This window comes from Rhodanobacter sp. MP1X3, assembly GCF_014207165.1.
Lineage (GTDB): Bacteria > Pseudomonadota > Gammaproteobacteria > Xanthomonadales > Rhodanobacteraceae > Rhodanobacter.
This window is the reverse complement of the sequence record NZ_JACHCO010000008.1, coordinates 57,672-115,342: the sequence shown is the minus strand read 5'-3', so window position 1 is coordinate 115,342 and position 57,671 is coordinate 57,672. Positions and strand designations below refer to the sequence as shown.

Annotated in this window: 47 protein-coding genes and 1 pseudogene (2 of these 48 cut by a window edge); 31 read left to right on the top strand and 17 right to left on the bottom strand. The window is 58.5% G+C overall.

Going from position 1 to position 57,671, the window contains the following annotated elements:
- From HDE79_RS18785 to HDE79_RS18765, 5 genes are all read left to right on the top strand, one after another.
- A protein-coding gene (locus tag HDE79_RS18785; protein WP_184604318.1) for a PilC/PilY family type IV pilus protein crosses the window boundary here: on the top strand, positions 1–2,416 show its 3' portion. It extends 1,607 nt beyond the left edge of the window; only the last 2,416 of its 4,023 coding nucleotides appear in the window; the start codon falls outside the window, past its left edge; its stop codon occupies positions 2,414–2,416.
- A 460-nt stretch (positions 2,417–2,876) separates the two neighbouring features.
- Positions 2,877–3,308: a roadblock/LC7 domain-containing protein gene (locus HDE79_RS18780; RefSeq protein ID WP_184604316.1), complete on the top strand. Its 432-nt coding sequence runs from the start codon at positions 2,877–2,879 to the stop codon at positions 3,306–3,308.
- Between the two features lie 51 nt (positions 3,309–3,359).
- Entirely contained in the window at positions 3,360–3,719 is a 360-nt protein-coding gene (locus HDE79_RS18775; protein ID WP_184604314.1) for a roadblock/LC7 domain-containing protein, read from the top strand.
- A gap of 39 nt (positions 3,720–3,758) precedes the next feature.
- Positions 3,759–4,706, top strand: a complete 948-nt coding sequence (locus HDE79_RS18770) for a hypothetical protein (RefSeq protein WP_184604312.1) — start codon at positions 3,759–3,761, stop codon at positions 4,704–4,706.
- Positions 4,699–5,226, top strand: coding sequence for an ATP/GTP-binding protein (locus tag HDE79_RS18765; protein ID WP_184604310.1), 528 nt, complete (start codon positions 4,699–4,701; stop codon positions 5,224–5,226). The genes HDE79_RS18770 and HDE79_RS18765 overlap by 8 nt, the downstream gene beginning before the upstream one ends.
- Here HDE79_RS18765 and HDE79_RS18760 read toward each other — a convergent pair.
- The 4 genes from HDE79_RS18760 to HDE79_RS18745 form a co-directional block, all read right to left on the bottom strand.
- On the bottom strand, positions 5,223–6,269 hold the full coding sequence (locus HDE79_RS18760) for an AraC family transcriptional regulator (protein ID WP_184604308.1): 1,047 nt from the start codon (positions 6,267–6,269) through the stop codon (positions 5,223–5,225). The genes HDE79_RS18765 and HDE79_RS18760 overlap by 4 nt on opposite strands.
- 689 nt (positions 6,270–6,958) lie before the next feature.
- Positions 6,959–7,885 (bottom strand): Gfo/Idh/MocA family oxidoreductase, encoded by a 927-nt coding sequence (locus HDE79_RS18755; RefSeq protein ID WP_184604306.1) that lies wholly within the window; start codon positions 7,883–7,885, stop codon positions 6,959–6,961.
- Between the two features lie 2 nt (positions 7,886–7,887).
- A complete protein-coding gene (gene araD1, locus HDE79_RS18750) occupies positions 7,888–8,880 on the bottom strand; it encodes an AraD1 family protein (RefSeq protein WP_184604304.1) in 993 nt (330 codons plus the stop codon).
- Between the two features lie 77 nt (positions 8,881–8,957).
- Entirely contained in the window at positions 8,958–10,517 is a 1,560-nt protein-coding gene (locus HDE79_RS18745) for an aldehyde dehydrogenase (NADP(+)) (protein WP_184604302.1), read from the bottom strand.
- 126 nt (positions 10,518–10,643) lie between these two features.
- Between HDE79_RS18745 and HDE79_RS18740 the strand changes: the two genes are divergently transcribed.
- Positions 10,644–11,393, top strand: coding sequence for a FadR/GntR family transcriptional regulator (locus tag HDE79_RS18740; RefSeq protein ID WP_184604300.1), 750 nt, complete (start codon positions 10,644–10,646; stop codon positions 11,391–11,393).
- A gap of 23 nt (positions 11,394–11,416) precedes the next feature.
- Here HDE79_RS18740 and mmsB read toward each other — a convergent pair whose 3' ends face one another.
- The 3 genes from mmsB to chvE form a co-directional block, all read right to left on the bottom strand.
- Positions 11,417–12,622 carry a multiple monosaccharide ABC transporter permease gene (gene mmsB, locus HDE79_RS18735; RefSeq protein ID WP_343206002.1) on the bottom strand — a complete coding sequence of 402 codons (1,206 nt, stop codon included), beginning with the start codon at positions 12,620–12,622 and terminating at the stop codon, positions 11,417–11,419.
- The gene (gene mmsA, locus HDE79_RS18730; protein ID WP_184604298.1) at positions 12,609–14,162 is read right to left on the bottom strand and encodes a multiple monosaccharide ABC transporter ATP-binding protein; all 1,554 of its coding nucleotides are present in this window, start codon (positions 14,160–14,162) and stop codon (positions 12,609–12,611) included. The genes mmsB and mmsA overlap by 14 nt, the downstream gene beginning before the upstream one ends.
- Positions 14,163–14,256: 94 nt before the next feature.
- The gene (gene chvE, locus HDE79_RS18725; protein WP_304625085.1) at positions 14,257–15,246 is read right to left on the bottom strand and encodes a multiple monosaccharide ABC transporter substrate-binding protein; all 990 of its coding nucleotides are present in this window, start codon (positions 15,244–15,246) and stop codon (positions 14,257–14,259) included.
- A 516-nt stretch (positions 15,247–15,762) separates the two neighbouring features.
- On the opposite strand from chvE, the gene HDE79_RS18720 reads away from it, so the two are divergent.
- Positions 15,763–16,908: an aldose epimerase family protein gene (locus tag HDE79_RS18720; RefSeq protein ID WP_184604292.1), complete on the top strand. Its 1,146-nt coding sequence runs from the start codon at positions 15,763–15,765 to the stop codon at positions 16,906–16,908.
- An 18-nt stretch (positions 16,909–16,926) separates the two neighbouring features.
- Positions 16,927–18,723: an IlvD/Edd family dehydratase gene (locus HDE79_RS18715; RefSeq protein ID WP_184604290.1), complete on the top strand. Its 1,797-nt coding sequence runs from the start codon at positions 16,927–16,929 to the stop codon at positions 18,721–18,723.
- A 46-nt stretch (positions 18,724–18,769) separates the two neighbouring features.
- Here HDE79_RS18715 and HDE79_RS18710 read toward each other — a convergent pair whose 3' ends face one another.
- The 5 genes and pseudogenes from HDE79_RS18710 to HDE79_RS18690 form a co-directional block, all read right to left on the bottom strand.
- Positions 18,770–20,437 (bottom strand): methyl-accepting chemotaxis protein, encoded by a 1,668-nt coding sequence (locus HDE79_RS18710; RefSeq protein ID WP_184604288.1) that lies wholly within the window; start codon positions 20,435–20,437, stop codon positions 18,770–18,772.
- A gap of 596 nt (positions 20,438–21,033) precedes the next feature.
- A complete protein-coding gene (locus tag HDE79_RS18705) occupies positions 21,034–21,570 on the bottom strand; it encodes an energy transducer TonB (RefSeq protein ID WP_255488504.1) in 537 nt (178 codons plus the stop codon).
- A gap of 158 nt (positions 21,571–21,728) precedes the next feature.
- Positions 21,729–22,029: pseudogene (locus HDE79_RS18700) on the bottom strand (transposase); the annotation flags it as partial.
- Positions 22,030–22,084: 55 nt separating this feature from the next.
- On the bottom strand, positions 22,085–22,468 hold the full coding sequence (locus tag HDE79_RS18695; RefSeq protein WP_184604286.1) for a hypothetical protein: 384 nt from the start codon (positions 22,466–22,468) through the stop codon (positions 22,085–22,087).
- Positions 22,469–22,473: 5 nt separating this feature from the next.
- Positions 22,474–25,776 (bottom strand): winged helix-turn-helix domain-containing protein, encoded by a 3,303-nt coding sequence (locus HDE79_RS18690; protein WP_184604284.1) that lies wholly within the window; start codon positions 25,774–25,776, stop codon positions 22,474–22,476.
- Positions 25,777–26,295: 519 nt separating this feature from the next.
- On the opposite strand from HDE79_RS18690, the gene HDE79_RS18685 reads away from it, so the two are divergent.
- Together HDE79_RS18685 and HDE79_RS18680 are read left to right on the top strand one after the other, a co-directional pair.
- On the top strand, positions 26,296–26,703 hold the full coding sequence (locus tag HDE79_RS18685; protein WP_184604282.1) for an ATP-binding protein: 408 nt from the start codon (positions 26,296–26,298) through the stop codon (positions 26,701–26,703).
- Positions 26,700–27,353 (top strand): response regulator transcription factor, encoded by a 654-nt coding sequence (locus HDE79_RS18680; RefSeq protein WP_184604280.1) that lies wholly within the window; start codon positions 26,700–26,702, stop codon positions 27,351–27,353. The genes HDE79_RS18685 and HDE79_RS18680 overlap by 4 nt, the downstream gene beginning before the upstream one ends.
- A gap of 61 nt (positions 27,354–27,414) precedes the next feature.
- Here HDE79_RS18680 and HDE79_RS18675 read toward each other — a convergent pair whose 3' ends face one another.
- A complete protein-coding gene (locus tag HDE79_RS18675; protein WP_184604277.1) occupies positions 27,415–27,807 on the bottom strand; it encodes a hypothetical protein in 393 nt (130 codons plus the stop codon).
- A 123-nt stretch (positions 27,808–27,930) separates the two neighbouring features.
- On the opposite strand from HDE79_RS18675, the gene HDE79_RS18670 reads away from it, so the two are divergent.
- The 8 genes from HDE79_RS18670 (at position 27,931) to HDE79_RS18635 (ending at position 31,854) form a co-directional block, all read left to right on the top strand.
- Positions 27,931–28,473: a glycosyl hydrolase 108 family protein gene (locus HDE79_RS18670; RefSeq protein ID WP_184604275.1), complete on the top strand. Its 543-nt coding sequence runs from the start codon at positions 27,931–27,933 to the stop codon at positions 28,471–28,473.
- Positions 28,474–28,515: 42 nt separating this feature from the next.
- Positions 28,516–29,055 carry a DUF2589 domain-containing protein gene (locus HDE79_RS18665; RefSeq protein WP_184604273.1) on the top strand — a complete coding sequence of 180 codons (540 nt, stop codon included), beginning with the start codon at positions 28,516–28,518 and terminating at the stop codon, positions 29,053–29,055.
- 76 nt (positions 29,056–29,131) lie between these two features.
- Complete coding sequence (locus HDE79_RS18660; RefSeq protein ID WP_184604271.1) at positions 29,132–29,782, top strand: DUF2589 domain-containing protein; 651 nt, start codon at positions 29,132–29,134, stop codon at positions 29,780–29,782.
- Positions 29,783–29,847: 65 nt separating this feature from the next.
- Complete coding sequence (locus HDE79_RS18655; protein WP_184604269.1) at positions 29,848–30,108, top strand: hypothetical protein; 261 nt, start codon at positions 29,848–29,850, stop codon at positions 30,106–30,108.
- Positions 30,109–30,585: 477 nt separating this feature from the next.
- Entirely contained in the window at positions 30,586–30,768 is a 183-nt protein-coding gene (locus tag HDE79_RS18650; protein ID WP_184604267.1) for a hypothetical protein, read from the top strand.
- Positions 30,769–30,789: 21 nt separating this feature from the next.
- Positions 30,790–31,197, top strand: coding sequence for a hypothetical protein (locus tag HDE79_RS18645; protein WP_184604265.1), 408 nt, complete (start codon positions 30,790–30,792; stop codon positions 31,195–31,197).
- 22 nt (positions 31,198–31,219) lie between these two features.
- Positions 31,220–31,552, top strand: coding sequence for a hypothetical protein (locus HDE79_RS18640; protein ID WP_184604263.1), 333 nt, complete (start codon positions 31,220–31,222; stop codon positions 31,550–31,552).
- 2 nt (positions 31,553–31,554) lie between these two features.
- Positions 31,555–31,854 (top strand): hypothetical protein, encoded by a 300-nt coding sequence (locus HDE79_RS18635; RefSeq protein WP_184604261.1) that lies wholly within the window; start codon positions 31,555–31,557, stop codon positions 31,852–31,854.
- A gap of 162 nt (positions 31,855–32,016) precedes the next feature.
- Here HDE79_RS18635 and HDE79_RS18630 read toward each other — a convergent pair whose 3' ends face one another.
- Together HDE79_RS18630 and HDE79_RS18625 are read right to left on the bottom strand one after the other, a co-directional pair.
- A complete protein-coding gene (locus tag HDE79_RS18630) occupies positions 32,017–34,656 on the bottom strand; it encodes a phospholipase C, phosphocholine-specific (RefSeq protein ID WP_184604259.1) in 2,640 nt (879 codons plus the stop codon).
- 465 nt (positions 34,657–35,121) lie between these two features.
- Entirely contained in the window at positions 35,122–35,868 is a 747-nt protein-coding gene (locus HDE79_RS18625) for an AraC family transcriptional regulator (protein WP_184604257.1), read from the bottom strand.
- A 211-nt stretch (positions 35,869–36,079) separates the two neighbouring features.
- Between HDE79_RS18625 and HDE79_RS18620 the strand changes: the two genes are divergently transcribed.
- The 10 genes from HDE79_RS18620 to HDE79_RS18575 all read left to right on the top strand — a co-directional run bounded on the left by HDE79_RS18620 (position 36,080) and on the right by HDE79_RS18575 (position 49,624).
- Complete coding sequence (locus tag HDE79_RS18620; RefSeq protein ID WP_184604255.1) at positions 36,080–37,021, top strand: 4-hydroxyproline epimerase; 942 nt, start codon at positions 36,080–36,082, stop codon at positions 37,019–37,021.
- Entirely contained in the window at positions 37,000–38,115 is a 1,116-nt protein-coding gene (locus tag HDE79_RS18615) for an FAD-dependent oxidoreductase (protein ID WP_221440260.1), read from the top strand. The genes HDE79_RS18620 and HDE79_RS18615 overlap by 22 nt, the downstream gene beginning before the upstream one ends.
- Positions 38,112–38,360, top strand: coding sequence for a (2Fe-2S)-binding protein (locus HDE79_RS18610; RefSeq protein WP_184604252.1), 249 nt, complete (start codon positions 38,112–38,114; stop codon positions 38,358–38,360). Before HDE79_RS18615 ends, HDE79_RS18610 begins: the two co-directional genes overlap by 4 nt.
- Complete coding sequence (locus HDE79_RS18605) at positions 38,353–39,636, top strand: FAD-dependent oxidoreductase (protein ID WP_184604251.1); 1,284 nt, start codon at positions 38,353–38,355, stop codon at positions 39,634–39,636. Before HDE79_RS18610 ends, HDE79_RS18605 begins: the two co-directional genes overlap by 8 nt.
- A 10-nt stretch (positions 39,637–39,646) precedes the next feature.
- On the top strand, positions 39,647–40,549 hold the full coding sequence (locus HDE79_RS18600) for a dihydrodipicolinate synthase family protein (RefSeq protein WP_184604249.1): 903 nt from the start codon (positions 39,647–39,649) through the stop codon (positions 40,547–40,549).
- 1 nt (position 40,550) lies between these two features.
- Positions 40,551–42,146: an aldehyde dehydrogenase family protein gene (locus HDE79_RS18595; RefSeq protein WP_184604247.1), complete on the top strand. Its 1,596-nt coding sequence runs from the start codon at positions 40,551–40,553 to the stop codon at positions 42,144–42,146.
- Positions 42,143–43,369, top strand: coding sequence for a Xaa-Pro peptidase family protein (locus HDE79_RS18590; RefSeq protein WP_184604245.1), 1,227 nt, complete (start codon positions 42,143–42,145; stop codon positions 43,367–43,369). The genes HDE79_RS18595 and HDE79_RS18590 overlap by 4 nt, the downstream gene beginning before the upstream one ends.
- Before the next feature lie 220 nt (positions 43,370–43,589).
- Positions 43,590–45,353 (top strand): DUF885 family protein, encoded by a 1,764-nt coding sequence (locus HDE79_RS18585; RefSeq protein ID WP_255488511.1) that lies wholly within the window; start codon positions 43,590–43,592, stop codon positions 45,351–45,353.
- 33 nt (positions 45,354–45,386) lie between these two features.
- Entirely contained in the window at positions 45,387–46,958 is a 1,572-nt protein-coding gene (locus HDE79_RS18580; protein ID WP_184604244.1) for an APC family permease, read from the top strand.
- Between the two features lie 296 nt (positions 46,959–47,254).
- Complete coding sequence (locus tag HDE79_RS18575) at positions 47,255–49,624, top strand: twin-arginine translocation signal domain-containing protein (protein WP_184604242.1); 2,370 nt, start codon at positions 47,255–47,257, stop codon at positions 49,622–49,624.
- A 4-nt stretch (positions 49,625–49,628) separates the two neighbouring features.
- On the opposite strand, the gene HDE79_RS18570 is transcribed toward HDE79_RS18575, so the two are convergent.
- Positions 49,629–49,829 carry a hypothetical protein gene (locus HDE79_RS18570; RefSeq protein ID WP_184604240.1) on the bottom strand — a complete coding sequence of 67 codons (201 nt, stop codon included), beginning with the start codon at positions 49,827–49,829 and terminating at the stop codon, positions 49,629–49,631.
- 242 nt (positions 49,830–50,071) lie between these two features.
- Here HDE79_RS18570 and HDE79_RS18565 point away from each other — a divergent pair, with 242 nt between their 5' ends.
- The 3 genes from HDE79_RS18565 to HDE79_RS18555 all read left to right on the top strand — a co-directional run bounded on the left by HDE79_RS18565 (position 50,072) and on the right by HDE79_RS18555 (position 56,779).
- On the top strand, positions 50,072–51,979 hold the full coding sequence (locus tag HDE79_RS18565) for a glycoside hydrolase family 127 protein (RefSeq protein WP_184604239.1): 1,908 nt from the start codon (positions 50,072–50,074) through the stop codon (positions 51,977–51,979).
- Between the two features lie 277 nt (positions 51,980–52,256).
- Positions 52,257–55,139 (top strand): TonB-dependent receptor, encoded by a 2,883-nt coding sequence (locus tag HDE79_RS18560; protein ID WP_184604237.1) that lies wholly within the window; start codon positions 52,257–52,259, stop codon positions 55,137–55,139.
- A gap of 62 nt (positions 55,140–55,201) precedes the next feature.
- The gene (locus tag HDE79_RS18555; protein WP_255488510.1) at positions 55,202–56,779 is read left to right on the top strand and encodes a DUF5597 domain-containing protein; all 1,578 of its coding nucleotides are present in this window, start codon (positions 55,202–55,204) and stop codon (positions 56,777–56,779) included.
- A gap of 53 nt (positions 56,780–56,832) precedes the next feature.
- Here HDE79_RS18555 and HDE79_RS18550 read toward each other — a convergent pair whose 3' ends face one another.
- Positions 56,833–57,671, bottom strand: partial view of a Gfo/Idh/MocA family oxidoreductase gene (locus HDE79_RS18550; protein ID WP_184604233.1) — the 3' portion only. It continues 184 nt past the right edge of the window; the window shows 839 of its 1,023 coding nt (coding positions 185–1,023); the start codon falls outside the window, past its right edge; it ends in the stop codon at positions 56,833–56,835.

Below are 57,671 nucleotides of genomic sequence, written 5' to 3'. Positions count from 1 at the left end.
TATCAACGACATTCGTGGCGACGTCTCTGGCAACCAGAAAGTCTCCACGTATACGATCGACGTGCTGGAACCCGGCAGCTACGACGGACAAACCAATGAATGGATCTACGCCCCTACTTCGCTAGGCAGCGGTCCCGGACCGAACATGTACTGGCTGGCTGCCAAATACGGCGGCTTCAACGACATCAATAACAACGGCATTCCGGCCAATATCCTCACCTGGCACACCAATAGCACGACTGCCGCAGCCCAGAATCTGCGCCCGGACAATTACCTGCCTGGCAACCAGGCGAACTTGATCCAGTCCGGCCTGCAGCAGATTTTCAACAATATTGCATCGACAGCTTCGCAGACCGGTTCGGGCCTTACCGTCAACTCGACGCGCAGCCTTGCCAATATCACGGCCGGCACGGTGCCCTACTACGCTCCGGTGGCGGGCTTTCCCGCGTACACCACGCAATACACGCCCGTGGTGTGGACGGGTGACGTGTCCGGTTTCATAGCAACTACCACGGTGGGCAGCACCGTGACGGCGGCCAGCGGCAGTACGCCATGGCATGCGCAACTTCAGTTGGACACGCTGACCCAGAGCACGTCTTCGTCAGGCGCCACGATCATCGGCTGGGATACCGGCCGGCGCATTGTCACGTGGAATGGAACCACCGGCGTACCTTTCCGCTACAACAGCCTTTCGGCGTCCGAGCAATCGGCCGTCAACACGACCGGCAATGGTGCTGCGCTAGTCAATTACCTGCGCGGCGACAAGAGCAACGAAGGCGCTTTGTTCCGCTCACGTGGCCATATTCTCGGTGACATCGTGGATTCGTCTGCTGTGCTGGTGCAAAGCGCGCTGTCGCCGTCTTACTCGGAAACGGCGAATCCGGGATATACCGCCTTCACCACCAGCATCGCCAACCGCCAGCCAGTGGCGTACGTCGGCGGTAACGACGGCATGCTGCATGCGTTCGAAGCGGACTTCCAGTCCGCAACCACCACCAATCCGGTGACCGGCGGCGGCAGCGAATTATTCGCCTACGTGCCGAGCCTGCTTTACAACGGCCCCAATAGCACGCCGCTGGTCGATGGCTTGCCTGCCCTGGCCAATCTCAACGGCATATCCGCCAACAATTTCGCTCACCATTTCTATGTCGACGCCACGCCGCAGGTCGCCGATGTCGACTTCACCTTGACCGGCAGCGGAAGTGCGTCGCCCATTACCACGACAACCACCGCCGACTGGCACACGATTCTGGTCGGCGGACTCGGCAAGGGCGGCAAGGGTATCTACGCACTCGATATCACCAACGTGCCGCAAGCCGTCGACACCACCAGCAGCGCGAGCGTGGAAAGTACACAGGCCGGCAAGGTATTGTGGGAATTCACCGATGCCGATATGGGCTACAGCTACGGTGCGCCCCTGGTGGTGAAAACCCGCAAATATGGCTGGGTGGTGATCATGACGTCGGGCTACGACAACACATCGGGATCGGATGCGCTGCAAGGCCACGGCATACTGTACGTGCTGAATGCCAAAACCGGGGCGCTGCTGCAAAAGATCGATACCGGTGTGGGCGGTACCAGCAATCCAGCCGGTCTCACCCAGGCCGCGGCCTATACACAGGATGTCACCGACAACACCATCGATCAGATATATGCGGGCGATCTGCTCGGCAATGTCTGGCGCTTCGACCTGACCGAAGGCGCGGCTACTGGAAGCTATCCGTCACCAACCCTGTTCGCCACGCTGACCGATCCGTCCGGCAATCCGCAGCCGATCACTACCGCACCGCGCATCGAACTGAGTCTCAGCGCCAACCAACTGAACACGCTCCGATGGATTTTTGTCGGCACGGGCCAGTTCCTCAACATTACGGACCTCACCAGCACGCAGCAGCAGACCATGTATGCGCTGCGCGATGGCAGTGGCACCACACCGTCGACGGCTGGCTTGCCGGTGGTGCGGAAAGACCTGGTCGCCAATACCAGTCTATCCACCGGCCTCACGCTGAGCGACAGCTCGCTGGGCTGGTACTACGACTTGACTGGTTCGGCCGGCAGCGGCGGCGGTACCGAACGTATCGTAATTAATCCGACGGCCACTGCCGGACTGGATATCGTTGCATGGGGTACGGTGATACCTTCCAGCAATCCCTGCTCGCTGCAAGGCGCGCTGTACGCGACCAGCTTCGCGGGTGAATCGGTCCTGCTCAGCAGCAGCGGCGCGACGGTGCCCTATCTCACCACGCAGTCCGCAGTGACCGGCGTGCAGTTGGTGCAAGGAACGACAAGTACGGGCGCTACGGTTCCCTCCCTAGGATCGAGCACATCCTCAGGCGCGAGCCAACTGCAGAACCTCAATGCCACTCTCCCGCAAAACCAGGTCAAGCGCGTCAATTGGCGAGAGATACTCAACTAATAAAATTGCCAGCGTTATAAAAAAACAGCCCTTTGCACGGAGCCGGTCTTGTCGTTTTGAACCCGAGCACGTTTCGATTTCGAAGCACCCGCCGAGGGCAGCCCAGGCGTCGAGGTCGTCCGTGAGCTGCGCAAGAAACTCTCCGATCTGACCATCAATGTCCTCGGGATCCCTGCTTTCTACACTTGCCTGTATTGGCGAAACGCTCAATGCCGGTGCGCAACCCAATGTATGCCATCGCGAGACATACGACACAGTGCAATTTAGACGTGTCTCACGCTTCGAAATAAACCTGACCCCAATTGACAGCTATTCGACCCTCAAATGCGATGGTTAACTTGAAGGTCTGACGCGATCATTCCGACCTACCAAGACATCGCGATAACGAGGTGGGGATAAACCAAGCGTCACCGCATTCGTCGACGTCACTCACAGCGATAACTATCGCTCGGTTACACCCATGCATGATTCAAACATCATCACCACTAGCGCCAATAAAGAAATGGCGGAGCTTCGTGTTATCTGCGATAGAGAGCTGACCGAACTCTCGCGGAACTACCCTGAAATAACCTTGGCCGTAGTAGCGAGTGCTGATGCTCGATTGATCAGTTTCAAGTCGGCAACAACGAGAGACGGCAATCGCCTTGCAGCCATGACCGGATCATTACTTGGCCTGTGTGAATCCTTGGCCAGGGAACTGTCGGCCGGCGCTTGTCGGTCCACCATTGTCTCCATGGACGACTACACCTGCATCATTGTGCACATCGCAGGACCTCAGTATCCGCTGGTTCTAGCCATCGGCGTTGACCATAGCATCATGCTCGCGCTTTCACGCCGCGTTGCCTTGGATCTGGCCGCACGTATTTCCTCGCGCATGTATGGCTCCTCGTGAACCTGATCAGATACGTACTCCATTCGTTCTATTCCCCATGGAAAGCATCACATGAAAAATTTCAGCCTCGAGTCGCTACGGAGCATTGATGGCTATGTTGCCAGCGCCTTGGTCGACGAAGACAGTGGCATGTTGATGGCTGGCGACAGTGTGTCCAGCATAGACCTGGAACTGGCGGCGGCCGGCAATGCTGAAGTTGTACGTGCCAAGCGCAAGGTGACCGTATCCCTCAAGCTCAATGACACGATCGAAGACATTCTCATCAGCCTCGAGCGTCAATATCACCTCATTCGCCCGCTGGTGTCGAACAAGAATGTCTTCCTGTACGTGATCATCGACCGTCAGAAGTCGAACCTGGCAATGGCCAGACACCACCTGAAGGCTTTCGAGAAAACGCTGGATTTCTCCTGAGGTAAACACCCCCGTAATACGGGGGGAAGAAAGGTAATCATGAATATCCAGATAGGTGTAGCAGGTCTGCCGGAAGAACTTGAGCTTCGCTTGTCGCTGGCTTGTGGACTGTTGGCGGCTTCCCAGATTCATGTCGACATACAAGAGTGGAAGGGGCGGGAAAGTGACATCCTGATCGTCGATCTGGATAACGGCTATGGACGACTGGCATACGAAGTCGCGATACGGAGCAAGCTGCCTGTGCTCGTCTTTGCACACAACGATGGCGCCGAATACGCGAGCGAGTCGCGACTGGACCGGCAAGCGCCAGCGGCGGTACTCGCCCGGATGCTGCAGGAAAGGCTGCTGCCTGCAACAAAGAGTTCGCTCGACAGCTTTCAAGGTTTGCTGGGTATCTGCCTGAGAGAGGCTGAATGTGGTCAGGACTTGCTCGTCAAGTGCCTGCTCGTCAAGTGCAGCAGCATTACTTTGGTACTGCGGCATGCAGCCAGCCGTATTCACGCGTGTTCGACTAGCGATCTGCACGCAGCAGAAGCACGTCTACTGGACAACACTTGGTTGTGCAGTACGAAACCCGCCGTGGGTGCCCATGAACACGAATGGCTGGTCTCCCGCAGCCTGGATAGTTTTCTGGTCAACGCTTGCCTGCGGCATGAGTCCAGTTTGCCAACCTTGGAGGGTAACTTGTATCGGCTGACTCGATGGCCCGATCTCGGCAGTGTTAGGGATGACCTGGACTCGTTGCGCCTTTCTTCCTTGCTCTATCGTTCGGGCCGGCCTGTTGAAGCCTTGAAACAACACACCAACGTCTCGGCAAAACGCATCAACGCTTTTCTTTGGGCGACGCTGGCCAGTGGCGCATTGGTATGCGACGACGGCAATATCGCCACAACGCTCACTCAATCCACATCTTCTCCCGCCACTGCCTCCGTCATTCAGCGCGTTGCAAGGCATTTCGGGTTGAAGCTCGGTTATTCGCATGTTTGATTCTGAAAAAACGATCAAACTCCTGTTTGCCGGCCCGGTCGGTTCCGGCAAAACGACAGCCATACGCGCTATCTCCGATACCGCACCCGTCTCTTCCGAAAGGCCATGGATGGATGCCAGGCCAGGGGGGAAAATCACAACGACCGTCGCCCTCGACTACAGCACGATCCAGCTGAGCCCCAATGAGACCTTGCACGTCTATGGTCTACCTGGTCAGGATTACCTTGATTTCATGGGTCCGATTGTCGGACGCGGTGCACTCGGAGCTGTATTGCTGCTCGATGCCTCATCTTCATCGCTCGGCGACGATTGCTGTGCCGTCGTTGAAAGTTTGGCGCGCATCGACCCGAACCTCAAATTCGTCATCGGTATCAGCAAAACGGATATCACGCCCACGTTCTCAATGGCAACCATGCATGCTCTTACACGACGCATGAGCTTGTTCGTACCGATTTTCAGTATTGACCCACGTGATCCAGCGCAAGTAAGGCAACTGGTTCGAGCTTTGTTGTTGCTTTAGAGCATCATCTCCATGGGGCCGTTACGCTCCAGCATGTAAGGCAGCTTGGCGCGGTATTGGCTGGGGGACTCGCCCGTCCAGCGTCGGAAAGCACGGGTCAGATTTGCCGCATCGGAATAGCCTCGACGATTGGCAATCTCATCGACTGTCATCATCGTATTCAACACGTCACGCAACACTTCCTGCTTGCGCGCCTCATCAACCAACTGACGGAAATTGAACCCAAGATAGCGCAGCTTTCGTTTCAAGGTCCGACTAGACATGCATAGTGTCTGAGCCATTTCCTCCATACCGAGATAGGTTCCGTCTTCAAGTGGTAGCCGATTCTTTATGCGCGCAACCAGGCAATTGTTTTGACCATGCATGATACGTTCGCGTTCGCATTGCTGTCTTACCTGGCGCGATACCAGGGCATGGGCGGTTGGCAACACGAGGTCGAGATAGTCGCTTGGCATACGCACTTGGCATAACCCCGTCGAGAACCGCATTTTTGCCAGACGATCAAGATACGCAAACGTGTAAGAAGGCTGACCTCCTCTGAACCACATTTCAATATCCGGAAGCGCTTGTCCCGTCAGTTGCGTACCGAGACATGCCGTCATGGTTGCGAGCCGCTCGAGGGCGCAGTTTCGCATGGTTGCTCCCGGGGCTAGATCCTGTATGTTCAACTCCGCCAGTCCATCGTGCTCATGCAGATCTATGCAGAATCCCGCGGTGCGCAGATCAAGGTATTCCGCCCATAACCGCAGTGCATCCCGCAGGGTACGGCTGCTCATGAGCCCAAGCCCAAGAAGTCCATGCCAGGTGAGCGTGCAGCACAGCCCAAGTTCGAACCCCAAGCCAAGGTCGGCGGTCAGACGTACCGCATTGGCCAGCAATGCAGCATCCTGTTGCGTGGTCAGCCGCATGCCCCCATCAAGTTGGGCGGTGCTAATGCCCGTATCCTCCAACGCCAACTCCATGGATATATTCCGCTGCTCCAGAAGCTGAAGCAGCCCAACAGCATATTCTGCCGAAACGTCGGCCCGGTACCATTCGTTCATGTTCTTGCCCCCGTACAAGAGCCGAGAGCTACTTACCGTCACAGGTTAATGACGTGCGCCCTCATGGCGGCGCGGATGTTCAAAGGAACGAGTCAGAAGCGCATGTGGTTTGCATGCGGGAACCATGCGTTTGGTATGACAACCATTCAAATCAACAGGATATGTAAACGACACAAATCGCCTTCCCTACTTCCGCGCGACTCGGCTTGGCCAGACATTATTGGATAGGGTCGGATAAGCCAGGTGCTCAGCACCCGGTCGTAGGCCAGAACAGATGATTGGCCGAACCGGAATTCGCACCGTTATTCGACCAGCAGCGCTACGCCCGAAGGAAGGCCGAGATGTCCTTCTGCGATTGCTGAAAATGGGCCAGTCAGAGGCTTGCGCCTAGAACAGGGTCAGCCGCACCCATCAAGTTGTTGAGGCAACTTGCACCACTCTGTTTCTCTCCTACGGTTTCGACAGATCCCGGCGCTCGAAGTCACTCCCCAGGCCTGATCATGCCGTTCCGCTACGCGGAATCGCCCCCATTGATGGGCTGGTCAGTTAGCGCAACACCTCGCTCGCTCCCGCAACCTTCACACTTGCTTGATTTCGAACTTCAAGTGTTGCTCGCATCAGCGATATCTATGCAACGGTTCGGCTATCGCTTGCATGCAACAGCTAGGCGTTCAATGAGATCAGAAATCTCAGTCTTCAAACGCCTCAATGGTCTCTCGACGTCCGAGAAGAAAGGCATCGGCGACAAGTCGTAGCGGACTGGTGTCTACGTCGCTGCACTTGGTGCGAATGAGCGAGGCAAAGTGTGTATAGAGTCCTGGGTACTCGCAGTCCTCGCCATGCTGGGTGCCGCTCGGTAACTCAAGCACCGCGCCACCATTCGCCAACTTCAAGATTCCTGCATCGGTCTCAACGACTATGTCCCAGCTCTGTGGACCGGTCTGCCGCCAATCAAGATCCATTGTGATCGGTACACCAGCGGTATCGCGAAATGTCATTTCAGCGGCGATAGGCGCGGAGCGGTTGGCAGGGGTAGACAGCACAGCGGCCTGGAGGAAAAAGGGACGCGGCAAAATATGCGTCGCGATTGACAGTGCATTGATGCCCGGATCGAATACGCCAAGACCGCCAGGCTCCCAGATCCAAGCCTGCCCGGGATGCCAGACGCGGACATCCTCTCGCCAGATGATCGACACGCTATCGATCCGTCGTTCGGAAAGCCATGCGCGGGCCGGCGCGACGCCAGCGGCAAAGCGCGAATGCCAACCAGCAAATAATGTCACGCCGGTCTTGCGCGACAGCTCCTCGAGTGCAGCGACCTCTGCCAGCGTTGCGCCAGGCGGCTTTTCGAGAAAGACGTGAATGGAACTGGCCAACGCCTGCTTAGCCAATTCATAACGGGCCTGTGGAGGAGTACAAACCACGACTGCATCGACCCCCGACCCGTCCTTGAGCAGTGCATCAAGGTTTTCGTAGTGATCGATACCCTCTATACCCGAATTGCCAGGGCTGACGGTTGCGGCCAAACGGAAGGCCGTGTCGGCAGCAATCGCCGGAAGATGCTGGTCGCGAGCGATCTTGCCCATGCCAACCACCGCAACACGTATCGGACCCATGCTCAGAGCGCCTTGATGATAAAAGTTTGCGCAGAAGCGAGCGCCAGCCTATTGCATAGCGGCAGGGTGAAAGGTGCAGCCTCGATCTCGAACTGATCGCCCACTTGCGTTTTTATTCCTTCGGAGAACGACAGTGTGGCGGTACCAAAAAAATGGACATGGATATCGCCTGGCTGTCTAAACACGTCGTACTTGAAATGATGCGCCTCCAAGTTGGCGAAACTGTGCGACATGTTTTCCTCGCCGGACAGGAACGGCTTTTCCCAAAGCACCGCGCCGTCCCGACGGATGCGGCTGGTGCCTTCGATCTGCGCCGGCAGCGGACCGACGAGCAATTCGGGTCCCAGTGCCGCCTGCCTCAGCTTGGAGTGCGCCAGCCAGAGGTAATTGTGGCGTTCGGTGACATGATCACTGAACTCATTGGCGAGGCAAACGCCCAGGCGAAAAGGCGTCCCGTCTTCCCCGATCAGGTAAATACCCGCCAATTCAGGCTCTTCACCGCCATCTTTCGCGAAAGACGGTGAGGTCAGCGGCTCGCCCGGACCGACGAGGCCAGTTCCGTTGCCCTTGTAAAACCATTCCGGCTGGCACCCGGTCTGGCCGGGTGCAGGCTTGCCGCCCTCGACACCTTCGAGAAATATCCGCATCGAATCTGTTTGCGTCTGAGCCGCAGCAGCCTCACGGTGCATCTTGTCGCGTCCTTCGGCGGAGCCCAGGTGGGTGAGGCCCGTGCCGGTCATGAACAGATGCGCTGCGTCCGGGTGATCGATCGGCGCCAGCAGCCGGCCACCGGCCAGTTCGGCGGCGATGTCCACGGTTTCCCCGAAACCGCAATCCGCCACCGCGCCAGCGAGATCGGTGCCCATGGCGATCGCCAGGTTCGCCAGCGATCTCACGCTATCGACTCCGACCACGAAAGCGTCGCCGTTGCCGGTGGAGGCGATCACAGAGCGATTTCCGCCTGCGTCACGATGTTGCAAAAGGCGCAAGGTCATGTCGTTTCTCTCTTCATAGGGTTGCGGCACTCGCAGGTTTCCGGAGCGCGGTAAGGCATGGGATACGTAGCGCTAATCTAGTGAGTCGGGATCCCGTCCAGCAGTCGCGGTGAGCCGGCGTCATCGCGTAGCACGGCGGGCAGCAATCGGGGCGAGAAGTTCTGATAGGAAACCGGCCGCAGAAAGCGGTCGATGGCAAGACTGCCCACTGAGGTAGAACGTCCATCGGAGGTCGCCGGATACGGTCCGCCATGCACCATCGCATGGGTAACCTCCACACCGGTTGGCCAGCCGTTGACCACAATGCGTCCGCTTTTTCGCTCCAACAACGGAATCAGCGCTGCGGCCATTTCGGTATCTCCGTCATCCATCTGCAGCGTCGTTGTCAGCTGTCCCTCCGCCGCCGCCAATACCGACTGCAGTTCCGCTTCATCAGCGCAGCGAACCAGCAATGAAGACGCGCCGAATATCTCTTGCCCAAGCGCCTTGTCGGACAAAAACGACTGACCGCTGGTCGAAAAGAACGTGGCGCGACCGTCGTTGACGCCATCGCCGGCGGGTCCCTGGGCTATGGCCTGTACATTGTCATGGTGCTGAAGCGTATTGATGGATTGTTCGTAGGCGGAGTGAATTGCACCGGTCAACATCGTCTGCGCAGCAACCGCGGAAATAGCTTCAGTGGCAGCCGATACGAAAGCATCAAGTCCGTCGCCCTCGATCGCCAGCAACAGGCCTGGATTGGTACAAAACTGCCCTGCGCCCATGGTCAACGATCCGACAAAGGCTGCACCAAGCTGCGCACCGCGCGCGCGCAGTGCCTTTGGCAACAGCAGCACGGGATTGATGCTCGACATCTCCGCGTAAACGGGAATGGGAATATCGCGGGCTTGCGCCAGTTTGACCAGCGCCAGGCCACCAGCACGCGATCCGGTAAAGCCTACCGCGGTAATCGCGGGATCCTTGACCAGCGCAGCGCCCAGTTCGATGCCCGGGCCAACCAGATGCGAAAACACACCCGGCGGCAGGCCGCTGGCCTTCACCGCGTCATGTATGGCACCGGCGACCATCGCGCCGGTGGCAGGATGGGCGGGATGGCCCTTGACGATGACCGTACAGCCTGCCGCGAGCGCAGAAGCCGTGTCGCCACCGGCCGTTGAAAAAGCGAGCGGAAAATTCGACGCACCAAACACCGCAACTGGTCCGAGCGGAATTCTCCGCAACCGCAGGTCGTTTCGTGCCGACGGTGTCGAACCAGACGCTACCGGGTCAATGCGCAAACCCATCCAGTCGCCGCGCCTCAGCACACCGGCAAACAGCTTGAGCTGCGTTACGGTGCGGCCACGCTCTCCTTCAAGACGTATACGTGTGAGGCCACTTTCCCGCATCGCGGTCACTATCAGATCGTCGCCCAATGCTAGAATTTCAGCACCGATACGTTCGAGAAAAACGGCCCGGGCTTCGGCATCAGTCGCACGGTATGCTTCGAACGCGGCCTCCGCAGCCAAACAAGCGGCTTTGACCTCGGCGATTCCGTCCGTTTCGAAAACTGAGCCAAAGGGCTGACCGGTTACAGCATCTATCGAGCGAAACTCAATTTTCTTGTCACCGGTCAGCTGGGTCTTGTCGTCGTTCAACATTATGTTTCACCACAATTAATTACTCAGACAAATAGATTAAGTCGCGTATGCTTGCTTTGCAATGCCGGCGGCTTTCCTGAGACCCTCGGGTAAGCAAGCCATTGATGGTTACGAAGGGATGAGCTCTTGAGCAAAACGACCGCGCCAACAGAACCCATCAAGCCTGTCCGGGAGCCGCGGGGGACGGGGCGACGCCTGTACGGCGCGATTGCCCATAAGCTGGGTGCCGCGATCCTGGCCGGTGAATATCTTCCGGGTGACGTGCTCTCCGGAGAAATCGTGTTTTCCGAATTACTGGACGTATCGCGGAGCGCGTACCGCGAGGCGATTCAGGTTCTTGCCGCCAAAGGATTGGTTGAAAGTCGACCCAAGGCGGGTACCCGCGTTCTACCGAGAAACCGCTGGAATCTGCTCGACCCGGAGGTATTAGGCTGGGCATTTGCGGGGCAACCTGATATTGCCTTTGTCCGCAGCCTGTTCGAACTTCGCGCGATCGTTGAACCTGCCGCGGCAGCACTTGCTGCGGAGCGGCGTGACAAGGCCGCCCTCAAAAGCATGCGTGATGCACTGGCCGGCATGACCCGGCACACGCTCGCCAGCGAAGCAGGCCGACTCGCCGATCGCGATTTTCACAACGCCATTCTGCTTGCCACCGGCAACGATGCGCTCATCGTGCTCAGCGCCAGCGTGTGCGCTGCAGTGAGCTGGACAACGCAGTTCAAGCACCGCCAGCGAGCCCTGCCCCGCAATCCCATCCCTGACCATCGCCGGGTGCTTGATGCGATTGCCGCCAGCGACTCGGCCGCCGCCAGCGAGGCGATGCGGGTGCTGGTGGAACTGGCGCTGGAAGATACGCGCCAGTCGATGCAGCCGTAGGCTACTTCGCTACAAGCCCATTTTCAGCGACCGCCGGTGCGACGCTTGTTGTAGACGTCGAATGCCACGGCAGCCAGCAGGACGAGTCCCTTGATCAAGGACTGGTATTCGGTGCCGACGCCGAGAATCGACATGCCGTTGTTGAGCAGTCCGATGATGAGTCCACCGACGATGGCTCCCGTGACGGTACCGATGCCTCCTGTGACGGCGGCGCCTCCGATGAATACAGCCGCGATCGAGTCGAGCTCGAAACCAGATCCGGCGCTCGGGCTCGCGAGGTTCAACTGGGCAGTGAAGACAAGCCCGGCGAGAGCCGAGATCACGCCCATGTTCACGAACAGCAGGAAGGTGACCCGCTTGGTCTTCACGCCGGAGAGGGCCGCCGCGTGCAGGTTTCCGCCGATGGCATAGACATGACGACCGAAGACGGAGCGCGCCATGACCGCCGCATAGACGACGATGAGCAAACCGAGGATCACCAGAACGATCGGGGTTCCGCTGTAGCTCGCCAGCAAAAAGGCGATATAGATGATCAGGAATGAGCCAAAGGCCAGCTTGAGAATGAACCACCAGAGCGGCTCGGACTCCAGTCCGTACTTGTGGCGCGCCCAACGCTGGCGAAGCGAGCCGAAGATCAGCACGATCGAGGCGAGCGCACCGAGACCGAGCGTAAGCGGCTCGTAGCCACTCGTTCCGAAGCTCGGCAGAAAACCGGATCCCAGCCGACGAAAAGCCTCCGGGAAGGGCGATATCTGCTGGTTTTGCAGCGCGATCTGCGCTGCCCCGCGAAACACCAGCATGCCGGCAAGAGTGACGATGAAGGCAGGTATTCGGAAGTACGCGATCCAGAATCCCTGCCAGGCACCAACGAGCGCACCGAGGATCAGGCACAGCACAATCGCGATCGGCCACGCAATGTGCCACTCGGTGATCATCACCCCGGCCATGGCGCCGACGAACGCCACCACCGAACCAACGGAGAGATCGATGTGGCCGGCAATGATCACCATCACCATGCCGATCGCAAGGATCAGGATATAACTGTTCTGGATGACGAGGTTGGAAACGTTGATCGGGCGTAGCGTGATGCCGTGGGTCGTTATCTGAAAAAACAGCACGATCACGATCAGAGCGGTGAACAGGCCAACCTGGCGAAGCTGGCCGGTGAGATAGCTCAGTACCCTCCTCGCCTCGCTGACGGGTTTCGTCAATTCGTTAGACGTTGTCACTGGTGCACTTCTCCCGCTCTCTTGTCATGTGCTGCATAAGGAATTCGGCGGTCGCCTGCGAGCGCGGAACATCTGCTGTGATGCGTCCCTCGGCGAGGGTGTAGATGCGGTCGCACACGCCGAGGAGCTCCGGGAGCTCCGACGAGATCATGATCACGCCTTTGCCCTCGTCGGCAAGCCGATTGATGATGGTGTAAATCTCGTACTTGGCGCCGACGTCGATACCGCGCGTCGGCTCATCGAGAATGAGCACCTCGGGGTCAGCGTACATCCACTTCGACAGCACGACTTTCTGCTGGTTTCCGCCCGACAGTTTTCCGGTGATCGAGTCGACACTCGGCGCCTTGATGTTCAAGCTCTTGAGGTACTTGCCGGCAACCGTCGCCTCCTTGTGGTCGTCGACGAAACCAAACATTCCCGCGAGCTTGCCGAGCGCCGATCCCGACACGTTACGGGTGATGTCGTCGATGAGGTTGAGTCCGTAGCGTTTGCGGTCTTCTGTCGCATAGGCAATGCCATGCTGGATCGCCTTCGACACGGTGCCCGTATCGATTTCGACGCCACGCTTGAAGACCTTTCCGCTGATCTTCACGCCGTAGCTCTTGCCGAACAGGCTCATCGCAAGCTCGGTGCGCCCTGCCCCCATAAGCCCGGCAATACCGACGATTTCGCCAGCTCGGACGGAGATCGAGGCGTCCTTGACGATCTGGCGGGACGTGTCGATCGGATGAAACACGTTCCAGTGTTCGACGCGCAACAGTTCCTCGCCGATCGTCGGAGTGTGATCCGGGTATCGACTCTCGAGCTCGCGCCCGACCATTCCTTTGATGATCCGCTCTTCGGTTATTTCGTCCGCATGCATGTCGAGGGTCTCGATCGTGCGTCCATCCCGGATGATCGTCACCTCGTCGGCGATCGCCTTGATCTCATTCAATTTGTGGCTAATGATGATCGACGTGATGCCTTGGCTCTGAAGCTGTTTGATCAGCTCGAGCAAATGCGCCGAATCCTCGTCGTTGAGAGCGGCCGTCGGCTCATCGAGAATAAGCAGCTTCACTCGCTTGGAAAGCGCCTTCGCGATCTCGACAAGTTGCTGCTTGCCAACGCCGATGTCGGTGATCTTGGTGATCGGATTGTCTTTGAGGCCCACCCGCGCGAGGAGTTTGGATGCCTCGAGGTTGGTCTTGTTCCAGTCGATCCAGCCATTCGTCTGTTGCTCATTGCCGAGAAAGATGTTCTCAGCAATGGAGAGGTACGGACTGAGCGCGAGTTCCTGGTGAATGATAACGACGCCAGCGGCCTCGGAATCGTTGATGTTCTTGAAATCGACCCTCGCGTCTTCGAAAACGATCTGGCCGTCGAAGCTGCCCGCGGGATACACGCCGCTGAGCACCTTCATGAGGGTTGATTTACCTGCGCCATTCTCGCCACAGATGGCATGAATATGGCCGCGTTTGACACCGAGCGAGACGTTTTGCAAAGCCTTGACGCCCGGAAACGTCTTCGTGATGCTCTGCATCTCGAGAATGTTGGTCGTCACGTTTTCTGCTTCTTCCTTAGATAGAAGAGTGTGGATGAACGAAACAGCGCTGGCGGCGGGTCAGCCGCCGGCCAGCGCTGGTCGATAAGCGAAACTACTGGAGTTGCGCCGCCGTGTAGTAACCGCTGTCGACGAGTACTTTCTGGTAGTTCGCCTTTGTGACCACGGTCGGCTGGAACAGGTAAGTCGGAACGGTGATGACCTTGTTGTTATAGGTCTTGTCATCGTTCGTTTCCGGCTTTTTGCCGGTCAGGATGTCGTTAGCCATGACAGAGGCCTGGTCGGCGAGCTGGCGCGTGTCCTTGTAAATGGTCGAGTACTGCTGGCCGGCGATGATCGACTTGACCGTTGCGGCCTCGGCATCCTGTCCGGTAATGACCGGCAGCGGCTTGGTGGACGTTCCGTAACCGGCACCTTGCAGAGCCGAGATGATACCGATCGACAGGCCGTCGTACGGCGAGAGAACGCCGTCGAGGGTCGCCCCGTCCGAATAGGACTTCGCGATCAAGTTCTGCATGCGAGCCTTGGCGGTTGCCGGATCCCACTGCAGCGTGGCGACCTGGGTGAAGCCGGTCTGACCACTCTTGACGACAATGGACCCATCGGCGATGTACGGCTTGAGGGTATCCATCGCTCCGTTGAAGAAGAACGTTGCATTGTTGTCATCCGGGCTGCCAGCGAAGAGCTCAACGTTCAACGGGCCCTTCTTGTCAGTCTTCTTTCCGTCAGCATCGATGAATCCGAGGCCGGTGAGCAGGCTGGTCGCCTGGTCGACGCCGACCTTGTAGTTGTCGAACGAGACGTAGTAGTCGACGTTCTTGTTTCCGGTGAGCAGGCGGTCATAGGAGATGACCTTGATACCGGCTTTTGCTGCCGCATCGAGCTGGTCGCTGAGCGAACCACCATCGATTGACGCGACGATCAGGATCTTCGCGCCCTTGGTGATCATATTGCTCACCTGAAGAACCTGTTGTGGAATCTTGTTGTCGGCGTACTCGAGGTCGACCTTGTAGCCGAGCTTTTCGAGGTCGTCCTTGACGGCGTTGCCATCCTTGATCCAACGCTCGGAAACCTTGGTCGGCATGGCTACTCCGACAAGAGCTCCCTTGTTATCGGATGATGCGGTCGTTGTATCCGTGCCCCCGCGTCCGCCGGAGCAGGCGGCGAGCGAGAACGCGAGTCCCATCGTTGCGATGCCGATCAGTAGTTTGCGTGCCTTCACTGTGGGTTACCTTTCAGTTGATTTCTGGACATCTTCATCTGTGTGGTGTTGATGAATCCGCATTGTCCGGGTACGGACTCCCTGCCGCCATCTTGGGCACAAGCGGCCAGTTTTTTTGATAACTCTTAGATCCGGGCTGCAAGCCGGTAGACGCTGATGCGTTCGTCCAGACTCGGGTCCTGCAGCTTTTCAACATCGCACCTTACTTATTGTGGCGGGGCGTTGCACGTGGAGATTGAGATCGCCTCTCGGTGGATGTCGATGACGGGGGGAAATTCTTTACTGCAGCGCGTATCATGGCTTATCTTGTCTGAGTAATAGACTATCGACGCAACCAACGTGCGTCAACGGCCGCCTCTCGAACCGATAGGAGTAGATATGAACATGCAGCTTAAGATCACCTCTTTAGTCGTTTTCGCCGCGTTGTTTCTGTCGAATGAACACGTTTTAGCAGCCGAAGCAAGTCGCGCTGCAGCAGGCCAGCTGAAGGACGGCACCAGCGTTGACGCTATTACACTGAGTAATTCTCACGGCATCAAGGCGAGGATTCTCGCGTACGGCGCCACCCTGCAGTCACTTGTCGCACCCGACCGGAACGGCAAGCCAGCCGATGTCATCCTCGGCTACGACGATCTGAGTTCGTATGTCGATCATCCCAATTTCTTTGGTGTGACCGTCGGGCGTTATGCAAACCGCATAGCTGGTGGTCGATTCATGCTGGACGGCAAGAGTTACCAGCTGCCGCTCAACGACAAGACCAACAGCCTGCACGGCGGCGGCAATGGCTTCGATAAAGCCTTGTGGAAAATCGTTTCGGTAAAAAGCGGCCCCGTGGCCAGCGTCGTTCTTGCGCATCGCAGCGCGGATGGCGATTCGGGTTATCCCGGCAATCTCGATGCCACCGTGACCTATACGCTCGACGAGAAGGGCGACCTCGGCATCAAATTCGAGGCGAAAACGGATAAGCCGACCATCGTCAACATGACGAACCATGGCATCTTCAATCTTGCCGGCGAGGGCGCTCCGGATGGCGCGATGAATCAGCGCCTCACCATTCCGGCGAGCGCTATCACGCCGGTCAATGCAACGCTCATACCGACCGGCAAGTTGCGTCCGGTCGCCGGTACAGTGTTCGACTTCCGCACCCCTCGCGTCATCGCCGAAGGCCTTCGCGATGGTCGCGATGAGCAAATCATTTTCGGTCGCGGCTATGACCATAATTTTGCGCTCGACAAGGGCGTCACCAAAACGCCGGAGCTGTCCGCGCGGCTGGAAGATCCCACCTCCGGCCGCGTATTGGAGGTACTGAGTACCGAGCCAGGCGTGCAGTTTTATACCGGCAACTTTCTCGACGGTACGTTCATTGGCAAGCACAGCCATGTCTACCGGATGGGTGACGGCGTCGCGCTGGAACCGCAGAAATTCCCCGACGCGCCAAACGAGCCCGGTTTTGTCTCGGCCCGCGTCGATCCGGGCAAGCCCTACGTGCACGTCATGATTTACCGTCTTTCCACGCTTCCCTGAGTGATCTGCAGCCCGCCCATGACAAATACCGCCCAACCCAAGCTTCGTTCGCGCGCATGGTTCGACAACCCCGACAATATCGACATGACTGCGCTCTATCTGGAGCGATACCTGAATTTTGGCCTTTCCCTTGAAGAGTTACGCTCAGGTAAGCCGATCATCGGAATCGCGCAGACCGGCAGCGATCTATCACCTTGCAATCGCCATCACCTCGTCTTGGCCGAACGACTACGGGACGGCATCCGCGAAGCGGGGGGTATCGCGCTGGAGTTCCCGGTCCATCCGATCCAGGAAACAGGTAAGCGTCCGACTGCGGGCCTGGATCGCAACCTTGCCTACCTCGCGTTGGTCGAGGTGCTTTACGGCTACCCGCTCGACGGCGTGGTACTGACGATCGGCTGCGACAAAACCACGCCCGCTTGTCTAATGGCGGCGGCGACGGTGAACATTCCTGCGATCGCCTTATCGGTCGGACCCATGCTCAACGGCTGGCACAAAGGCGAGCGCACGGGTTCGGGAACCATCGTCTGGAAAGCACGTGAGCTACTTGCGACGGGCGCAATCAATGAAGATGGCTTCATCAAGCTTGTCGCTTCATCCGCGCCATCCACCGGCTATTGCAACACGATGGGAACCGCAACAACCATGAACAGCCTGGCGGAGGCGCTTGGCATGCAGTTGCCAGGTTCCGCTGCGATCCCCGCGCCTTACCGTGACCGGCAGGAAGTTGCCTACCATACCGGCAAGCGCATTGTCGCAATGGTTGCGGAGGACCTGAAACCGTCTGACATTCTGACGCGTGAGGCGTTTCTAAATGCAATAGTCGTCAATTCAGCCATTGGCGGATCAACGAACGCACCGATTCATCTCGCAGCAATCGCCCGCCATATCGGCGTTGATTTATCGATCGATGATTGGCAGACGCACGGCTACAAGGTACCTCTCTTGGTCAACTTGCAGCCCGCTGGCGAGTACTTGGGCGAGGATTTCTATCATGCTGGCGGTGTTCCGGCAGTGGTAGCGGAGCTGATAAAACAAGGCTTGATTCACGAAGATGCGATTACTGCCAACGGCAAGTCGATTGGTGACAATTGCCGCGATGCAATTAATGAGGACGAACGCGTCATCCGCCCGTTCGCCGACCCGCTGAAGGAAAACGCCGGCTTCATCGTCCTGCGAGGCAATCTGTTTGACAGCGCGATCATGAAGACCAGCGTCATCAGTCCTGAATTCCGCGAACGTTATCTTTGTAATCCGGATGATCCTGATGCGTTTGAAGGACCTGCGGTTGTGTTCGATGGGCCGGAGGATTACCACCGCCGCATCGACGATCCAGCACTCGGCATCACCACTAACACGCTACTGTTTATGCGAGGCGCTGGCCCGGTTGGCTACCCTGGTGCAGCCGAGGTCGTGAACATGAGACCCCCCGCCTATCTTATCCGCGAGGGAGTCCATGCTTTGCCGTGCATCGGAGACGGACGTCAGTCGGGCACATCGGGATCGCCATCCATCCTCAACGCCAGCCCCGAAGCGGCAGTGATGGGCGGGCTGGCACTCATCCGCACCGGCGATCGAGTCCGCATCGACCTCGGTAGGGGTACCGCCAACGTACTGATAATCGGGGACGAACTCGCTGAGCGCCGGCGCGCGCTCAGCGAGGCCGGTGGTTATCCCTTCCCCGCCGCACAAACGCCATGGCAAGAAATTCAGCGCAGCACCGTTGGTCAGATGGAGACCGGAGCGATCCTCGAGGGTTCTGAAAAGTATCAGAGGATCGCACAGACCAAAGGTCTGCCTCGGGACAATCACTAACCACGCCGATCTATATTCATCCCAAGGCGCGCGGCACTTGAAATCCTCACCATTCGCTGGCTGTATCTAGCATCAGTTTGACCGGTTGAAGTCGGTGTACTTGTTCATTCGTGTTCGGCCTCTCTACTTTCTCCAATGCCCGGACTTTGATTCTTGATGCAGCCTCTTCCGCTATCCCGGCAATCTTGAAGAACGCCATCTGCTGCACGAGTTCCTGCGTCAGCTCAAGCGCCAGCCGACTCGCCGCGCTTGCCTCTTCGACCAGCGCGGCGTTTTGTTGCGTGACCTGATCAAGGGCTGTGACAGCATCGTTGACTTGTTCGATACCGGAGGACTGCTGAACCGAGGCAGCGGCGATCTCACTGACGATATCGCACACTCTGGTGGCGCCGGTCTGTATGGTTTCCAGTGAATGACCCGCCTTTCGCACCAGCTCTGCGCCAACGCTGACCCGCTCCACAGTGTCGTTGATCAAGGACTTGATGTTCTTCGCAGCACTCGCGCTGCGTTGAGCGAGGGACCGGACCTCGGTGGCGACTACCGCAAATCCTCTGCCCTGATCGCCAGCGCGTGCTGCCTCGACCGCTGCGTTGAGAGCAAGCAAGTTGGTCTGAAAAGCAATTTCGTCAATGAGCACGGCAATTTCGCTGATGCTTCGGCTCGCCTCCGTAATGAGTTCCATGGCACTGCTGGCATCGACCGCGATCTTTCTGCCGGCGATTGCATCACTGCGCAGCGATGTTGCAATGTTTTGCGCTTGTCCGGCACCTTCGGCGTTTTGTTTGACGGTTGCCGTCATCTCTTCCATTGATGTGGCTGTTTCCTCCAGGGAAGACGCCTGCTCCTGGGTGCGGCTGGAAAGATCATCATTTCCTGCCGAAATATCCCTGGCCGAATGCATTACATCCGACGCGTTGTCGCGAACCTTGGCCACGATGGCCGTGAGCTGAGTATCCATCTGGCTAAGCGCGCGAAGCGTATCGCTCAACTCGTCGTGTCCGGTGATAACCAACGCCTCGTTAAGCTCTCCTCTGCTGATGCGCTCGGCCAGACCTCGCGCCCGCAACAGCGGCTTCATCACCGCACGCGTCAGGGCAATCCCCGAAAAGAGCACGAGCATGGCAGCAACAACCAGTACGAGAAGTGTGATGATAACGGTCCGATGTCCGCGAGCTGACGAATCGGCGGACGCCTGCTGCGCCTGCCGTACGTTTTCATCGACGATTTTTCCGATGAGCGACGTCTCTTCGTCGAAGCTCGACTCCACCGAATGCAACATGAAATCACTGGCCTTTTCATGCTGGTCGGAATTAAGCAGCTTCAGCTCTTGCGCGATTAGATCGCGAGTCTGCAGCCGCTTGGCGATAAATGTCTTGTCCTGTGACATTTCGATATCGCTGTTAACCAATGCGGGATAGTAGGCCGACCAATGCTTGTCCATTTCCGCCATATGGGTCTTGATGCGGCCATCAGCTGTTGCAGCCGCGTCGGGCGTGCCGGCCAGCAATGCCTGATTCAGAGCAGTGCGGTCCAAGAAAATGAGATTTCTGACCTCGCCGAGATGAACGATAGGCATCAACTGCTCGCGGTACATCGAGCTTAAATCCGCTTGAGTCCGCTCAAGAGACCACAGGCCAAATGTGCCTACTGCAATAGCGATAAAAAATGCTGCAGCCATGGTCGCAATAATTCTTAGTTTGACAGTGATACGCATGCACAACTCCTCGGTCATGCCAGTGGTATCGGCATGTCAGAGCACTTGCTTAAGGTGACTTCGTCGGCATTCGCAGCAAAGTCGCATCGTGACAACCGGCACGCGATTAAACCTTCATGCACTGTGGACTGCCCCGGGAATGTAGGCACTTCCGTCTATGACTGCCTCATCCCTACCCCACCAAGCATTTTTCTTTGCGGGTGTTCGGTGATTTTCGTGAATAGCTCCAATTCGACCCTGGCAGATACCTCCACTCCAGAAGCGATGCGGGAAGGCGTGCCTCTGGCCACCAATGACGGAGAGTGGTTAGCGCCATTTCGGCGGTTTCATGCCGCCCGACTTCGCACTCTTCAAGCAGTGTTCGCCATCGATGCCCATGTTCAACAATCCGCAGCAATCCAGATTTCGAAGGATGGACATATTGCGTCAACACGATAGAGCTCCGAGATTTCGAGAGCACCAGCGTATAAATCAGCCATGACATCCTCCTTGTCATTCTGAGGCAGTGAAGTGACTGAACGTGTCCATTCATTTCCGAGCAAATTCTCGTGATCCGTCGAAACGAGTGGATTGTGCCAAGCGCGAAGAACCAGGAACTAATTCGCGGAGGCTGCCGTATGACCTTCCTGAATCTGTAACGCTTCCGCCTCGTGTTTGCGAGTCAGTACATTACGTTGGGCATAGAGATATGAGCCCAGGAGTGCGACCTTGTAATTGTCGCTTTCAACACCCTCCTGTGTGCCGTAATCATGCAACAAGCGCAACTCGCGCTCCGCCTCGTCCAAGTCCCCTTTGGCGATCGTCTGCTCTACCTCCTGGCAAGCTGGTTCGAAGGCCGTGTGAAGGCGTTCGAGTGCCGGCTTATTGTGAGGATCGAGCTCCAGGACGCTTAGATAGAATTCGTATACGTTGCTTCCCGCCGGCGCGACTAGCCGGTGGTCATGGAATGCGCTATCGGCAAGGCCGAGTAGAACGCCAACGCCATTCGATTCGTCGGTTACGGCGCTTTCCTCGCTTGCTTTAGAGGACGCATGCAGATGCCATAGGACGCCGGCTATCAGCACGATAGCAACGAAAACGCCGGACAAGAGAATGATTCGCTTACGGCGGTCGCTAGCAAGGATATGAGACATGACACCTACATGAAATTTGACTGCATCTCAGGCATCTCTTTAAAGAGGTCCTCGGCAGTCAACCAAACTAGTTAGGCTTTGTTGCATTGTGATGAAGCATCGGCGTACGAAGCCGAGGTAGGTACACCTCGCCAGCGCCAGATGCACAATCCAGTACTCATCATCTGCCGCACCGTCAGTCGCCGTAACGGTCTAGTCACCACTTTTTCTCAGCACTTCCCCGGTGACCTCGATCTCCAACAGCGACTCGGCCAGCAGCTTCTTCAACCGTGCGTTCTCCGTTTCCAGTCCCTTGATTCGCTTGGCTTCGGCCAGCGTCATGCCGCCGGACTTGCTGCTCCACAGGTAATAACTGGCTTCGGAGAAGCCGTGACGTCGACAAATATCCTTCATGCCAATCCCGGTTTCCACTTCGCGCAGAGAGCCGATGATCTGTTCTTCCGAAAAACGCTTCTTCACGTCCGATCTCCTTGCGTTATGGGATCGGACGCTACTCAATACCGAGGGGACGTCGTCAAGGACCCACAGGTGGCGGGTCGTTCGTTACCTGCGGATCACAGTTGACGGGGTGATCATGTTTTGTGTCATGTACAAGCAACGAAACGACAGTGAGTTGTTGGTAGGTATTTCGATGGACAATTTTCAACTCGGCGCCGTCCTCGCGAATTTCCAATTCATCTAACTGGTCCCTTGTATCGGTCGAATATAAATTAACGATGCGAAACCGCGGTTGATCTTCCTTAGCCAACCGATAAACGATCTCGGTATCGTGTTCCGTCACGTGGATCAAATCCGGGTCAAACGTATAGTTGTAACGACCACCGCCGGTGTTGCCGTCACCGAGCAGGCTATCCTTGACAGTGAGCGTTACGTCGATTTGAGAAGAACTGGAATTCATGTTGTTCAATGCCTCGACTGACTGGTTATTAGATACGACTCGAACATGGGTAATTGGTACCCGGAGTGGTTCAGTCGCTGTAGATAAACGCTTGCGTCGTTACGATGTCCCATGAGAATAGAAGCGCGCACGTAGGGGTCGAGCAATCTTGGATCGTAGCTGGTCAGAATACGCGGTTCCAGGTTCTTGATGACGTCAGACAAGTAGGCACTCATGGCGACACGATCCCCGCTCGCCGCCGCAGTTTCACTCGATGTCACATCGAGTATCGCTCCCATCACGTGTGCTGAAACTGTGGCTTTCGCATTACCTTGCGCTGGCATGTCTTTCCATGCAGCGGCTATCAGTCTGCTTGCCTTGGTTGTTTGACCTTGCCCTAACAGGACAACACTTTGGTAATTGTGATCCAAGGCCAGCAAGATATGCCAATCAGCGACCTTGGGGTCAACCGCCAGCAGCCTCCGCAATATGTCCTCAGCCTCTGATAGTTTGCGTAACGCCAGGCGCGGATTGTTCATTCCGTAAGCCAGCCAACCCTGCTGCAATAAAGCATAGGCAAGATCACGCTGCCAACTCTGGTTGTCTGGAATCTCGTCTACAAGCTCGCTGAAGCTCGCTGTTGCGTCCGAGTAATCCATGGCGGCCTGAGCTGCAAAACCCAGGTCGGCTTCTGCCTTGGCGACATGAAGGTCTGCAAGAGCATTGCGATATCGCCATAAATTTGTCGGAGGACCCGTTTCCCGCCCCGCAAGCACAGCTTGCCTCTCGGCTTTGAGTGTGGCGAGCGTCAGACGCAAGTTACCCTGCTGTTGTTCGGCCAATGCCAGCCAACTCAACGTATCGGCAAGTTCCAGGGATACCTTGTGATCCGTCGCGTGAATTGAAAGGATGCGCTTTTTCAATGCGACCGATTGATTGAAACGCGTGACAGCTTCGTCCAGTCGATCGACTTGAAGGGCATGGGTACCGAGGCAATTATTCGCATAGGACAGTTCCAGCCAAGCGTCAGATGCTGCGGGTTCCAATGCTGCACGTTGTTCGGCATCGGCAAGGTAAGCCATCCACGCAACATAAGCTTCGTCAGGGTGATTTCTCCGCGCCGCGACCTGACCGCGCCAGAAATCCAGCTTTCCAAGTTCGGCATAAATCGCGGGAATTCTCGGATAGTGTGCGGACAATAAATGCAGACTCGCGTCTGCAGAACCAAAGGCTTTTTGGGCGGACTCAAGATCCCCTCGGGTAAAACGAATTTCTCCGACTTCGCGTAAAGCACGTGCCTGCCGCAGCACATCATCCGGCTCGCCCGTTTGCCATCCATGACTGAGAACTACCATGGCACGTTCGGTCACTGCATCGAGCAGATCCAGCCTACCCAAGGCATCAAGTCGCTCATGCATGTCGCCCAGCATGAAGTCGAGCAGATCTTCGGTATCCGCACGTCGCTGCTCCGCACTCGTTTCAGCGCGCCGCGCCGCGATGGTCGCCAACGACGAAAGCGCCGCCAGCGTCCCGATGACCGTGCACGTAGCGACGAGCAGCATGGTTCTTATGCGCGCCCCACGCAGACTGCGGCGCACGAAAAGACGTTGCTCACCGATGAGTGGTGGCGAAACAGAGTGATAGAGAGCCCGCGCATCGGCCAAGAGCAGACCACGCGGCAGAAGGTGTTCCTGGCGCCGTCCTTCGTTAAGCCAGCGCCGCGCCATTTCCGCGATGCGCGCACGTGAGCGCAACATCGTGCGGTGCGATTCGACCCAGTCTGCCACACGAGGCCAGTGTCGCAGCAGGGCCTCGTGTGCAACCGTGAAACACGGCTCTTCTCCTGCAAGCAGGCTGACGAGGAGGTGCATGTTGACCAGATGCTGCACGACCTGACGTTGCGCTTGATCGGCGAGATCGCTCCAACGTACCGTGCACGCCGTAACCTCATCACTGTCGCTGCTCACCGCGACCAGACGCTGCAAGACAGATGTAAAGGCATCAACGGCGCTGACATCGAGTCGCGTAAACGCGCTTTCCGCTTGCCGCGCAAGGGCGCCTTCCAACCCGCCAAGTTCCTGATAGGCCGTAAACGTCAGCAGACCATTGGCTTTACGCAGCTCGTAGAGGGCCTGCAAGGTGTATTGAAGCAGAGGCAACGCCCCAGGTCGGCGACACGCACTCTCCAGCAGTGCATCATCCAGTTGTCGTTCGGTCACCGCATCGCGCTCGAAGGACAACCCTGCCGCAAGCGCGGGCAGGCGAATCATCTGCGCAATTTCGCCCTCGGTCGGCATCGGGACATCGTAAAGGCCACCACCACGCTTGAGAGCGAGTAGCTCGGGGATTTCCATCAGCCGTGGATAGAAGTCATTTCGGCATAACGCCAAAACCATGACATGGCCGCTTTTCGCGAGTTCTGCCAGTGCCTGGATAAAGGCCGAGCTTTCAGGAGAGGTAACTTCCGGAGACGTTAGCAACGCTTCGAGCGTCTCGACCACAAGAAGCACGGCATCTCCATCGCGCTTTTGCGTGCCATGGTGGAGGCTATAGGCAATACGGTCGAGAACACTTGACATGTCCTCCCGCAACGCAAGGGCGAGTGCTTTTCGTTCCACGTCGAGAAAGATTGGGCGACCGGAAACTTCCCAGCGCGTCATGGCGGCGGCCAGTGCCTCGTGCGGCGATAGGCCTTGCGATCTGGCCGCAAAGCTGGTCGAAGCAACAGCCCGGATACCACCACTACCGGCTTCTCGAAGCAGTGACGGGATAACCCCGGCATGCACCAACGATGATTTGCCGCTTCCACTTGGGCCTGTCACAAGAACAAAGGCACATCCACCATTCCACTGTGCACGCAGTGCAGCCAGGAGCTCCGAGGTGGCCCTGGCCCGTCCGAAGAACAACTTGGCATGCTGAGCATCGAACGGCAGCAGGCCTCGAAAGGGCGAACCCTCGGTCCAGGTATGCATTGACGGCGAACCCCGCAGGCGCTCATCGGCAAAAGCGACCTCGGCGATGACCTGGTAGCCACGTTTGCGCACCGTGGAGATATAACGCGGCGTTCTTGCGTCGTCCTTCAGCGCCTTGCGCAGCAGAGCTATCGTCTTGTGGACAGGGTTGTCACCGTAAAAGGTCCCATGCCAGCAATCGATCAGCAGTTGCTCGGCACTGACCACCGCACCGCCTGTACCGGCGAGATAGGTCAGTACATCCATCAATTTGGGTTCGAGTACGACGCGCTCCTTCCCCCTTTCCAGCGATCGCTGGGCCGGACGCGCGATCCAGTCGCCAAAGCTGAAAAATGCTGCATCTCCCTTGACCGACATCGCGATTCCACCCCTGGACCCCGGCGCGCAGTGATAACGCGGTGAGGCAAGACAGTCAAACCGTCAATCGCGAAAATCCATACTACTTTGCAATTCGCATTCAACAGCAATAACTCTTTGATCGGCAAGGCCAAGTGCAACCGTAAGGTTTTCGGAAGGACGTGGGCGCGCATCAAGCGCGACGGTCATGCCTCCTGATTGCGGATGCCCTCCATGCGCCACCTACCGTCTGGCCTCAGATCTACCAAGACCCGCCCAAAATCCACATTGCGCCCGTGTTCGAAGTACCTGCTCGCCCGACGATCGCTCGTTGACCCGGAATTGAATCCCGTAGCCTTGCGCTTGCATGATGAGGCTGGTCAATGGCTGGCCTTGGGCATCCTTCAAATTGACGTTATTCGTGCGACAAGACCCGAGCTACATGAGTTGCTCAGTCAACTGCGAACTAGCCTGGAACGCGCCGCGCAGTCGATACGGGAGATCACACAGGGGCTTGAAACAGCGCAAGGCACCAGCTCCTTGCTCGCGACCATAGTGCATGCGTTGACCGTCAGTCCCTGGGCACCATATCCACTGGAGCGCATCCTGCATCCCAAGCTTGCGGAATTCACCATCCATGCGGCGCCACTCGCACCGCGGGCTATCTGCGAGTTGGTGGGTAACGCCCAAAGGCATGCCTTTGCAACGCATATCCAGCTGAGCGTGTGGTGTGATGACCATACGTTGCATATTCAAGTCGACGACAACGGCATCGGTGCAGCCACGATGAGCGACAGCCAGCATTTCGGATTGCGCAGTCTGCGTCACCAGGTAGCTCGAGAAAAAGGGAATCTGAATGTTCGAACGCGGCCCGGTGGTGGTACCCGTGTTGCGCTGGACTTGCCGTTGCATGATGTCGACACCTCGCTTGCGTATAGCCAGTCATGAAGCCTCGAAGCGTTCTTCTGGCTGACGACCACGTATTGCTGCGCGAAGGCATCGCGGCATTGATCGCCCAGCATCCGACATTCAAAGTCATCGGCTGCACAGGCGATGGCCGCGACTGCGTGCGCATTGCCTTGCGCGAACAACCTGACCTGGTCATTTTCGACTGTTCGATGCCTGGACTCAGCGGCATCGAGGCCGCGCGACGCATTGCCGCTCATGATGAACAAACAAAATTGATTTGTGTGTCCATGCACGAAGAACCCCATTGGGTTCGTTCAGCTTTCGACGCCGGCGCGCACGGCTATGTGCTCAAGCGCTGCGCCTTTGCAGATCTTATCGAAGCGATGGAGACAGTATTGAGTTCGCGCTATTACGTCAGTCGCGACGTTGCCCATGTGCTTGTGGATACGTGTCGCACACGAGTCCGACCGAAAGTCATGGACGGCATCGAACTCAGCACACGTGAGCGCGAGATCACGCAACTTTTTTCCGAAGGCTATTCCACACGCGACATCGCCGAGCGCCTCCATGTCAGCGTAAAAACCGTGGGCACGCATCGCGAACACATCATGCTTAAACTCGGCCTGCATGGCATCGCGCAACTAACGCGCTACGCCTTGCGCGAGGGCCTGACCACGCTGGATATCTAGGCTGGATATCTAGCATGCCAGACCATCGTCCACGCACTACGTGGACGATGGTGGCATTTCTTCAGGGCAGGATTTCTGGCGTGCAAGCTTGCAGCGCGATCAGGTCGGACGACTTGCAAAAAGCCCTGTCGACTGCTGCATGGCTGAAGCCCATCCCGCGTTCGATATCCTGGATCGAGTTTGCGTGGATCCCTTCCCTCTTAGCGGAGCGAAGCCAGACCTTCATGTTTGGGCCGTTGCCGATTTCAAATGCTGCCCGGTTCGCCAGTACCTCGACGAAATCCAGCAATGCGTCACGTACCGCCGCGCGACGACGCTCGTTCTGCCGGCTGGCTAACGCCTCTTTGGTCGCAAGAATGAGATCAGCGTGCACCTGAGGAAAAGCCGTGCTGACTGCGCGTTCCCTCAGAAGGTCGGTGGCGATTTCGATATAGAGCGGATCGGGAACGATCAATCAGGAAAATGGAACGGTGCAATCAGCATTTTCCCGATGCTGCGCGGCGTGAGTGATGGCGATAGTGACGTCACCGGATGCATAGCGCTTCCGGCTTCGAATCCGCACTCCGGGATACACGCCATGGCTGACTTCAAACTCTTTTTTCCGACACTGCTGCAGCACGAAGGTGGCTTCGTCAACGATCCGGCAGACCCGGGCGGTGCGACCAATAAGGGCGTCACGCTTGGAACGTTCAAGGGATGCGCTCAGCGGCTGCTCAATATTGCGCCGACGCTTGACGCACTGAAGGCACTGAGCGACGACCAAGCCGGCGTGATCTACAAGGCACTGTACTGGGACCCGATCAAAGGCGATCAGATCAGCTTGCAGCCGCTCGCCAATATCGTGTTCGACTTCCAGGTCAACGCGGGTAATCGCTCCGCGAAACTGCTGCAGCAAGTACTGAACGATCTTGGCACGACACCACCGCTCCAGGTGGATGGGTCCATCGGCAACGGCACGCTTGCAGCCTTGCGAGCCATCGACCAGAAGACCGTGTATGCGCGCTTCAAGCAATACCGGGCGGACTACTACCGCAACCTGGTCGCGCAGCGTCCTGCCTTGCAGAAATTCCTCAAGGGCTGGCTTAACCGGGTCGACTCTTTCCCCGACCTGGGCGCCTGACACCTCGCCGCATCGACGTTCGCATCTTGGAGCACATGGCACATGGCAACCCAGACTTCTCTTAACGACCTGATCGAAGCGATCGCCGGTGCGGTGACCGATGCGCAGGATCGTATCGAGCAGCATCAGATGTCGCACCTGAGCGACTTCTTCGACGAAGACAACCGACCCAAAAGCGTCGTCATCCGAATGCCGTCGTTGCATCCGAACGCCAATGAAGGCGACGAAGATCTTTACCGCGCGCCGATCTTGCCGCTGGTCTCGACCAACGTGCTGCGCATCAAGGACGTCGAGATCACGTTCGATGCGGACCTTGGCAGCCTCGTCGATGACGAACTGACCACCGGCAGCACAGCCGGCACGCCTTCAGATGACGAAACACGCGGCTGGCGTGTCAAACCACAACCAGGCAAGCGCGCTCTTCAGGTCGATACCGCAGTCGGTGCGCCGAATCGCAAAGGCGGCTCGGTCCACGTGGTACTCCGCGTCGAAGGCAGCGAGCCCACTGATGGAGCCGCGCGCTTGATGAACCACCTCGCGCAGACCCAAGGGGTCTTCCAGACGTTCAAACCAGGCGATTGAACATCGTCTTATGGATGAACCGTGACGCTCCATCTCGTGCGTCGCGCCATATCAACTTGTAAAGGGAGTAAATATCATGGCTGACGAACTCGTCAACATGTCCAGTCAGTTCAAGGGTCTGCCGATGGGTGATCTCATCGGAGGGCCGCTTAACGCTGCCTGCGAAGCACAAGTCAAACTGGCTCAGGCCACTGCCGACTTCATCAAGATCATCGGCTTTCTACCACCCGCAGCAGGCAGTACCGACCCGAACGCTGTCGGCGGTACCCGCACTGCAACTTTCAAGTTCAAGCGTCCGGTCGACAATCCAACGCCTGGCGCCGGTGGCATTGCCGAAGAAGAGGTCGAACTGGAAGTGCCGTTGCTGGCCATTGTGAAGGTGCCGAACCTGAGCATCTCCACCGTCGACATCACCTTCGATATGGAAGTGAAGTCGTCGTTCTCGCAGGCCGAATCGGAAGACAAGAAGGGCGAGTTCTCGGCCGATATGTCGATCGGTTGGGGCGTATTTTCCGCCAAGGTCCATGTGGCCGGCTCGGTGGCTACGCACAAGGAGAACACGCGCAGCTCGGACAACTCGGCCAAGTATCACGTAGCCGTGCATGCCGAGGACAAGGGTATGCCCGAAGGTTTGGCTCGCGTCATGGACATTCTCCAGACCGCGTGCGTACCGCGTCGCATCAGCGCCCCGGTTGCCGTGGCCGACGACACCAAGAAGGTTCCCTGAGATCTCTGCCTTTGATGCGCGGCGTCGAGACGACGCCGCGTATTCATCCTCACCTGGATCATCCCATGTTCGATCTCAGCGACGTCAAATACATCAAACGTGTCGTAGTCGGCAGCGACAACCCGAACCAGATGCGCTCCGAAGCCCAGGTCGAGGAGGCGCGTGCGCTACTCAACCGCTGTCTCACCGATACGCCGAAGGGAACGATTGTCGGTATCGAAAAGAGCTTCACGATCCTGCAGATCGGCGAACACCAGGTCGTCTTGCAGTGGCTCTGCTATCACGTCGGCTTTCCACGCAAGCCCATCTGGTTACAAGAGAACTGAGGGCACGCCATGACGACATGTACCTTCGACACGCTGCTCTGTGCCGTGCAAGACGCGGTTGTCGGCGCCAATGCAGCTATCCGCCGACGTCGCGAAGCGCTCTTCGCAGCGACCGGAAAACTACCGGACTCGAGCGAGCATGTCTTGCGCGTAGACATACCCGAAAGCCCCGCTGCCAACGCGCCTTGCTCACCTATCGCGATACCACTGAACCTTTTCCGCGACCGGCGTATCCCGAGCATCGCGATGATGTCAGTCGAGTTCGATTGCACCATACATTTTCGCAAGCGACGCGGCCAGACGGTACGCGAACTGACCATGTCGCTGGACAGACCTCGTTTTTTTTGGCTGTTGCGCAGACCCCAGCATCATGTGCGCATCTCGTATCTGTCTGCGAATGGATGGCAGCCGCAGGTAGAAATCAATGGACATTTTCTCACCATGCCTGCCATTCCACGAGCCACTGGAAACTGAGCCATGCAACGCCTCAAACATCTGAGTCTATCCCCAGCGTTTGAAGCGGCCTTGGTCGAATGCCTTGGTGCCGAGCTTCAGCTGCAAAAGCCTTCCTTCCATTGGTCAAAGGTAGCTCTGTCAGTCAGCCTGATTGCCGTACTCGTCGTCTTAACTGCCTTGCTTATGGCCTTTATCCACCACTAGCCAACACACCAGGAGATTCCCATGTTCCGTTTCAACTTAAAGTCCCATGCCATGGTCGCCGCTCTGCTGCTTTGCGTCTGCGGGAACGTGTTATCGCAACAAGCACCGGCGCCGGCGGGCAGATGGGATGGCGTCATACGTTCCGACACAGCTCGCGTGCATGTCGACGCTAACTTCAACCCGAAGCTCGCCAGCCTGCATTTCGATGAGCCATTCAACTGCAGCATCGATGCCAGCTTCCTCGAGGCGGATAAAGACGGCAGCCACTACACGTTCAAGCCCTCGGTCAATGGTGGTCAGTTCTGCCAAGGGCTTTATCCCGGCGAACTACTCGTGAGCACCCCATCGGCTACCGCTCTGTCCCTGTCGCTGAAGAACAAAAAGGCTGCGTGGACCGGTACCCTGACGCCCACCCAGGCTGCACATTGACCACATTGACCGGAGATGTGCCATGGATTCAAGCCTCCTCACGCAATTTTGGCTTCTACTCGCCGGTGTCGGCGGGGCGTTTCTACCCGTTGCACTCAGCAATGGGGCATCTTCGCGAGGGCGAGCACTTGCTCAAGTGAGCTGTGGCGCCCTGATGGCAACGTTCCTTGCACCAGCCCTGGAACGGCACTTCTTTTCGACCTCCCCTCCAGAGGTCAACGCCGGCATTTCGTTTTTTATCGGCTGTTTCGGGCTGAAGCTCGCCGAGCTGGCGCAGAAGCTCATCGATAGCCGTGGCGAAGCCTTGGCCAACCGCATCATCGACCGTATCGCCGGCACTGAAGAGAGGAAATAACCATGACACTGATGATCGTAAATCTCGGCTGCAGCCTGATCATGACCGCCTGCGGATTGTGGATACTGACCGGACGACGCATGTCTCGTTTGGTCCGCATCTTCTGCGCCCTGATCGCCACCGGCGGGAGCGTTAACGCCTTGGGCATGATCGCTGCGCTATGCAACCTCGGGAACTTCGTTTACGGAGATATCTGGCCAGGCGAAGTCATTGTCAATATCGGTACTTCGGCACTGATGATGCGTTGCACTTGGCGGACACTGAACTCGCAAAGCCATGCAGCAAGCCCGAATCCAATTTAAATTCTTCAACACCCAGTACAAGGTCGTTGTCTTAGCGTGAGCAGCATCTTTTCGCCGCGATGACTTCCCTAAGAGCCTGTTAGAGATCGTAAACAGGCTCTGAAATCTACCCAGAGATCGATCGAGGCAGACCCCCTGCCCCGTCCAACCATTGTCGAAGATCTACGCGAGATCGTGAGCAGACTCTCGGATCCTGAGCGACACCGGTTCTGTCCCGAGAGTCGTGTATCCATCATCAAAGAAATACCAGACATCGTATCGACCGGGCTGCAATGGCGTGCTACCCGAGGCAGACAACATCACCGAACCTACCCCGCGTGGCGCGTAGACCCACTGCAACAGGTTCGCCTTCGTAGGTTCAGCGCCTGCCGGATATACGCCGAGCCAGTTCTTCGGCCGATGGTGCCAAGGTGGAACGGCATAGTCGAACCGTAGCGTGCTGTAGGCATCGCCTTGAATCGAGAACAACGCCCCGAAAATTTGGGTATTACCAATCGCCGGGTCGGTCGTCAGGCTGCGCAGCAACTGCTGTACACATCCGGCAACACGTCTGAAATAGACCGCGTCGCCTGCCAGCCGAATACTGACGTCGTACCAGCCAGAGCTGCCCCGCCATTCGACCGTTCGCTCGCACCTTGCATCGACCCTAAGCTGGATCGGGTCGTTCTCGTAGTACGCGTTGTCCGTCAGCTGAAAGACGCTGGCACTCGAACTGGCTCGATTGTCCAGCTTGATAAGAATATTGCCGTGCAAGGCATGATGCGATGTGGTGACTTCCGGTACCCGCCCGGACGGCACGATCGTATTCACATCACCGCGGAACTCACGCAAGAAACCGTTGGGACCATACACCGCCAAGTCGTACAAACCATCGTCCCCGACAGACATCGGCGGCTTCGCCAGCAATGACTTGCCCGCCTCGATCGTGTAGTGGAATGGCTCCTGATTGCCCGACATCGGTTTCGAATAGGCGATCAAGGCAACGCCGACATTTCCCGTGTTGGCGAAGAAAAGCGCAAGGCTGTCTGTATCTACCTGGCTAACGGCAGAAAAGGCATAGCCTAACCGGCATGCCAATCGTGTCAGCGGTGTTTGTATCGGAAACACCTGGGGATTGGGCACGGCAGCTTGAGTCGTGCCGTTCTTGAACGTCGTGACCGTGTTGATCGGCTTTGCGGACATTCGCATGAAGTCAAACGCTTCGGTCAGATCACCGCAGACCGACCTGCGCCAGTTCGAAATACCTTGGCACCGAGTACTTCCGTGCGCAGCGTCTTCCGTTCCGAGCCCTTTTGCGATCGACCACTGCTCCAGAAACTGCAGTACGGACGTGTGATCGCAAAGTTGCGAGTACACCTTCCCGCCCACTGTCCACGGAGAGACGATCAACATAGGCACACGGGGACCCAGCCCAACCGGGACCGACGCATAGTTCTCCGCTGCGCCGGCATCGGCCAGCGTCATCGCTCCGTAATGTGCGCTGATGGCGGGAATCGGCGCCGGCACATGATCGAAATAGCCATCGTTCTCGTCGTACATCAACAGGAAGACGGTTTTCTGGAAAACTTCGGGATGGTCATTGACCAGTACGTTGAGCAGCCGAGCGGTGAAGGCCTCGCCATCACCCGGTGATGCACTCGGGTGTTCACAGAATTGGTAAGGGGCCACGATCCATGAAACACGCGGAAGTCCGGATTTGACCGTGCCAAGTGCAGGATTGTCCGGCTCCATGCCTGCGGCAACATCCTTGGCGAATTCGGCGATGATGGCATCGCCCGTCTTGCCCGAAGCGGCGGCAAAAACGCGTCCCCGCTGATACAGCGACTGGAAATACGGATCACTCGACTTGTCGATCGGCGTGCCACTGTTGTCGATCCGAAAGTTCTTGAAGTACTGCAGATAGTTGTCACCGTAGTTGTCGTACTCCTGATAGATCTTCCAGGTGATGCTGTTGTCCGTCAGCGTTTCTGCATAGGTCTTCCAGTCGGCAATACCGGCAGCAACGGCGGCACTCTTCGCCTGCGGAGATTGTCCGTACATCGCTGGTGTGATGTCGGTATTGATATCGCACTGAATATCGGAAACGTAACCGCAGCTGCCGTAGTTGTCGGGGAAGTTCATCGGCGGTGGGACGGTTCCCGACCAGAGGCAGAACCGGTTGGGATCCGTCGCCGAAAAGATCGAGCAATGGTAGGCATCACATACGGTGAAGGCATTTGCCAGCTGGTAATAGAACGGCAAGTCATCCGAGTTCAGGCAACCCATCGATTGCCTACTCTTCAAGGGCACCCAGGTATCCCAGTTGCGCCACGTATCCTGGGATGCCTTCCAGCTATGGTTCAAATCCGTCATGTACTGGAACTGCACATTCCCGGGCTGATTGAGCCGGAACGGCAGAACATAGCTAGATGATTGCGCCGCTCGATCGGTGTTGTACCAGCCAACCGGTGTGGTCCAGTCGGCATAGGGCACACTCGCGCTGAATCCTCTTGAATTCGGATTCAGTCCCTCCGGCTGATACCACACATAGTTTCCGCTCGGCATCGGTGTCGGCCGGGGATCACCGTAGCCACGCACACCGGGGAGCATGCCGAAGTAGTGATCAAACGAGCGGTTTTCCTGCATGAACACGATGACGTGTTCGATATCCGCCAGGCTGGCATTGCCGGTGGGATTGTTAGGCTCGATCGCGAGGGCCTTTTCGATAAGGCCTGGCCAGATCGATAGCGCTGCCAGCGCGCCAGCCGACCCTGCCGTCATCTTCAGGAAGCGCCTGCGCTTGATGTCGTCGATCTCGCTCATATCAGGTTCCAGATCGTTGGCTGAAAGATGCCGTCAATTCGCCATTTCACTAGGGACTTGTTGCAAGCAAAGGTCAGTGGTGTGTAGGGAAGACGCATTGTCGTTCCCAGTTCTCAGTTTGGAACATTGCTTTCAGCAGGCAATCAGGCTCGCCATAGCCTGGTTCTCTATCGGTGCTCACCCTGCGCAATTTCTGTTCTTACTACGTACGTGAATGACGCTTGAGAATCTATCGGCCTAACGCCCTCTTTCGACGTGAGGCGAACACTGTCGATGAGTGGGACTAATGCTGCGTTGACAGTCGAATGATCACGTCAAGCATTGTCCGATCGTCCGTAGGTTGATCTCTATACGCCCCGAGCGCCAAGCCGTGGCGCCGGCAATGACAAGCGTCAGGGCTCTCCGCATTACGGTTGATCTATGCATATTATTTAAGCGACGGATGCAAAGATCAGCAATCAATCTTCAAGGTTTGGCTGAGGATACCGTTGTCGTTCGATCCTCTTTCTCAACGGGCGCCGAGGCCATGGTGCGATAGTCGCGCGGCGTCATGCCCACGGTCGCCTTGAACTGACGGGCAAAAGCGCTTTGGTCGACAAATCCGCAAGACAGGCCGATCGAAGCGACACTGTCGTTGCCCTGAAGAGAACGCATCGCCGCCTCAATGCGTATCTTGGTGAGTACCTGCTGCGGAGTCAGTTGAAATACCCGCCGAAAGTGTCGCTCCAGCTGAGCAATCGAAAGCGCCGCCAGTTCGGCCAACGCCCGCACTCGCAGGCTTTCCGCGTAGTGTTCATTCATGTAGTTCAGTACGCGACGCAGACGATCGTAAGTCGGGTGCCGGCCATCAGGCTGTCCCAAATCTCGCGAAATGCCGATGACGCCACGCACTTCGTCGCGCACGATGAGCGGACGCTTGCACGTCAGACACCAGCCTGGCGCACGGTTGCTGAAAATATGAACCTCCAGCTGATTTTCGATGAGTTCGCCGCTGAGCACGCGCTTGTCCTGGGCTGCGTATGAGCCGCCCATTGTCGAGGGGAAAAGCTCGGTCACGCTCTTGCCGATCACTTGATCACGGCGCTTGAGACCCAGTCGCCTGACCAGGGTCAGGTTGGCATGCGTGTAGCGACCGGCGACGTCTTTTACAAAAAACACAACGTCGGGCAACGCATCGAAAAGCGGTTCTATTTCATCGGCTGAAATCTTCATACGATTCGAGCGCTCCACAACCAGGCCAAGAGGAATACGCCATGGGGCCGGATCCTGTCACGCCCCATAATAGATGGTTTTACACGACAAACCGCAAGCTTTTTCGCTTATCGCTGACCACGCTGGCGACATCAAGACTATGCTGAATTCCGCACTCAATACCAACAAGGCTTTCTAGACGCCCTATGCTCCCGAAGGCGAGCATGGCGACATGCAGACCATCGAATTCATTGACTCGCACACCGGCGGCGAACCCACTCGTGTAGTGATTGCCGGCTTTCCTGATCTTGGCAACGGCCCTTTGGCCGAGCGACGCAGCCTGTTTCGCGAAAACTACGATTTATGGCGCCAGGCGATCGCTTGCGAACCCCGCGGTTCGGACACCATGGTGGGCGCCTTGTTGCTGCCTCCCCAGGATCCCAGCGCCTGTGCCGGCGTCATCTTTTTCAATAACGTCGGCTACCTGGGCATGTGCGGCCACGGTACGATCGGTCTGATCCAGACACTTCGTCATCTGGAGCGCATCACTCCCGGAAAGCATCTGCTCGAAACACCGGTAGGCATGGTGGGCGTGGAGTTGTATCCGGATGGGCGCGTGGCTGTCGACAATGTCGAAAGCTATCGTCATGCCAAGGACGTCGCGCTGGACGTACCCGGTTATGGCATTGTCCGTGGCGACGTCGCCTGGGGCGGTAACTGGTTTTTCATCACCAATGACACGCCGTTGCCGTTGACGCTGGCCCATCAGCGTGGATTGACCACCTATACCGAAGCGGTTCGCGACGCACTCGAGCAAGCCGGTATCACCGGTGCGCTCGGCGCCGAGATCGACCACATCGAGATCAATGCGGCGTCCGCACAGGACGATGCCGATGCAAGCAATTTTGTGCTGTGCCCGGGCATGGCTTACGACCGTTCGCCATGCGGCACCGGCACCAGCGCCAAGGTGGCTTGTCTGGCCGCCGACGGCAAGCTGGAGCCGGGACGCGTCTGGCGTCAAGCCGGCATCCTGGGCAGTGTCTTTGAAGCGCAGTACACCCCTGGCTCGCAGGGTGTGCTGCCAAGGATTACCGGCAGTGCGCACGTCACCGCACAAGGCCAGCTGTTGCTCGACGAGGCCGATCCGCTGGTCTGGGGCATCGGCGCTACGTGAAAAGTCATGACCTGATCATCGTCGGTGCAGGTATCGTCGGCGCTGCCTGTGCCGACTACGCCAGCGCCGAAGGCCTGCGCGTGGCGATCGTTGAACCGGGTCCGATCGGTGGTGGTGCAACCGCCGCCGCCATGGGCCATCTGGTCGCGATGGACGATGACCCGGCCGAACTGGCACTGGCACATTATTCACTGGGTCTATGGGAAGCCTTCGTCGATCTGCCGCAGGCCGAGTACAGCCGCTGCGGTACGTTGTGGGTTGCCAGTAATCAGGCTGACTACGCGCGCATTCCGGACAAACTGGCACGCCTGGCCGCTGCGGGTGTGCAGGCCGAACAAGTCGACGCCGAGCAACTCTATCGGCTGGAGCCTGCGCTCGCCGCGGGCCTCGCGGGCGGCATGCGGGTGCCGGGTGAATCGGTGGTGTATCCACCCGGTGTGGCGCAATACCTTATCGGTCAGGCGATGGCACGCGGCGCCCAACTTTACCGCCAGCGCGCTCATCAATTGAACAGCGGCGGCGTGCGTCTGACCGATAACACACAGCTCAGCGGCAACGTGTTGATAGCCACCGGCTGCGCACTGCCGCAGCTACTGCCGCAGTTGCCGATGCGCAGCCGCAAGGGTCACTTGGTGATCACCGATCGCCATCCTGGTCTCGTGCATCACCAGCTGCTTGAACTGGGTTATGCCGACAGCGCGCACGGCAGCGACGACAGCAGCGTGGCCTTCAATGTGCAACCACGGCCGACCGGGCAGATTCTTATTGGATCATCCCGTGAGTACGGCAGCGAGACCGCGGATATCTCGATGACGATGGTGCGACGCATGCTGGCGCGCACTCTCCAGTTCCTTCCCGGTTTGAGCGAACTTGATGCCATTCGCATCTGGACCGGTTTTCGTCCAGTCAGTGTGGACGGCCTGCCTTACCTGGGAAGAGCTCCGCAACACGCCAACGTATGGGTAGCAGCCGGCCACGAAGGCCTCGGTGTCACCACTTCGCTGGGCAGCGCGCGCGTGGTGATCGATCAGCTGCTCGGACACGTCACAGCGATCGACCCACGTCCGTATGACCCCATGCGGGTGGCTGCATGAATGCGCCGCTGATACGTCTCCAGATCAACGGCTGTACGGTCGAGGCACGAGCTGGCACCAGCGTGGCCGCGGCCATCGCTCAACACTCGTTGATTTTTCGCCGATCGACGACGGGACAACCGCGCGCTGCGTTCTGCGGCATGGGCGTGTGCTTCGAATGTCGCGTCGCGATTGATGGTATTGGCCAGCGGCGTGCATGCATGGTGCCGGTACGCGAAGGCATGCAGGTATCGTGCGATGACTGATCGCTATGACGTGCTGGTCGTCGGTGCCGGACCCGCGGGTCTTGCTGCCGCGCATGCTGCTGCCAGTCATGGTGCACGCGTGGGCCTGATCGATGAACAGATGACCGCCGGTGGCCAGGTCTGGCGTCAGGATGTGCAGCATGCTTCGCCTGCGCTGGCTCGGCGAAGCATCGGCAGGACGCTCGATCATCCTGCGATCGATTGGCTGGCGCAGACGTGCGTGGTGACCGTCGAAGATGGTGGTTTGCTGGTGGAAGATCTCCAACGTGCGCGGCGACTGCACTATCGGGCTCTCGTTTTGGCGACTGGCGCACGTGAATTGTTGTTGCCGTTTCCCGGCTGGACGCTGCCTGGAATAACCGGTGCCGGTGGATTGCAGGCGCTGGCCAAGCAAGGCTGGCCGCTGGCCGGACGACGCGTCGTAATCGCCGGCAGCGGCCCGCTTTTGCTGGCGGCCGCGGCGACGGCAAAACGGCATGGCGCCCACGTACTCGGCATCTACGAACAATCCTCCACTGAAAATATCCAGCGCTTTGCACGAAGCCTGTGGCGCTGGCCGGCCAAGGCAGTTCAAGCCATGGGTTTACGAGCCCAGCTTGCCGGTGTGCCCTATCGCTGTGGCAGCGTCGTACGTCGCGCTCACGGCGAAACCGAACTGCATGCTGTCGATGTGGATGGCCCACGCGGAATCGAACATATTGCCTGCGATCAGCTCGCGGTCGGCTACGGCTTGCTGGCGAATGTAGAACTCGCTCAGTCGCTCGGCTGCACCCTGCAACTGCAAGGTGCCCATGCCTATGTCGATACCGATCGATACCAGCGCACCAGCGTCGAGGGCATTTATGCGGCCGGTGAGTTGTGCGGCATCGGTGGACGCGACACGGCACGCATCGAGGGTGCCATCGCCGGGCATGCGGCAGCTGGCAAGACGGCCGATGCCGATCGCCTGCTTCAGTCACGACAGCACGCCCGCCATTTTGCCGACGCCCTGAACCAGTGCTTTGCACTCGATCCAAGAGTGCATGCCCTGGCACAACCGGACACCCTTGTCTGTCGTTGCGAGGACGTTTCACTCTCTGCTTTGGATGGCTATACGGATGCGCGCAGCGCCAAGCTCGCCACCCGCTGCGGCATGGGCGCCTGCCAGGGCCGTATCTGTGGCGGTGCGCTGGCTGAGCTCGGACGTTTTCCACGCAGCGGACAACGACCGCCGCTTTTCCCTGCCCGGCTGTCTACCTTGGCCGGCACAAATTTTTCTTCCATCAATAAACCTTGAGGATTTACCCATGAGCAATTCCCTCTGGCACGGCGTACTGCCCGCCATCACCACCCCCTTCCACGCTGACGGCACGATCGACCACGCGTTCCTGGCCAGCCATGCCCGACAGCTGATCGACGCAGGCTGTAAAGGCATTGTGCCACTGGGCTCGCTGGGCGAGGCAGCCACGCTGAGCTTTGAAGAGAAGCTGGCTATCCTGAAAACGCTGGTCAAGGTGCTCGCTGGCCGCGCGCCGGTGATTCCCGGCATCGCTTCGCTGTCCACCGACGAAGCCGTCAAGCTGGCCAAGGAAGCCAAGGCCCTCGGCTGCGGCGGATTGATGGTGCTGCCGCCGTACGTGTACTCCAACGATTGGCGCGAGATGGGTGCGCACGTAAAAGCCGTGATCGGCGCCACCGATCTGCCCTGCATGCTTTACAACAATCCGGTCGCCTACAAGACCGACTTCACGCCGGCGCAAATGGCCGAACTGGCTGCTGAATTTCCGAACCTGCAGGCAGTGAAGGAATCGTCCGGTGACGTACGACGTTTTGCCGCCATCCGTTCGCTGCTGGGCGATCGACTGCAGCTGCTGGTCGGCATGGATGACGCGATTGTCGAGGGTGTCAGCATGGGTGCGGTTGGCTGGGTGGCCGGCCTGGTCAATGCGTATCCCTTTGAGTCGGTGAAGCTGTTCGAACTGGCCCAAAGCGGCGGTGCAAAGGCCGCCGAGTCGCTATATGCGTGGTTTTTGCCACTGCTGCGTCTGGACACGGTGCCGACTTTTGTTCAGCTGATCAAACTGGTGCAGGAGAAAACCGGAACCGGCAGCGAAACGGTACGCGCACCGCGCCTGCCCGTCGCCGGCGCCGAGCGCGAGGCGGCACTCAAGGTGATCAATCACGCCATTGCCACCAAGCCGAGCCTTTGAAATGAGTGCATCGGAAAATGTGCTGATCGGCGGTCGCTGGCGCGCATCGCTCGATCCGCAGGGCAGTTTCCGGGCCGAAGATCCAACGCGCGCCACAGCCATCGGGCCGAGCTTTCCCGTCAGCGGTGCGGAAGATATCGAATCGGCCATCGCATCAGCGCTCGCCGTTGCTGATGAACTCGCTGCGTCACCCGCTGATCGCATTGCCGACTTCCTCGATGCCTACGCGGCAGCGATCGACGCCGACGCCGACACGCTGGTCGCACTGGCACATGCCGAAACTGCCCTGCCGGTCGAACCACGACTGCGCTCGGTGGAATTGCCGCGCGCCAGCGGCCAGCTTCGTCAGGCGGCCAGCGCAGTGCGTCATTACGGTTGGACGGATCCGGTCATCGATACCCAGGCCGGGCTGCGTGCGCACCGCGCGCCGCTCGGCAAACCGGTGCTGATTTTCGGCCCCAACAATTTTCCGTTCGCCTTCAACGCCATCGCAGGCAGCGATTTCGCCTCAGCCATCGCCGCGCGCAATCCGGTAATCGCCAAGGCACATCCTTCCCATCCAGCAACGAGTCAGCGGTTGGCCCAGCTGGCACACATGGCGCTGGTCGATAGCGGCCTGCCTGCGGCGGCCGTGCAGATGCTCTATCACTTCGACAACGCACTCGGCTTGACGCTGGCCGGCGATGCACGACTGGGCGCAATCGGCTTTACCGGCAGCCGCGCTGGCGGATTGGCGCTGAAAGCTGCTGCTGACAAGGCCGGGATACCGGTCTATGCCGAGCTCTCCAGCATCAATCCAGTGTTCCTGCTACCCGGCGTGCTGGCCGAACGCGGCGAAGCGCTGGCGCAGGAATTCTTCGCCTCATGCGTGATGGGCAGCGGCCAGTTCTGCACCAACCCCGGCGTCGTGGTGGTGCCAGCGCAGAGTGATGGTGATGCGTTTGTTGCCGCTGCAACGGCGCACTTCGCCACCGCCACGCCCAGACCGCTGTTTTCCCGCGGTGTGCAGGAGTCACTCAGTCGCGCGGTTGCTGTGCTGCTGGCAGCAGGCGCTGAACTGCTGGCCGGTGGAAACATCGGCGATGGCGACGGTTATCGTCATCAACCGACTCTGCTCAGTGTTGATGCAAACGTATTTATCGCGCACGCCGATGCATTGCAGACCGAGGCCTTTGGGCCGGTCAGCCTGCTCGTACGTGCTGCCGACAGCAGCGTCATGGCGAGCGTCGCCGGCGCTTTTGAAGGTAACCTCACAGGTACGCTCTACCGCGCCGCGAACGGCAGTGATGACCTTGCCTGGTCAGCCATCGCGCCTGTTCTGCGAGGCAAGGTCGGTCGGTTGATTGCCAACAAGATGCCGACCGGCGTGGCGGTCAGTCCCGCGATGAATCACGGTGGCCCGTACCCCAGTACCAGCCACCCGGGCTTTACCTCGGTGGGCATGCCGGCGGCGATTCATCGTTTCACCGCCCTGCACAGCTACGACAACGTCCCCGATGCGCTGTTGCCGATCGAACTGCGCGACCGCAATGTGGCAGGTGTTCAGCGTCGGGTTGACGGCCTCTGGACCGAGCGCGATGTCGGTGACCACGCATGAGCGCGGTGCTGCCTGCGAGTCGACAGATTGGTGGCCTCACGCTCGATGAGGCTGAGGCCACACTCAGTCCCTGGACACAGCGGGCGGCTCCCATTGACGCGGAGGAATATCAACGTCGCCTGGAGCAGGCGCGGCGATTGATGCGCCTGCATGGTGATGAGGCGTTGCTGATTACCGCCGGTCATTCACTGCGTTACTTCACCGGCATACCATGGGGTGCAAGCGAACGCCTGGTTGCCATGCTGCTGACCCTGAAAGGCGATCCGTTTGTACTGTGCCCCGCGTTCGAGGAGGGTTCGTTGCAACACGCGTTGAAGATTCCGGCACAGACACGGCTATGGGAGGAACACGACGATCCCCAGCAATGTGTGGCGGACCTTCTCGCTGCGCATGGTGTTCGCCGACTGGCGCTGGATCCCGCGGCACCGTTTTTGATTTACGAGCGGTTGCGTGCTGTCATCGGTGGTTGCGAGGTGGTTGACGGCAGCCGGGTCGTGGATGGCTGTCGTATGCAGAAATCGGCAGCCGAACTGGCCCTGATGAGCCAGGCCACGGCGATGACCTTGCAGGTGCATCGACTGGCCGCCGGGCTGATGCATGAAGGCATCAGCACCGATGAAATCCGGCGATTCATTGACCGCGCCCACCGCGCGCTGGGCGCCGATGGCGGCTCGACGTTTTGCATCGTGCAATTCGGTCACGCAACCGCTTACCCGCACGGCATACCCGGCGAGCAGCGGCTGAAAGAAAACGAGCTGGTGTTGATCGACACCGGCTGCAGCGTGGAAGGGTATCAATCGGACATCACGCGCACCTACATCTTCGGCCGACCCAGTGTGGCGCAGGCGCGGATCTGGTCACTGGAACAGGCGGCGCAGCGCGCTGCCTTCAAGGCGGTAAGGCCGGGCGTGGCTTGCGGCGAGGTGGACGCCGCCGCACGACGGGTACTCGAGGCAGCGGGTCTGGGTCCGGATTATCGGCTGCCCGGCCTGCCGCATCGAACCGGCCATGGCTGCGGACTCAGCATCCACGAAACACCGTATCTGGTACGTGGCAACGAGACCGCGCTTGCGCCTGGCATGTGTTGCAGCGACGAGCCGATGATCGTGGTACCCGGGGAGTTCGGCATCCGGCTGGAGGATCACTTTTACGTGACCGAAAACGGGGCGTCCTGGTTTACCGCGCCATCGCCCGCCATCGACGAACCCTTTGCCGCAGCCTGATGACGCAGCTAGCCTTCAGCTATCTTCGGCATCACAACTATGCTCAATTCCGCATGGTGCGGAAACAATGTTTTCTATACGCCGCGCCACCTGGCGGCGAGCATGGAAGTCACACCATATCGCCGAATGCCCATGTCATGACTGCCCGGATACCTTGATGCCATTGAAATTGATCTGCTGCGGCCTCGGTCTGCAACTCCTGTTGGGCAGCAACATGGCCATGGCGGCGATGGTGAAAACATCGGTGCAACCGATCGGCCCGTCGTCCGATGCCGCTCATGCGGGCAGCAAGGCAGACAATGCAGGCAAGCGCTTCCATGACCTCTATACCAGCGAGTGGCAATGGCGTCAGCTGCAATTTGCCGGCGCTGACGACGAGGACGGCCCAGCCCAGGCAGCCAGCCACCTGCCCAAGGTCGATGCAGCTACGCAGGCCATACGCGAAAACTACTGGGCCACGGTGCTCAAGACGCTCGACGCGATTCCCCGCAGCCAGCTATCCGACGAGGACCAAGTCAACTACGCCGTCTACAAGCAGCAGATCCAGGTACTGCTGAGCGACCAGCGCTTCAAGACCTGGCAGATGCCGTTCAATAGTGATTCCGGCTTCTGGAGCGACCTGGGTTTTACCGCGCGCGCCACGTATACCAACGCGCAAAGCTACGAGGATTATCTGGGCAAGCTGCGCGACATACCGCGCTACTTCGGCGAACAAACCGCCAATATGCGGCTTGGCCTTGCACGCGGATTCAGCCAGCCGAAAATCATTCTGCAGGGGCGTACCCAGTCGATCAGCAACATCGTCGATGCGCCCGGCGAGAAGAATCTTTTCTACACTCCTTTCAAGCAGATGCCGGCGACCATTCCCGCCGCCGAGCAGGCGAAGCTGCGTGCCGAGGCGCTGGCAACGATCAGCGGTCAGGTGATTCCTGCCTACGCCAAGCTGCTTACCTTCATGCAGAAGGAGTACATCCCGCACGCGCGCACCGATATCGCGGCCGAGGATCTACCTGACGGCAAAGCGTTCTATCGGGCGCAAATCCTCGAATACACCACGCTGGACATGAGTCCCGACGCCATTCACGCGCTGGGCCTGCAGCAGATGGCCATCATCCATCAGCAGATGCTCGATACGATCAAGCAAACCGGCTTCAAGGGCAGCTTCCCCGACTTCCTGCATTTCCTGCGTACCGATCCGCAGTTCTATGCCAAGACCCCGGACGAACTGCTGAAGGACGCGGCGTGGATTGCCAAGCAGGTGGACGGGAAGGTCGGCGACTATATCGGCCGGCTGCCGCGACGTCGCTTTGCGATCGAACCGGTACCGCCCGATCTGGCACCGATTTACACGGGTGGTCGCGGTGGTCCGGGCATCTATCTGGTCAATACCTACAACCTGCCCTCGCGCCCACTGTATTCGCTGCCCGCCCTGACCCTCCACGAGTCCTCGCCAGGTCATGCCCTGCAGATGCCACTCGCTGCAGAAACGACCGGTCTTCCCGACTTTCGCCGCTACAGCTATATCTCGGCCTACGGTGAAGGCTGGGCGCTTTACTGTGAATACCTCGGTCAGGAGATGGGCATCTATCACACGCCGTACGAACAGTTCGGCTATCTCAGCTATCAGGCGTGGCGAGCGGCGCGTCTGGTCGTCGATACCGGCTTGCATCACCTGCACTGGACGCGCCAGCAGGCGCAGGATTATCTGCGCGGGAACACCGCGCTGGCCGACCACGAGATCGAAACCGAAGTGGACCGCTACATCGCCTGGCCGGCGCAGGCGCTGTCCTATTACCTGGGTGAAATGGCCATACGCGACGACCGCACTCGTGCCGAAAAGGCGCTGGGCCAGAAGTTCGATATTCGCGCGTTTCACGACGCTGTGCTGTCCACCGGCTCGGTGCCGCTACCGGTACTCAACGAACGCATTGACCAGTTCATCGCCAACGGCGGCAAGTCGCCTTACACCACGCCATCGCCCTGACCGGTGACACTCACGTCACACCCGGATGACCCTATGCCTCGCCAGGGAAAGTTTCAGAAACAGCTCAGCTTGATCGACCTGACCCTTATCGGGCTTGGCGCCATCTTCGGTTCTGGCTGGCTGTTTTCTGCCAGCCACGTTTCCGCCATCGCCGGACCGGCAGGCATCGTGTCCTGGCTTATCGGTGGAGCTGCCGTGCTGCTGCTCGGCCTGGTCTATTGCGAGCTTGGCGCTGCGTTACCTCGTGCCGGGGGCGTGGTGCGTTATCCGGGATATTCGCACGGGGCTTTGCTTGGTTCGCTGATGGGATTCATCACGCTGATCGCGTTTTCCAGCCTGATCGCGATCGAGACTGTGGCTTGTCGCCAGTATGCCGCCGCCTGGTTTCCCTCTCTGAGCAAGAGCGGCACCGGCGATCCAACCCCGCTGGGCTGGATCGTGCAGTTGGTCCTGCTGACGGTGTTCTTTCTGCTCAACTACTTCAGCGTGAAGACGTTCGCCAAGGCGAACAACATCATCAGCATCTTCAAATTTATCGTCCCGCTGCTGGTGATCATTGTGCTGCTGACGCACTTTCAGCCGCACAACATGCAGGTGCACGGCTTTGCACCGTTTGGCTTTGCCGGTGTGGAGGGCGCCGTTTCCGCCGGCGGCATTATCTTCGCCTATCTCGGACTCACACCGATTATCTCGGTGGCCAGCGAAGTACGTGATCCGCAGCGCACGATTCCCATTGCGCTGATTCTCTCGGTAGTGCTTTCTACCGTCATTTATGTGCTGCTGCAGATCACCTTTCTCGGCAGCATCCCCACCGCCATGCTTGCACACGGCTGGAGTGCCATCGGCACGGAATTCTCGTTGCCGTATCACGATATCGCTCTGGCGCTGGGCATCGGCTGGCTGGCTGTGCTGGTGGTGTCCGATGCCATGATCTCGCCCAGTGGCACCGGCAATATCTACATGAATGCCACACCGCGCGTTATCTATGGCTGGGCGCGCAGCGGCTCATTTTTCAAAGTGTTTACGCGCATTGACAGCCAGTCAGGTATACCGCGGCCGGCGCTATGGCTGACCTTCGGACTGTCCATTTTCTGGACACTGCCGTTCCCCTCATGGGAAGCGCTGATCAGCGTCGTTTCCGCCGCACTGGTGCTGAGCTATGCGGTCGCACCAATCACGGTTGCCGCACTGCGTCGAAGCGCCCCCGGACTGCCCCGTCCTTTCCTCGTGCATGGTTTCGCCGTACTGGGTCCGCTGTCATTTATCGTGGCGGCGCTGATTGTCTACTGGTCGGGATGGACTACCGTGTCATGGCTGCTCGGACTGCAGCTCGGCATGTTCGTCATTTATATTCTTTGCAAGCTCGGCGCGCGCGCCGACCGCAAGCTGCTTGCCAGAGAGGTGTATTCGTCGCTGTGGCTGATCGCTTTCTATGCCTTGATCATCGTCGCCTCTTATCTTGGAACATTTGGCGGAAAAGGCATCATCGGACACCCATGGGACTCTCTGACGGTCACCCTCATTGCCCTGCTCATTTATTACTGGGGTGCCTATACCGGCCTGCCATCTTCCCAGCTGGATCTGGGCAACGAAGACGACGATTAGCAAATCCGCCAGACACCTGCTTTCTGCGTTTGCTGCCGGAGCCGTCGACTGGCGATGCCGCGGATCTCAGCATCTGGCCGTCCATGGCAACATGCCATGGCCTATGCACAAATCCGCATGCCCCGCGAATGAATTCGACAAGATGCAACGCTCATTCGCGTTGCATCATTAATTTTGGGACCGCGCATTTTCATACCTCCAACCTCCCCTCTTGGAGGCGCGAACTCTCCTGTGCGCGGGCCCCTTTTTTGAAGAACGTAATGATTCCGCATCATTCGGTGGAGTATTGAGAACCCATGGATCGTCGACGCTTTCTCCAGGGCCTCGCTGCGACCGGCGCAGCGGTCGGACTTTGCGTTTCCGGGCGCGACCAGATCGCCGACGCATCGCCGTTGCCGGCAGCAGCTGGCAGACCCGTGCCGTCACCGATACGTATCCCTTTGGCCAGTATCTCAACGAGCGGCCACCATGCATGGGGCTCATTCAAGCAGGCCAACCTTGACTGGCAGGTGTTCGAGGATCTCAGCCATCCCGATGGCGAGCTGACGCTCGTATGTGGTGATGTGGCCTGCGTCCTGGGCAAGCGCACAGAACCGTCCTTTGCCGCCGACGGCGCACCCTACTTCGGCATGAAACTGGCGGACATTGCGCTGGCCGGAGCCGACGTGCTGGCCGATTACCTGCTCGCGCACGGCGAGCCCGACGAAACGCAGGTACGCCTGGCTGCACCGCCGGTCGCCTCGCAGCTCAACCCCGAGAACTATTACGGGCGCCTGCCCTGGACGACCTTCATTGGCACGCGGCAATGCGCGGACACGATGCCGGTGTATACCTCCGGGAGCACCCGCACTTATCACTCCGACCAGATATTCGCCGAACTGCACGATCCCAAACGCGTCGCCCGACGCCGCGAAGGCCTGCTGGGCGGCTGGATGCCGGCCGTGCATAAAGTGGTGCCGATCGACGAGGGGCGCTGGTACGACGTATTGGTGTTTGCCGATGTCGATGCTACCGATCGATTCGTGGTGCAGACCTGGCATCGCACTGCACTGGTCGAACACGGCGCGATCAGCAAAGTCTCCTATGGCCACAGCTATCCCAGCTATCCACCGCGGCGACTGCCACCGGAACCGGCAACGTTCTATACGGCCCTGCTGCGTTTTCATGATTACTGGCAGGCCGAACTGAACGGCACCAGCATTGCTTCCATACCCGCGCCAGGTTGGAACGATATGGCGCACTACGCGTTTGCCCGCGAACTGGTAGTGCGCCCCGACGGCACATATCCGAAATATGGCGCCGTGGATCGCGACTACTACGGCAACGAATACGACGGCTTCCAGGACACCTTCACCAGCTCGCTTTACGCCAACCTCGAATGGGGTCGCTTCGAACAGGCTGCCGCCGTACTGGACGAATATTTCAGCGACTTCGTGCAGGCTGACGGCATGATCAACATGCGCGGCGCCGAAACCGCGCAGTTTGGCCTGACGCTGTCGCTGCTGGCGCGCTATTTCAACTACACCGGTGATCGCGCGCTGATTCTGAAGCACAAGGCGAAGATCGAAGCCACCGCGCAGATTTTGCTGGAGCTTCACGACGAGAGCCTGAAGCTTGCCAGCAGTGATCCCGGCTACGGTCTGATCCATGGCTGGAACGAATCCGATGCCTGCCTGTTTCCCGATCCCACGCTTTGGTGGAAACCGTACTACGCCAACAGCGCCATGGCTGCGCGTGGACTGCACGACCTGGCAAACGTGTGGCCGACCTTTGTTGCTGGCGAGGCGAAGGACGCACACGAATGGAAGCGGCGCGCCGACAGCTTGCGCGAACAGACCGTACGCACGCTGCGCGCCAATATTCGTCATGATCTGAAGCCGCCCTATGTTGGGCCGCTACCCGGGGTAAAACTGACCTTCCGTGAATCGCTGGCCAAGGAGAATCCCAGTGAACAGCAATGGCCGCACCGGGCCTACGCCGAGTTGCTGCAAGCCGACGTGCTACCCGATGATCTCGCTCATCTGGTGATCGACTGCATGCGCGGCCACGGCGCCACCAGTATCGGTGTCGTCGCAAATATTGGCCCAGTCGACAAGGACAGTCGCGATATCCTGGGTTTCATTTCCTACGGCTACGCGCAGCAGTTGCTGCGACTCGGGCGTATCGACGAATACCTGCTTTTCCTCTACGCCCATCGCCATCATGCGCATACGCCGGGAAGCTGGACCGCCGGTGAAGTCTCCGACATCAGCGGCGGCATGCCGCTGTTCTGCATACCTGCGCAGATGACCATTCCGCTATTGCTGCGCTGGACCATGGTGTTCGACGACAGCGCTGGAGAAACACTCTATCTGGGTCGAGCGATTCCCCGCACGTGGATGGCCAGTGGCAAATCTGTCGGCATTGAACGCGCGCCAACGCGCTGGGGCAACGTCAGCTTCCGGTTACAGATCACGGGTAGCAATGTCATCGAAGGCGAATTGACCCTGCCTGATGGCAGCAGCCCCAAAGACACGTGGCTGAGCTTGCGCGTGCCCGCTGGCAAACGTCTGATCGAAGTGCATCTGGATGGCGTTGCCTCAGATGCCGCCGAACACCGGGACGCTGCCATTCGCATACGCGGCAAGCCCGGTCAGCGCATCGAGGTGCGCGCCCGCTTCGTCTGACACGTCACCTCTCCATGCCCGGTCGCCATGCCTGATACGGCAGCAGCGTGCGGTTTCCATTTTTCGGTTTCAGAAAACCGCACAGCGTGTCTCCCAGCAAGATCGTCGCCATGGCTATCGGGTTGGCGATAACTCGTTTCGATGACCACAACATACAGACGCCACGATCATCGCAGACGGCCATATCCCGCACGGTTTCTGCCAACAAGAAATACGTATCTCCAGCGTATCGTTACAGCCGCTCGCAAAAACTATGCGGAATTCCGCATTCAACTCCCCCAAATGACACAAGACGCGACGCCTGTGTGACGGCACGATGAAATTGACTATCGAGGGTAGTCAATGAATGCGCTACATCTTGACCAGAGATGGCGCGGCGCAGATTCGGGGAGTGGCATGCACGACAACATCGACCAACGCAGGAGGTTTATCAAAGGCGCCGCAGCCATGCTTGCCTCTGCTGTGGTCGTACCAGCGACGCGCGCCTTCACTCCCGATGTAGCTGACCCCAACACCACCGTCGCCGCGACAGCAATAGCATCACGCGAAAAGCCCGTGCAAAGCATGCACGACTTTCCGTTGAACCAGGTGCGGCTACTTGATGGGGATTTCGCCACCGCAGCAGCAGCCAATTTGCGCTATCTGCACAGCCTGCCCGTCGACAGGCTCGCCCGAAGCTTTCAATTACAAGCCGGACGGCCCTCCAGTGCGGTAGCGCTGGGCGGCTGGGAAAAACCCGATTGCGAATTGCGCGGCCACTTCAGCGGCGGCCACTATCTGTCCGCGGTAGCGCTCGCCTACGCCAGCCAGGGCGATGAAGTGCTCAAGGCGCGGGGCGACGAGCTGGTTTCGCTGCTGGCAGCGTGCCAACAGTCCAACGGTTATCTGAGCGCCTTCCCGGAAAGCTTTTTCGATCGCCTCAGCAGCGGCCAGAAAGTCTGGGCACCGTTCTACACCATCCACAAGATTCAGGCCGGCATGCTCGACATGTACCGGCACGCCGGCAATCAGCAGGCGCTGGCCGTGGCCACCGGCATCGGAAACTGGACAGTGCGCTGGCTCAACGGTTTCTCCGATGCCGAACTCGCGCATATCCTGAAAACCGAGTACGGCGGCATGAACGACTCGATGTACGAGTTGTATGCGATTACCGGCAACGGCCGCTATATGGATGCCGCACATCGCTTCGATCAAGTCTCTCTTTTTGATCCGCTAGCGGCACATCGGGATGAACTTCAAGGGCTGCACAGCAATACCCAGATTCCCAAGATCATCGGCGCAGCACGCCGCTACGAATTGACCGGCGACCCTCGCTATCGGCGCATCGTGGAATTCTTTTGGGAAACGGTAACCACCCAGCGCCGCTATGCCACCGGTGGCTCCAGCAACGATGAGTTCTGGAAAACCGGCCCCGGTGATCTGAAAGGCCAGCTGGGCCTCTACGCCGCCGAGTGCTGCGTGGCCTACAACCTGCTCAAACTCACTCGTCACGTCTACGCCTGGAACGGTGACCCGCGCGCCTTCGACTACTACGAGCGCACGCTCTACAACGCGCGCCTTGGCACACAAGATGCCGATGGCATGAAGCTTTACTACTATCCGTTGCAGCCTGGCGCCAACAAGTTCTACAACTCGCCCACCGATTCCTTTTGGTGCTGCACCGGTTCCGGTGCCGAAGAGTTTGCCCGCTTCAATGACAGCATCTATTTTCACGAGGGGCAGGACCTTTACGTCAACCTGTTCATCGCCTCCGAATTGAGCTGGCCGCAGGAGCAGTTGACGCTGCGCCAGGAAACGATATTTCCGCGCGAGCCATTGACGCGCTTTACGCTGGGCCTGACAGCGCCGACACATCGCGCGATCCATTTGCGTATCCCCGAATGGATCGGGCCGGATGCCGCCGTGCGCGTGAACGGCGAAACGCTTGGCGTGTTCGCTTCGGCGGGAAGCTATCTGACTTTGCGCCGCGAATGGCGAAACGGCGATCGCATCGAGCTCGATTTACCGATGCAACTTCATAGCGAAGCGTTGCCCGGTGATGACGATCAGCGCGCGATGCTTTACGGACCACTGGTACTCGCTGCGCGACTAGGCAGTTCAGGGCTGACGCACGCAATGCAGTACTGCGGCTATGACGCTGCACCGAATCCCGAACCGAAGGCACAGCCTGCGCCGGAGATTTTTGCCAGCGCGACGCAGGACATGAACTGGGTACGCGTGCTCTCGACGAGTGAGCTGCGTTTCGAAGCAACAACCCGTCAAGGCACTTTGACCGTCGCGCCGCTGAATGAAATTCATGCTGAGCGCTATGCGGTTTACTGGAAATTCCAGGATGCATCGAGCGCTGATGTCTAGCGATTGAAGAATCCTTTCGGTCGTCATAAAGACGGCCAAATGAAAATCGACGAAGTGGAGCGCTCAGGCGCAACTCATCGTCCACGTCATGACAGGGTATCGCTGGCGATCACTCGCTGCGCCTGATGGACAACGTGAAATCTTCATGCCCGTCGTTCCGAAATTCGGGGCGTTACGGCGGAGCATGCATGGATGCAAAACCGTGTCGCCGAATCTACCGATCCAGGCATGCGTCCCCCAAGCCAGTCACCCATTTACCCATTCAAGTGAGGACATCATGCTCAATGTATCTACCATCCTGAACGACCATCCGCCATGTCGACGCCCCTCGCTAATCGCGTATGCGGTGCGGACCGCTCTCGCCGTTGGATTGATGGGTAGCGTCGCCCTGCACGCTCAAGACACGAGTACCACGCAAGACAGCAACGATGCCACCAAGAGCGGCACCAAGAATCTTGACGCCGTGACAGTCACTGGTTCGCTGATCCGTCGAGTGGATACCGAAACCTCCAATCCCGTCGTGACGATTGACAGCGCACAGATCGCTGCCAGTGGCAAACCAACCGTCGGCGATTTGATTCAGCAACTGCCGTCGATGGCCGGCAATGCCACCAATCCAGGCATCGACAACGGCGGCGGCACAGGAGCATCGACAGTGTCCTTGCGAGGCCTCGGCTCCAACCGCACGCTGATTCTGGTCAACGGTCATCGTCTGGCCTACGACGACGTCAACATCATTCCCTCATACATGATCGATCGTATCGAGGTACTGAGCGATGGCGCCTCGTCGGTGTATGGCTCCGACGCGATCGGTGGTGTCGTCAACTTCATCCTGAAGGATCACTACAAGGGCGTGCAGCTGACCAGCGACTACGGCATCAGCTCGCATGGTGATGGCAACCGGCGCAACTTCAGCGCGATGGGCGGCATCTCCGGCGACCGCTGGAACCTGCTGGTCGGCGCCAGTCAACAGAGCCAGAACAGCATTTCCTCCAGCGACCGCAGCTTTTCCAAGTATGCGCTTGCTCTGAATAACGGCAGTGTGGTGCACCTGGGTTCGTCAGCCACACCCACGGGTCTGGTCGAGAATGCCAACGGCACCTATGTGACGCTCAACAGCGGCGTAACTGGCGCCACCACGCTGGCCGACTACCACACGTATACCTCGGCTGATTCGTACAACTACCAGCCGTACAACCTGGTCGAGACGCCGCAGGAGCGCACCAACCTATCGTTGGTCGGCGACTTCAAGATCACGCCAAATGTCGATGCCTACGCCAACGTCTTCTACAACAAGACCTCGTCGTCCTCGATCATTGCGCCGGTGCCGATCTTCGCCAACTCCGACGATTTCTTTGTCTCCAAGAACAGCTACTACAATCCCTTCGGTGTCAATTTCGGTACCGACCGCAGCACCGGAGAAAGCTATAACGACCTCAACACGCGCCTGACCTCACTGGGCAATCGCGATTTCGCCAGCCAGACCTATAACCTGCAGGTGACGCCTGGCATCAAGGGCAATTTTGGCGATAGTAGCTGGCAGTGGAATGCCGATATCAACTACGCCAAGGTCAAGCAGAAGACCGAAAACGAAGGCTTTATCGATTACGCAGGTCTTGAGGAGGCGATCGGACCCTCGTTCAAGGATACCGATGGTGTAGTCAAGTGCGGATCCGCCGGCAACGTGATTTCCGGCTGCACGCCGATCAATATTTTCAACATCAACGATCCCACGACAATTGCTGCGCTGAAGAAACTGATCGTCAATCCGGTCACCGAATACAGCTATACGATGAAGCAAGCCGAGGTCAGCGCCAACGGCGAATTGTTCAATCTTCCCGCCGGCCCGGTAAGTCTGGCCGCAGGTTTCTCGTATCGCAAGGAATCGCAGTCCGATACCACCGACACGCCGATTGCCACCGCCATCAGCGACGGCGACTACGCTGGCCTGTGCGGCGTGGTGGAAGACTGCGGCACAGTGCTCAGCGGCAGCTACAACGTCAAGGAGGCCTACGTCGAAACACTGATTCCGGTGTTGTCGCAGAAGCCGTTCTTCTATTCGCTGAACGTCGATATCGGTTCGCGCTACTCCGATTACAGCGTGTCGGGGTCGACCACCAACAGCAAGGTCGCGCTCGAGTGGCGCCCAGTCGCCGATCTGTTGCTACGCGGCACAGTTTCGCAAGTGTTCCGCGCACCCAATATCAGCGAACTCTATTCGGGAACGTCGGGCGGCGCCTATGCTGCAACCGACATCTGCGATGGCTATACCGGCGGTCATGCCGCCGCCTGCGCCAACGTTCCCACCGACGGCAGCTTCCAGCAGAACAACGCACAGCTGGGTGTCAAGAGCTCGGGTTCGGTGGCTGCCGGCTACGACCTCAAGCCCGAATACGGCAAGTCGTTCGACTTCGGCCTTGTCTACGATCCTCATTGGCTTCCGGGTCTGTCGTTCAGTGCCGATGTCTGGCGCATCAACCTCAACGACACCATCGTCGATGGCCTCGATCCCAGTACGATTCTCAACGAGTGCTACTACAGCGAAAAACTCTGCAGCCTGATCCATCGCGCCGGCAACGGGCAGATCACCTACATCAATCTGCCGACCGTCAACCTTGGGCAGACGGCCGCCAAGGGTATTGACTCAACGATCCAGTACAGCTTCGCCACCGATACTTATGGCAAGTTTGCGGTCAGCCTCAACAGCACCTACACGGCGCGCTACGACGTCGATACCGCGCCGGGCGATTCCAGTGTGGCAGTCACTCACTGCGCCGGTTCGTATTGCTCGGTGTACGGCGAGTTCCCTCGCTGGCGCGGCCTGGGTACGCTCAACTGGAAACTCGGCAACTGGGGCGCCAGCTGGACGATGCGTTATATCGGCCGTACCCGGGTAGGCAGCGACGATCTCTCCGAGGGCTATTCGGCCGACGAAAGCATTCCGGGTGTCGAACACAAGATCGGTGCCTATACGTACAACAACGTTTCGGCGAGCTACGACTTCACCAAGTATCACACCACCCTGTCGGCGGGCATCGACAATCTTGCCGACAAGACGCCGCCACTGTTCTATCAATGGGGCAGCAACTCCAATACGGATGCCTATACCTACGACCAGATCGGCCGTTACTACTGGGTGCGTGCCACAGTTACGTTCTAACTCTGCAGCAGATGGCCGGCGCAAGCGCCGGCCATCAAGGACTACTGATGGTTTTTACCCCCATGTTTCGAGTACGACTATGGGCGGGGTGCATTGGCATCCTGCTTGCGTCACAGGCTTGCGCCACAGAACAACCCAGGCTGGTGCAACAGCAGGGGCGCTTCGCGCTTTTTGTCGATGGTGCACCCTATACCGTGATGGCCGCCCAACTGCACAACTCCAGCGCATGGCCCGAGATACTTCCAAGCACCTGGCCCAGCGTGGAAGCACTGCATGCAAATACTTTGGAAGCACCGGTTTACTGGGAGCAGTTCGAACCCCAACCTGGGCATTTCGACACCACCAATATCGATGCCTTGATCGATCAGTCGCGCCAACATGGCGTACGCCTGATCCTGCTCTGGTTTGGCAGCTGGAAGAACGGGCAGATGCATTACGTGCCCACCTGGATCAAGAACGACCCTGTCCATTACCCGCGTGCGCTGGACGAACACGGTGAACCCGTGGAGGATCTATCGCCTTATGCCGACGCCAACTTGCAGGCAGATAAAACCGCATTTGCGGCATTGATGCATCATCTCAAGCAGAAAGATGGCCAGCAGCACACGGTCATCCTGGTCCAGGTAGAAAACGAGCCTGGCATGATCGGCACCATTCGCGATCACGGTGCAGCCGCCAATGCGCTGTTCAATGACAAGTTGCCGGAACAGCTCGCAGCGAGCCTGCACAAGCCAACCGGCACGTGGAGCGACGTCTTCAGCGCCGATGCCGATGAGATGTTCAACGCCTATGGCGTAGCGCGCTATATCGATCAGGTGGCCGCCGCCGGCAAGGCGGAATATTCGCTGCCGATGTATGTGAATGCATGGCTGCGCTACAAGGGCAAACACCTGCCTGGCTACGATTATCCCAGCGGCGGTGCCACCTGGAACGTGCTGGATCTGTGGAAGGCCAGCGCGTCGCATATCGACTTTGTCGGCACCGATCTTTACAGCACCGATTACAACGAATTCACCAAGGTGGTCGATCAATACGCGCGATCCGACAACCCCGCATGGATTTCAGAAACAGGTTACGAGGCGGGCAACGCGCCATATTTCTTTCACGTACTCGCCAAAGGTGGCATCGGCTTTTCGATCTTTGGTGTCGACAACGACGAGGACACGCCGAAGCGGCAGGCCGCAACCGCCGCGCACGCTCGCAACTTCCAACTGGTCGGGGCGATGCAACGGCAGGTGGCGCAGGCGGCCTTTGACGGCCAGCTCTTTGCAGCGGTGGAACAGCCTGGCCAACCGCAAAAGACGTTGGATCTCGGCCGCTGGCAGGCCAGGGTTTCTTTTGGCGCTCCCATGTGGGGAGACGCGCCTGCCGAGCTCCCCGGCAATCCTTCCGCCGATGGCCACCTGCTGATCATTCGACAAAGTGCCACCGAGTTTCTGGTGGCCGGCATCAATGCGCGTGTGGAGTTCGAGCGGCATGACGACGATCATCGTCACGGCCAACTGCTTCGCGTCGAGCAAGGCAGCTTCGTCAACGGCCAGTGGCAGGTAAAGCGCCTCTGGAACGGTGACGAAACCGACTATGGACTCAATTTCGGCACACAGCCCACGATGCTTCGAGTAACCGTGGGAAGTTACTGAAAAAGCCTCTCGCTCTACTGTCGAACGTGGCGAGGTGATCAACAGCTTTGCTGTTACAACGCCACCGGCTGATGTGTCTTCATCGATTGCCGCAAGGCGATGGCGATTCGGGTCGCCTCGGCCGCGTCTTCCAGGGTGAGATCGAACGGTGTGTTATCCAGCACCGCATCGACGAAATGCACGCACTGCGCGTGGAAGGCATCACCGAAACGCTCGAAGAAACTGGGGGCAGACAATGCACGCACGCCGTGCGCATCGGCGATTTCGACACGGTCCATGCGTGGATTGCGGCCGATACTGAGTTTGCCGGCAGTACCGGTGATATCGGTATGCGTGTCGTGTCCGTGGGCCTGTGTGCGCGAGGCGTGGAACATCGCCATGCAGCCGTTTTCAAATTCGCAGATCGCCACACCGTTGTCGATGTCGCCCAGCGCCTTCAGCTCTTCGTACACGGCAACCGTACCGCTGGCATACGCGCGAATGGCCTTGGGACGGCCCAACAGCCAGCGCGCCAGATCGACGTCGTGCACGCTGCAGTCCAGGAACAGGCCGCCGCTGGTCGGTGCGAATTTGACGAAGGCGCCGCTGGGATCGAGCAGGTCGGCGGTCTGCGAATACACCATGAAGGGTTTGCCGATGACACCTGCCTCGATCTGCGCTTTGGCATCGCGATAGCTCGCATCGAAATGTCGGACGAAACCGACCATCGCACGCAGCTGCGGATAACGCGCCGCGTGTGCCACCGTGCGCTGGCAGGCTTCCAGCTCGAGCGACAGCGGCTTCTCGCAGAACACGTGCTTGCCGGCATCGAGCGCCTGCTCGATCTGATTGGCGTGCAGTGATGTTGGTGTCACCAGAAACACGGCATCCAGCGCGGGATCGGCAAGCATCT

Bases quoted from the DNA above. Each gene is read 5' to 3' on its own strand.
- HDE79_RS18780 (WP_184604316.1), top strand. From the start codon at position 2,877: ATGCATGATTCAAACATCATCACCACTAGCGCCAATAAAGAAATGGCG.
- HDE79_RS18775 (WP_184604314.1), top strand. From the start codon at position 3,360: ATGAAAAATTTCAGCCTCGAGTCGCTACGGAGCATTGATGGCTATGTT.
- HDE79_RS18770 (WP_184604312.1), top strand. From the start codon at position 3,759: ATGAATATCCAGATAGGTGTAGCAGGTCTGCCGGAAGAACTTGAGCTT.
- HDE79_RS18765 (WP_184604310.1), top strand. From the start codon at position 4,699: ATGTTTGATTCTGAAAAAACGATCAAACTCCTGTTTGCCGGCCCGGTC.
- HDE79_RS18760 (WP_184604308.1), bottom strand. From the start codon at position 6,269: ATGAACGAATGGTACCGGGCCGACGTTTCGGCAGAATATGCTGTTGGG.
- HDE79_RS18755 (WP_184604306.1), bottom strand. From the start codon at position 7,885: ATGGGTCCGATACGTGTTGCGGTGGTTGGCATGGGCAAGATCGCTCGC.
- araD1 (WP_184604304.1), bottom strand. From the start codon at position 8,880: ATGACCTTGCGCCTTTTGCAACATCGTGACGCAGGCGGAAATCGCTCT.
- HDE79_RS18745 (WP_184604302.1), bottom strand. From the start codon at position 10,517: ATGTTGAACGACGACAAGACCCAGCTGACCGGTGACAAGAAAATTGAG.
- chvE (WP_304625085.1), bottom strand. From the start codon at position 15,246: ATGCCGACCAAGGTTTCCGAGCGTTGGATCAAGGATGGCAACGCCGTC.
- HDE79_RS18720 (WP_184604292.1), top strand. From the start codon at position 15,763: ATGAACATGCAGCTTAAGATCACCTCTTTAGTCGTTTTCGCCGCGTTG.
- HDE79_RS18715 (WP_184604290.1), top strand. From the start codon at position 16,927: ATGACAAATACCGCCCAACCCAAGCTTCGTTCGCGCGCATGGTTCGAC.
- HDE79_RS18710 (WP_184604288.1), bottom strand. From the start codon at position 20,437: ATGCGTATCACTGTCAAACTAAGAATTATTGCGACCATGGCTGCAGCA.
- HDE79_RS18705 (WP_255488504.1), bottom strand. From the start codon at position 21,570: ATGTCTCATATCCTTGCTAGCGACCGCCGTAAGCGAATCATTCTCTTG.
- HDE79_RS18695 (WP_184604286.1), bottom strand. From the start codon at position 22,468: ATGAATTCCAGTTCTTCTCAAATCGACGTAACGCTCACTGTCAAGGAT.
- HDE79_RS18690 (WP_184604284.1), bottom strand. From the start codon at position 25,776: ATGTCGGTCAAGGGAGATGCAGCATTTTTCAGCTTTGGCGACTGGATC.
- HDE79_RS18680 (WP_184604280.1), top strand. From the start codon at position 26,700: ATGAAGCCTCGAAGCGTTCTTCTGGCTGACGACCACGTATTGCTGCGC.
- HDE79_RS18670 (WP_184604275.1), top strand. From the start codon at position 27,931: ATGGCTGACTTCAAACTCTTTTTTCCGACACTGCTGCAGCACGAAGGT.
- HDE79_RS18665 (WP_184604273.1), top strand. From the start codon at position 28,516: ATGGCAACCCAGACTTCTCTTAACGACCTGATCGAAGCGATCGCCGGT.
- HDE79_RS18660 (WP_184604271.1), top strand. From the start codon at position 29,132: ATGGCTGACGAACTCGTCAACATGTCCAGTCAGTTCAAGGGTCTGCCG.
- HDE79_RS18655 (WP_184604269.1), top strand. From the start codon at position 29,848: ATGTTCGATCTCAGCGACGTCAAATACATCAAACGTGTCGTAGTCGGC.
- HDE79_RS18650 (WP_184604267.1), top strand. From the start codon at position 30,586: ATGCAACGCCTCAAACATCTGAGTCTATCCCCAGCGTTTGAAGCGGCC.
- HDE79_RS18645 (WP_184604265.1), top strand. From the start codon at position 30,790: ATGTTCCGTTTCAACTTAAAGTCCCATGCCATGGTCGCCGCTCTGCTG.
- HDE79_RS18640 (WP_184604263.1), top strand. From the start codon at position 31,220: ATGGATTCAAGCCTCCTCACGCAATTTTGGCTTCTACTCGCCGGTGTC.
- HDE79_RS18635 (WP_184604261.1), top strand. From the start codon at position 31,555: ATGACACTGATGATCGTAAATCTCGGCTGCAGCCTGATCATGACCGCC.
- HDE79_RS18630 (WP_184604259.1), bottom strand. From the start codon at position 34,656: ATGAGCGAGATCGACGACATCAAGCGCAGGCGCTTCCTGAAGATGACG.
- HDE79_RS18625 (WP_184604257.1), bottom strand. From the start codon at position 35,868: ATGAAGATTTCAGCCGATGAAATAGAACCGCTTTTCGATGCGTTGCCC.
- HDE79_RS18620 (WP_184604255.1), top strand. From the start codon at position 36,080: ATGCAGACCATCGAATTCATTGACTCGCACACCGGCGGCGAACCCACT.
- HDE79_RS18610 (WP_184604252.1), top strand. From the start codon at position 38,112: ATGAATGCGCCGCTGATACGTCTCCAGATCAACGGCTGTACGGTCGAG.
- HDE79_RS18605 (WP_184604251.1), top strand. From the start codon at position 38,353: ATGACTGATCGCTATGACGTGCTGGTCGTCGGTGCCGGACCCGCGGGT.
- HDE79_RS18600 (WP_184604249.1), top strand. From the start codon at position 39,647: ATGAGCAATTCCCTCTGGCACGGCGTACTGCCCGCCATCACCACCCCC.
- HDE79_RS18595 (WP_184604247.1), top strand. From the start codon at position 40,551: ATGAGTGCATCGGAAAATGTGCTGATCGGCGGTCGCTGGCGCGCATCG.
- HDE79_RS18590 (WP_184604245.1), top strand. From the start codon at position 42,143: ATGAGCGCGGTGCTGCCTGCGAGTCGACAGATTGGTGGCCTCACGCTC.
- HDE79_RS18585 (WP_255488511.1), top strand. From the start codon at position 43,590: ATGGCGGCGATGGTGAAAACATCGGTGCAACCGATCGGCCCGTCGTCC.
- HDE79_RS18580 (WP_184604244.1), top strand. From the start codon at position 45,387: ATGCCTCGCCAGGGAAAGTTTCAGAAACAGCTCAGCTTGATCGACCTG.
- HDE79_RS18575 (WP_184604242.1), top strand. From the start codon at position 47,255: ATGGATCGTCGACGCTTTCTCCAGGGCCTCGCTGCGACCGGCGCAGCG.
- HDE79_RS18565 (WP_184604239.1), top strand. From the start codon at position 50,072: ATGCTTGCCTCTGCTGTGGTCGTACCAGCGACGCGCGCCTTCACTCCC.
- HDE79_RS18560 (WP_184604237.1), top strand. From the start codon at position 52,257: ATGCTCAATGTATCTACCATCCTGAACGACCATCCGCCATGTCGACGC.
- HDE79_RS18555 (WP_255488510.1), top strand. From the start codon at position 55,202: ATGTTTCGAGTACGACTATGGGCGGGGTGCATTGGCATCCTGCTTGCG.